The organism is Mesorhizobium sp. P2_C7 (assembly GCF_056404515.1).
Genome location: NZ_JBFUDW010000014.1, coordinates 1 through 57,671 on the forward strand (window position 1 = coordinate 1; position 57,671 = coordinate 57,671).

The following is a 57,671-nucleotide window of genomic DNA, read 5'->3' on the forward strand; positions in this document are numbered from 1 at the left end:
GCGCCGGTCGCACCGGTCGGGCCGCTCGCGCCGGTCGCACCGGTCGGGCCGCTCGCGCCAGTGGCACCGGTCGGGCCGCTCGCGCCAGTCGCACCCGTCGGGCCGCTCGCGCCAGTCGCACCCGTCGGGCCGCTCGCGCCAGTGGCACCGGTCGGGCCGCTCGCGCCGGTCGCACCTGTGGCTCCGGTCACACCTGTGCCGGTAGCACCCGTGGCGCCTGTCGCACCTGTGGCTCCGGTCGCACCCGCGCCGGTCGCTCCCGTAGCGCCGGTCGGACCCGCCGGGCCCGTCGCGCCTTGAACTGTGGTGGCGATGAAAGTAGCGGTATCAAATAAATTGCCATTATCGCCATTATTAGCGGCTACAGGAGTAAAACTATAACCTCCCGCTACAGGGGAAAGAGTGCCGTATAACTTAAAAGTGCTGTCGTAAACGAAATAAATATCAGTAGTGTTTGGAATTGTTATAACTGCAGAAAAGTCAGTAATTAAACCATTTTGGTTTGCAGACGGAAGCTGAAAGCTACCAACCACTGTATCATCTGCCGTATTAAGCGCCGGGTTAGTCGGCGGAGCCACGTGCGTATCCACTATATAGTACGTGTTAACAGCCGAAGAGTTGCCGCCGGCATTTATGTCCCCGGTGAGTGTGAGATCGGCCGCTCCAAGCACCCCGGTGTAACTTGCCACCCCATCCGGGGTCAGTGGCGGCAGGGGCGTGGACGCGCTCACGCGTAGGGACAGTTCCCAGGAGCCGCCCAGGGCGGCTGCGCCAACCAGCGATCTCGATGCGCGGACGTCCGCGCCGATTGCCTCTTCCAGCGCCGCTACGAAGGTCTCGCCCGCATCCCCCGACGCTGTCTCGCAGCTCCACAGCCGCAGCTCGCCGTCCGCGGCAAGCGCCCTGCCGATCGCGGCAAAATCGTCAGCCGCGTCCTTCAACGTGCCGGTCGACCACTCTCCTGAGGTGAAGCCAACCCGGCCAGGCGCGCCATGTGCCATGATATGGATCGCATCGAGGCTTTCGTGCCCTGCGAGCGCGGCAGCGATCTGCTGCGCGGCCGGTCGGCACCCATCGAGCACGACAGCCTGGACTTGCGGTCGCATGTTGCCGAGAACCGTCTCGAGGTCGGAGATTGAAGGATCCAGAAAGAGAATTTCAGAGGCACGGGCCATGACTGGCTCCTGTTGGCTTCGAATTCGATTCAAGGGGAAACCGCCCACCGGCTTGGCCGGCGAGCGGTCGTAGGGGGAAGGAGCTTGGGCGCGGTCATCTTCCGGACGGGCCGACGGCGCCGTCGGGACGTTCAACAGAGGGGCTCTCTACGCGGAGGAAGCTGCAGGCCTGGAAATTCCCGCCATCTTCAAACGTGCCAATCGCAAATGAGCCGGCTGCGGCCGGAACCTTGACAGTGAGAGCGACGGCGAGGCTTCGCTTGACGGCTTTGGGAAGAACGACCTGACCGACGATGGCGTTCTTGGCCGTATCCAGAATAAAATAAGGCACATTTTCGGTCGCGTCGCCGATAGGCAAGACACCTCTAATGGCGACTTCCATGACCGCAAACCCTGCTATGTAGCTCATCATTGTTCTCCTCGGTCGGCGGCGGCTGGGCCACCTGCTTCTCTTGTTCGTACCCTTAGGTTCAATCGCTGGTTTCAATCGCCGCCCAGCGCACGCGCTCGCCGAAGCCGTTCGCCGCTGCTATCGGCCCCGTGCGCATCCGCGTATGACGGGCAGCGGGTCTACGAGGCGGGCGGGCAAGGCTTGACTGCCTCTTCGTCACGCTCGATCGAACGGCGCGCCACTTGTCTTCGCTGAGGTGATTGAGGAGCCCGCCGGCACCTGGGCGTTCCCTGCCGGCGACCAGCTGCGGATGATTGAGGGGGTGATCGAAGCGGGCGCCCGCGTCGCGGCCGCATCGTTTCATACGCGGTATCACACCTACCACAGCCAACTCCCGTTACGCGTGTCTCGATTTCTCGACGACGACTTGCGAGGGAACGGACTGCTAGCGAGGGAACATCGGGTTGGGAAAACGCTGGCCTTGAGTTCAAGGCATCACGACGTCTTCACTTGCACGCCACCGCACACTCTGTGCGCCCTCACGCACGAAGTGACTTGCTCCAGACACTCTCCAGGCTGACAGACTGCGCAGACCGACAGGCCTCCTGCCCGGTCCACGGCTACCCTCCCATGCACAAGACATTAGTAAAATCTAAAATTAGCAAGTTGTAAATAACCCAGTTAACAATTTGTTAATTGTTGATCACAAGTAACTACTTTTCGATCGACATCGAGATGGCGCGCATGGGCCAAACGCGTCGAAAAATCCGAGGCTTAAGGGTGGTGCCCCCCTGGTTCGCGTCGTGCCCTCGATATCACGGTGGGGTTGGCGCGAGCAATCGAGCCGAAGGGAGCGGTGGTTCGCCGAAGGCTGGTTCAGCGGGACGGCGAGACCCTTGCAGCGGCGGACAGCGCTAGCTAACAATGGATAGCGTGGGGGTCGCGTTTGCAAAGGAAGGGACGAGCTATCCTTTGCACACGGGTCATGCGAATGGCCGAGGCAGGGGGGTATTGCACATGGGGCATGAAGGTCGGACAAATCCGCATCGGAGCGGATCGCTGCCCCAGACGGCACGACGGCATAAAAGTGACCGCCTCGGCCCGCAATTATCCGGGGAGCAGACAGTCAGCATATGACAAGCGGCAAGCGCCTCTGTCTCAACATGATCGTCAAGAACGAGATGGCAAACCTCGAGCGCTGTCTCGGTGCAGTTGCCAGCCACATCGACTGCTGGGTCATCGGCGATACCGGCTCGACCGACGGGACACAGGATTTCGTCAAATCGTTCTTCGCCGCCCGCAACCTGCCGGGCGAGCTGCACGAATTTCCATTCCACAATTTCGAGCAGGCGCGCAATGCCGCGCTCGATCACGCCTATGCCTCGCCGCTCGCTTATGACTATCTGCTGTTCGACGACGCCGACATGGAACTGATGGTCGAGGATACGGGCTTCCGCGAGGGGCTCGACGGTCCAGGCTACCGGCTGCTGCAACGCTCGGATTCCGGCCTCGCCTATTGGAACACGCGCATTGTCAGGCGCGATGCCGGCGCACGCTACCGTGGTGTAACCCACGAATACCTCGACGTGCCCGGCGGCGTGCAGGAACTACGCAGCGCCTGGTACAAGGACCACGCCAGCGGCTCGAACCGGGTGGACAAATTCGAGCGCGATGCCAGGCTTTTGCTGGAGGCGCTTGAGAAGGATCCGGATAATCAGCGCTACTGGTTCTACCTGGCGCAATCCTACCGCGACGCCGGGCGGACGGCGGAGGCCGCGGTGGCATACGCCAAGCGCGCCGCGATGGGCGGCTGGGACGAGGAGGCGTGGAACGCCCGGCTGCAAGAGGCGCGCTGTCTGCGCACGCTCGGCGACGAGGCTGGCTTCATCGGCCAGGCGCTTGCCGCCTTCAATCAGCGACCGCAACGTGCCGAGCCGCTCTATGACCTGGCGCGGTTCTACCGCGAGAAGGGGATGAATGACGCCAGCGTGCTGTTTTCGGAAGCCGGGCTGGCGGTCAAGCGACCCGACCAGGACATCCTGTTTATCGAGGACTACGCCTACACGACAGGCCTGCTGGAGGAGTACGCGATCGCGGCAAACTACGCGCGCGATCCCGTGCGCAAGGACCGCGGCTTCGCGGCGTGCAACTGGCTGGCGCTGAACCGGACCATCGCCGATGGCCCCAGGGAACTGGCGTGGTCGAACCTGTTCTTCTATGTGCAGCCCGCCAAGACGGTGATGCCGTCCTTCAGCGCGCGTCCGGTCGGATTCACGGCGCCCGACGGCTATCGGCCGTCAAACCCGTCGGTGACCCTGTGGGGCGGCCAGATCGTGCTGTTGCAGCGGACGGTGAATTTCACCCGGACCGAAGACAACCTTCGATACGACACGCCGGACGGAGTGCCGGTTCACACGCGCAATTTCCTGCTCCGATTGAGCGATGAACTCGCCATCCAGTCCGCAAACGAGATTTTGCCGCCGGCTGACATGCCGGAACTCGCGCGCGACCGGGTTCTTGAGGATATGCGCCTGTTCGCCTGGCGCGATGCGCTATGGGGCGTCTCGTGCGTGCGCGAACTGATACCGGACGGACAGTGCGAACAGGTCATCGCGCGCATCGACGAGGGTGGCGCCAGCCGGCTGACCGACTGGCGCGTGCTCCATCCGGCAGGACCGCGGGTGCACGAGAAGAACTGGATGCCGCAAGTCAAGCCTGCCGCAGGCGGCGAGAAGCTGCAATTCATCTGTTTCGGTGACTCCGTCAGGATAGTGGACGAGCATGCTGCGACCGTCCTTGAGACGTCTCCCGCGATCGCGACCCATAAGTTCGGGGGAGGAACCCAACTGATCGCTTTCGCCGGCGGTTGGCTGACATTGATTCAAGAAGTGCAATGGAGGTTTGCGGAGAAGCTCCATTGGTGCATGCATCGGTTCGTCTGGTTCGACGAAACAAGCGTTCTGCGAAAAGTGAGCCGTCCGTTCTTCTTCAACAAAAAGGGCCCTGAATTCGCTGCGGGTCTAGCCTGGCATCCGGATGACGCGCGTTTGCTGATTTCTTACGGTGTGGCCGACAGCGAGTCCTGGATCGCGACCGTCGATACGGGTGAGGTCCAGGCCTTGCTGGAGGATGTGGATAGCCTGCCATCGGGTGTGGCTGACACAGCGTCCAGGCTGACGCTGTCGTCGCCGGCCTCGCGGCTCCAGCCAGATTATTCAGCGCATACCGCTCCTCCAACGGCAACGTGGATGAAGCCTGACCGTGCTCGTGATGGCGCGGCGGGGGACAGAAGCAGTGTGCTGGTCGAAGCCATCGCCTCCGGCCGCGTGAAGTCAACGGAGGAGTTCTTCTATGAGCTTGCGCCGTTTCTGCGCGACGTCGATTCTCCGCGGGAGCGACGGGAACGATCGCGCCAGTTCGACGCGCGGATCAATCCCTTCCTTGGCAGCGACGACACCGCACTTCCCCAGATCAACTGCTTCTATCAGGTGATGTCCGACAAGGCCGAGCATCGTACCCTGATTGCCGCCACAGCGTCGATGCGAGCGGCGGGTCATCCGGTGCGGGTGTGGAGCTATGCACCGGAGAAGCTCGAATTCCTCATCCCGCATGGGATCGAAATCCGCAATGCCGACGACGTCATGCCGCGCGCCATGTTCGAGCGGATCGTCGCCGGCTCCGAGATCAGGTATTTCAGCGACGTCTTCCGCTACGCCGTGCTGTACGAGCATGGCGGGCTATGGATGGATTGCGATGTCGTCATGCTGCGGCCCTTCCCCTTCCGCGGCGATCATTTCTTCAATCTGCAATGGCGGGGAGCGCACAAGGGCCACTTCATCTGCGGCAACGTCATGTATGCCCAGCCCTACAGCCGCCACCTGAGGGCGCTCTACGAGATTTCGATCGAACGTTTCCACCATGCCGACGGCAAGGAGTTTGGAGATATCGGCCCCAAGCTGCTGTCTGACTATATTGCCTCCGATAGGGGATCCGAACTGCAAGAATGGGTGTTCAGCCCGATGTTCTTCAACACGATCGATTGGACTGAGATCGACCGGTTCGAGAAGCCGATAGCGGAACTGGCTGACTATCTGAACGATGATCGCGTAGTCGGCCTCCATCTTTGGACGGCGCGAAACGACGCTCAGCCGGGCGGCGAAGGGGCGCCGCTGATCTCTCAGCTGATCAGCCCGCTCGACAGTTTCCCCACGTTCACAAGTCTCGCCGACCGCTTCAACACCGACAAGAACCGGCACACAGGCAACCGCCATTGCTACGCAAGGATCTACGATCGCCTGCTGTCGGCCCGACGGCTGTCCATGCGGCGGCTGATGGAAATCGGCCTATACAATGTTTTCAGGGAAGGCAGCCAGACCGAGATGCCTTCAGTAAGCCTGTGGCAGAGCTATTTTCCGTTCTGTCAGGTGATCGGCGTCGACCTGACGGATTATTCGCGGCTCAACGACGAAAGATTCAAATCGTTCGTCTGCAACCAGTCCAAGCTGGACGATCTGCGCGGCGTCGCTGCGAAGCTCAAACCGGGATCGCTCGACGTGATCATCGACGATGGCAGTCACGCCTCGTTCGACGAGCAGTTGACGCTCCGCGAGTTCTTCCCGCTGCTCGCCGAGGGTGGCTGGTACTTCATCGAGGACCTCGATTGGCAGCCGCCGGGCGAGGACGCCGGCAAGATCACGCTTACCAAGAACCTGCTGCGGGAGATCCAGCAGCATGGCAGCGCGCGCTCGGTCGATCCGCTGGGTGTGAGCGCGCTTGCCGATCAGTTCGCCGAGATCCTGTTCTTCGACAGTCACTACGAGCTGAATCGGGCAAGGCTGCTCGGTGGCCTGGTGGCTATCCGCAAGGGCGCGTCGGCCATGTCCACCAGGCGAGGTGTATCATCGCACGTTGAGTGAAGGGGCTTGATTTGAAAGTTGCGGTCTACACCATCGCCTTGAACGAAGCCGCAAACGCGGAGCGCTGGGCCAATTCGGCCGTCGACGCCGACTATCGCATTGTGGTCGACACCGGCAGCACGGACGGCACAGTGGAGCGACTAACCGAGGCGGGGGTGACAGTATACAGGATAGCAGTCCGCCCGTGGCGCTTCGACGACGCCCGCAACGCCGCCATGGCCCTGATCCCGCCTGACGTTGATGTATGCTGTACGATGGACATGGACCGGTTTCTTGCGCCTGGCTGGCGGGCGAAACTTGAGGCTGCCTGGACCCCCGAGACCACAGCCCTTTACTGTCAGACGATCTATAGATCGAGTGTCGAGGACCCGACACCGCTGCGAAGCTGGCCGGCGAAGAACTTTCACCATCGCTGGGGATATCGCTTCAAGCGGCCCGTCCACGAGGCTCTGGTCTTCACCGGAGACAGGGAAGTCACCACGAACAGCAGTGACATCGTCATGTTCGAGGTGCAGGACCTCGCCAAGCCAACAAGGAGCAACTACCTGCCGCTGATGGAAGTGGCACACAAGGAAGACCCCGGCGACGCTCAAATATGCTTCTGGCTCGGACGGGACTTGATGTGGGCCAACCAGCCAGAGCGGGCCGTCCAACTGCTTGAGCACTACCTTGCATTGCCGACAAGCACATGGGGCGAAGAACGCTCCGAGGCAATGCGCTACATCGCGCGCATGCAACCGGAGCAGAAATTGTCCTGGCTGGACAAGGCACGGATGGAGGCCCCCCATCGGCGCGAAATCTGGCTGGACATGGCCGAAGAGTTCCACGGCAAGGCCGACTGGCTGAACCTGCTCTGGGCCTGCAGCAATGGGATCGAGAAGACGCGCCGCACCGGCAGTTATCTGGACGACGCGCGTTGCTGGGGGGCTCGGCTGTACGAGCTTGGCGCCACGGCAGCATGGAAACTCAATTCTATGGATCAAGCTGTGGAATGGGGGCAAAAGGCGGTCGAACTCGATGCAGGCAATCAGCGGCTCAAGAACAATGTTGATTTTTTCATCAAACACCGACTGCGGCTTGCTCGCGGCCACACGAGCGGTCCGTCTTTCAAACCCGCGCGGCTGTTCACAGCGTTCGGCACTGTGCTGTATGTCGACCAACCTACAGGCGAGCTGCGACACGGCCCCGTCGAAAGCGTCCCGGCAAACGTTTTCTTTGAACCGGAGATGAGTTTGGCAGGCGCATACCGGCAGGGTCGGTTGCTCAATGCCGGCATCGGCTTGCCCGAACCGGTCCTTTGCTTTCATGACGCCTGTTTGACCGCCTCACAGGCGAAACGGCAGAATCGGCCAGCAGATGCGGATGCGCTCGAATTGATCCCCCTCGAACGTGGCTTGCTGGCGCTGAGATCCGGTGGCGTGTTTCTGTCGGCCATACCTAATGGCCACGTGGAACTCAGGGCTCCTGTTTGCAGCACTTGGGAATTGTTCATCGCTTCGGAAAACTGGTGCACGGAAAGCAGCCGGGAGACCATCCGATGGCGAACCGACCACGCCGATTTCGACAAGAGCCGGATTCAAAGCCACTTCGTCCATCCCACCATTCGAGCTGCCGCAGACACGCTGTCCCACGCTCCCCGCAAGGCCGTCATCTGCGACATCGGCTGGCTATCGTCCTATCTTGCAGACGAGCACTTCTATTTGGTTCGGCTGTTGAATGAAGACTATGACTTCGACATCATAGATTGCAGATCGACGGACTTTACCGCCGAAAGCACAATAGAGCGCCTGAACTCATATTCGGCTCTCTTGATAGCCTACCAGGGTGGCATATCCATACCTCTCGATGCTTTTTCAGCACTTAAGTTTTTGAAAATAGACGACCTTGTAAGTTACAATCCAAGCTATGACACTTTGCTGCGCTCCCTTGTCGCTTCATCCGATGTCGTCATAAGCCCATATGCGTACGAGTTTCAGAACCACTTCACCCATCGTGCAGTGAACTGGGTTCCATATTCGTCGGCGATGGAAGGTTGCAAAGGCTTCGAGCGTATCGTGTTCAATGAAACCCCGATTTCCAAGGTGCTCGTGTCGGGGAGCATCGCGGCGGATCGACCTCTGAGGAAATATGCGGCCGGTCTCGACTCCAGCAAGGTGGCCGTATTGGATCATCCTGGCTACGCGGGAAAATACAACGACGACAGCCCCGCCATTGTCAGAGTACGATACTACGAGGAACTCTCAAAATACCTTTGCTGCTTTTGCGATGGCCATTCTTATCGCTACATTCATCTCAAGAATTTTGAAATCGCTTCGGCAGGTTCATTGCTTTTGACCGATCGCTTGATCGAAAAGGAAATGAACGAACTCGGTTTCGTAGATCACGAAACATGCATTTTTGCTGCGAGAGAGGATTTTCTGGAAAAGGTGGATTGGATCCTGGACGACCGCAACCGGCCTGCTGTGGACGAGATCCGATCTGCCGGAATGCGCCTTGTTAAAGCAAGGCATATGACGCGGCACCGCGCGCTTCAGATCGACAATTTGGTCAATTATTATCTGCTTGGTGCCGGACATGTTGATCATTCAAGATAATCTATGCGAAATTTTCCCTATTTTTTACTGAAATGGAGAAGAGAAACTACTAATTTCGCAGAAAGTGTAACGCAATGAGTCAGGCGCCGCCAGAACACTACTTCGCGCGTAGGCGTGTCATCGCCTTAAGGCATCGAGGCAATGTAGCGAACAAGATGATTCAGTATATTGGCGCTTTGGCGATGTCCAAGCGCATTGAACAATGCAGCGTTGTTGGCGTTTCGATCCCGGAATGGGGCATTGAAATTCCAGACGATACGCAAAGTCAAATTTTTCTTGACAACATAGATTTGTGGACTTGGGATGCCTTTCGGCCTCACGTTGGTGAGATTTGCCGTCTTGCGAACAGAAGCGAGTCGGTACGAATAATGATGGCTGACCATCTGCAAAGGATGGAGTTCCTTGACCCACCTCAAGCTTATCAACCACTTTTCCCATACAGTTCTCCAGAACGGAAAATTGGCGAGGGTGATCTACTAATCAATATTCGAACTGCCGAAATCCTACAAGGCATAGCTCACTATCCGCTTCTTCCGATAGACTTCTATGAGGATGTGGTCGCTTCGACGGGACTGAATCCGGTGTTTGTCGGACAGCTCGGTGATTCAGAGTATGTACGACAACTTAGATCCCGCTTCCCAAAAGCTGTCTTCTACGACAGCCAAGGAGCCAGGGCCGACTTTGATTTGATTCGTTCAGCAAAGAACATTGTCGTCGCGGTCAGCACGTTCTCTTGGTTAGCGGCATGGCTTTCCCAGGCGCAGACGATCTTCCTTCCGCTCAGTGGTTTCTACAACCCGGCGCATCATCGCGAGGTCGATCTGCTGCCGATCGATGATCCTCGTTATAGATACTTTCTATTTCCGTTGAACTATGGAATTCCGGAGGAACAGAGCCTGGAATACCATCGCCGGATATCAGGTAGATGGAAAGAGATATCGCGCAATCAGGTTGCGCTGCTGAAGACTTCCGCTCCATTCCTTCGTGTGCCGAGAGAGAATTACGACAGCGGCTTGCCGTCGAGAACCGCGCAGGGGTCTGCCATCACCTTCGATTCCATCTGGTACGCACATCGATACATCGACGCTGCAATGGAGATAAGCGAAGGGTGGTTCGAGGATCCACTGCACCACTATCTCGAAGTTGGTAGGCTGCGGGGCTATCAGCCGGTTCGCCAATTCGATGGACATCCTCCCATAGATCTTTCGATGCCCAACCTCGCGCTCAGGAAGCGAGCGACACAAAGTTCGTTGAGCCAGTGGTCCGTTGGATCGACCTTGGAAGAAGACGCGGGGAATGCAGTAAATGGAAATCCAGCAAAAGCGCTTGGATTTCATACTGAAAATATCGAAACCCCGTGGTGGATGGTAGACCTTGAAGAACCCTCTCAAGTGTTCGCCATTCGGATATTCAACCGAGACCGTATTCCGGAATGGATGCAGCGCCGAACGTCGCCCATTGTAGTCGAAGGCTCGAATGACGGCGCGCTCTGGAAGCTGATATTCAGCACTGAGCCCGGTCAAATCTTCGGCGGATATAGCGCTGGAATGCCACTGGTGTGGTCCTCTGACTTACCTGTGGAAGCACGCTACGTTCGGATTTCGATCCCTCGCAAAGAGTATCTCCATCTTTCCGAGGTGGAGATTTACGGTCGCCAACAGCGCACAATCCACGGGACAGGTGGATGATACGCGGGTTCCGCGCCCGGCAGATCAGTCGGCGGTCTGAAGTGGAACAGAAAATGCAATTCGGGCGGCGGTCGTTGCCATGCGACTCCAGCAGTCAAGTCCGTTCCTTGGGCACCAAGAAGTAGTTGTCATCCATAGGTAGGGATTCCTGGATCATATAGTGAAAAGCGCTGCACCAGGCCTCGAGTTCCTTGCGAGCCTGAGGCCAAACCTCGACCAGCAGATTTGGCCGCCGGAGCTCGATTGTATTCTTCAATCCCTTGAGCACTTCAAATTCAGCACCTTCGACGTCAATTTTAATGAATCCAATCGGCTTCTGATACAGAAGATCGTCGCCGGGAATGCATTTCACGTCCCCAAGGTCGTCTGACAACATTTGAGCGCCACCAATATTTCCGATTGATGGATAATGTACGCGCATTGTCCCAGATTTTGACGACAGCGCCAAACCAAGATGGTCCAAATTGACTTTCGAACATCCGTTGAGTGACATATTTATCCTAAGTATGGCTATCGCAGCTGGATTGGGCTCGAACGCGATCACCTCGGATGGATTACAAAATTTTGAGAGGAAAATGCAGTGATTGCCAATATTGGCACCTATGTCGACGAATGTTTTTTCCGGTAGACATTGACGCCTGATGAGGTTGAGCGCCTCACGATCATAAAAATCTCCACGTAGCAGCAACGATTGAATGTAATCGGCTCGGTTCGATATAAAGAAATTCACTATCTGACCGTCAATCCGATGCCTAACTATCGATCCGCTTACCTCGGAAGCATCATGCCGAAAATGGAACAGCTCCCAGCTTTTGCACTCTGTTCTCGAGAGCGAAACGCGGCCATCCGGTTCCGCGCTGAGGAACAATCCGCTTTTCTTCAGCCCGAATTCCTTCTTGTTAAAATTTACGAGGGAAAATGAGTTGATACTATCGTCATAGTTACTTCCATCATTCTTTTTGAAGGAAAACCCATTTGAGTATGAAGAAAGTCTAACTATATCTTGATTGAAGTATGCGTCGGAGAGTTTGGGATCTGATTCTCCGCCCTCTGGCATCAATACAGTATTGAAAGGAGTGGCCTCAAAAGGCCCATGTCGGAGTTCGTTTGAGCTCGGATCGACGAACAACGTCGTACCATGTGAGGTGAAAAGGCGGCTGGCCGAGCCGATACGATCAGGATCCGTATTCATGACGATGATAGCCTCTCTTGGTTCCATCGCAAGGTAAGCGACTTTCCGAATTTTGCCAAAGACGAGCGTCATGCTGAAAGGCGATATCAGAAGGACTTGGAGGGCAGATCGAATATGAAACGGCGTGATTTCATCCTTGGCGCAGGAAGCGCACCAATGCTATTTGCTCAGCCCAAGTTGACCTGCTGGGGCGTTACTCCTGCAATGGCCGCTCCCTCCACCCTCCTCACCGCACCCATCGAGCTTGCCGGCGACTGGGGCCGCATGCTGGAGGGCGCGGCAGATCAGGTCGTCGAGCGCATGCGACATGCATGCCTTGACGGCGTCCGGCTGCTCTCCGACCGCCAGCCGACGCGGCTGCGTGTCGACGAGCACACTTCCGGCACGCCGGCGATCTGGCTGCATCCGGACGGCAGCAGCATGGCCTGGATCATCGTCGATATCGGCGAGCGTGACTGGTCGAAGCTCGCCTACCAGTTCGGCCACGAGCTCGGCCATGTACTCTGCAACAGCTGGCAGGCGGACGCCAAGCCGGCGGCGCCCTGCCAGTGGCTCGAGGAAGCAATGGTGGAGGCCCACTCGCTGCGCGGGCTCGGGCGTCTGGCGAAAAGCTGGAAGGAGGCCCCGCCCTTCGCCGGCGACAACGCCTTCGGCGATGCCATTGCCAAGTATCGCGAAAACATCATCCGAAGCTATACCGCGCTTGCCGACAGCCAGGGGCTCACCAGCGACGCCGCGGCGTGGTTCGCCGACCATCGCAGCGAGATCGAAATACCCGGCCTCAATCTATTCGCCCAGGCGATGTCCGTGACCATCCTCACCGAATACGACCGCGCGCCGGACTGCGTCGAGGCACTGGGTGCACTCAACCGCTGGCCCGGCCGCACCGGTCTACCGATCGCGGAATACCTCGGGCGATGGGAGGCCAGCTGTGCCGAATTGCGCGCTTCGCCCGGATTGCCAATCCGCCTGCGTGAGCTGCTGCACGTTCCGCAATGGACCAAGTGAATAGCATCTCGATGTCTTGTCTCGCTGACTAGCGAGCTTCGACCAGCGCCAGACATGCAGGCCAAGGATGGTCCGGCATGAATCATCGGCATTCCATCCCGATCCAGATTGCCAAATTTTGGTAGAGTGATTATACCAGTTGATAACATGACGATTGGTTGGTCGATCGTTGGACATCGGGAGTAGTGATACATGACGACGATTGCACTGTTCGGTGCCGGCGGGAAAATGGGTTACCGCCTGTCGACCAATTTTCGCGGCTCGCCTTACACGATACGCCATGTCGAGGTCAGCGAGGCCGGCCGCGAGCGACTGAAGTCGGGGCTGGGTTTCGATGCCGTCAGTGCCGATGACGCGCTCAAAGGCGCCGATGTGGTGATCCTGGCCGTTCCGGATACACATATCGGCAAGGTCGCGGCGAGCATCGAGAGCAAACTCGTGCCAGGTACGATGGTGGTGGTGCTCGACGCCGCGGCACCTTTCGCCGGCCATCTGCCCAAGCGGCCGGACCTGACCTATTTCGTCACCCATCCCTGTCATCCGCCGATCTTCAACGACGAAACCGACATGGCGGCCAAGAAGGACTATTTCGGCGGCGTCAAAGCCAAGCAGCACATGGTTAGTGCGCTGATGCAGGGCCCGGAAGAGGACTATGCCAAGGGTGAGGCGATCGCCAAGATCATCTGGGCGCCGGTGATGCGCTCGCACCGCGTCACTGTCGATCAGATGGCGCTGCTCGAGCCGGGTCTTTCGGAGACCGTCTGCGCCTCGCTGCTCGTCGTCATGAAAGAAGCCGTCGATGAAGTCGTTGCGCGCGGCGTCGACAAACAGGCGGCTCTCGATTTCCTGCTCGGCCATATGAACGTGCTTGGCGCTGTCATCTTCGGCGAAACCAAGGGCGTCTTTTCCGACGCCTGCAACAAGGCGATTGAATTCGGTAAGCCGGTGCTGATGCGCGACGACTGGAAGCGGGTCTTCGAGCCGGAAGAGATTGCCGCCAGCATTCAGCGCATCACCTGAAGCGAGGTTCAGGCGGAACGGCCGGAAGGGTCGAGACCTTGGATAAAAACCGCGCTTGCGAGAGTTTGGGCAGTCGACGCCCTCGTGAAAACGCGCTCATCAGGTACATATCATCTGAATTTGTGATTGACTCATTATACCAGTTGGCTTAGCTATTTCTTAAGCTCAGGCCAAGGCTTCGCAGGGAATTCGTGGCCTGGACGAGCGGAGGACTGCCGGGGGCACGACGGCCCGGGTGATGCCGGCAAACAAACGGTTTTTGAAACTGAGACGATCCGCGGTCTGAAATGCCGACAGCGGCCTGAATTGTTTTTTCAAACGGGAGGACTTCATGAAACTGACACGCAGAATGACACTGGCGGCTTTTGCCGGCATGCTGGCGCTTGGCACGGCCGCCCCCGCCTATGCGGCCGATCTCATTGCCATCATCACGCCCTCGCACGACAACCCGTTCTTCAAGGCGGAAGCTGTCGGCGCGGAGGCCAAGGCCAAGGAACTCGGCTATGAGGCGCTGGTGCTCGTCCATGATGACGACGCCAACAAGCAGTCCGAGCTGATCGACACGGCGATCGGCCGCGGTGCCAAGGCGATCATCCTCGACAATGCCGGTGCCGACGCCACCGTTGCCGCCGTGCAGAAGGCCAAGGACGCGGGCGTGCCTTCGTTCCTGATAGATCGCGAGATCAATGCCACCGGCGTTGCCGTCGCGCAGATCGTTTCCAACAATTACCAGGGCGCCCAGCTCGGCGCGCAGGAATTCGTCAAGCTGATGGGAGAGAAGGGCAATTTCGTCGAACTCGTCGGCAAGGAATCCGACACCAATGCCGGCATTCGCTCCAAGGGTTATCACGACGTCATCGACGACTATCCAGATCTGAAGATGGTTGCCCAGCAGTCGGCCAACTGGAGCCAGACCGAAGCCTACGCCAAGATGGAATCGATCCTGCAGGCCAATCCGGACATCAAGGGCGTCATCTCCGGCAACGACACGATGGCGATGGGCGCCTATGCCGCGCTGGTCGCGGCAAACCGCAAGGACGTCATTGTCGTCGGCTTCGACGGGTCGAACGACGTGCGCGATTCGATCACCGCGGGCGGCATCAAGGCGACAGTCCTGCAGCCGGCCTTTGCGCAGGCGCAGATGGCGGTCGAGCAGGCCAACGACTTCATCAAGAACAAGAAGTCGCCGGCCAAGGAAAAGCAGCTGATGGACTGCCTCCTGGTCAATGGCGACAACGCCCCCAAGCTGGAAACCTTCGCGCTGACCAACTGAGCCGGCGTGACATGAATAGCGAGGGGCGAATCTCGGTTCGTCCCTCGCCGCCATTTTCTGCGGATGCCGACCATCATGCCGAGGCCGCCATGCTGAACAAACCGACCTGGCCGATCCTTGCCGTGACACTCGGCATCAGCCTTGCCGCCTGCAAGATTCTGCCGACCCCCTCGGGTGATAGCGGCGGCGCTGCCGCCTTCAATCCCGACAAGATGGTCGAGGCGTTGTGGGCGGCGAAGGTGGTGCCCTATCTCAGGCAGAAAGCCGGACCGTTTCCCGAGGTTCATGCCCTGGCGAAAACCGATCCGGCGGCTGCCGGCGCCAAATACGGCAATCCGAACAAGCAGGCGAATTCGCCGTGGACCTTCGCGGTTCGTGTTGACGGCAAGATCGTTGCCGCAAACACGGGCTCGCGCGCGGCGACGATGGATATCGATGTCGACGGCGACGGCAAGGCGGATGCACGCGTGCAGATCGGACCAGCCATGCGCGGTACGGCGCTGCGCGACAGCCTCGACTTCGTCCAGTTCAACGACTTCACCAACCAGATCGACTTCGCCCAGTTCGGCAAGGCGTTCAACGCGTATGCCGACAAGACCGAGCTTTCGAAGCTGCCGCGTGAAGCGCTGGAAGGCCGCACCGCCAAGGTTCTCGGCGCCTATACGCTCGAAGGCAGCCAAGACCTGCCGCTGGTGACGCCGGCGGAGGCAGAAATCGGGCCGCGGCCATGAGCGATCACGATGTCATTCTGAAGCTGGAAGACGTCTCCAAGGTCTATTCCGGCACGGTTGCGGTCAAGCGCGCGAATTTCGAGGTGCGCAAAGGCGCGGTCAATGTGCTGGTCGGCGAAAACGGCGCAGGCAAATCGACGCTGATGAAGATCATCGCCGGTGTAGAACGACCTACTGCCGGTCGGATCCTCCTGGAAGGGGAAGAAGTTTCCTTCTCGTCGTCCGCCGACGCGGTGAACCGCGGCATCGGCATGGTGTTCCAGGAGTTGAACCTGTTCGGCAATTTGACCGTCGCCGAAAACATTTTCGCCACCCGCGAGATCACCAACCGGTTCCGCAAGATCGACCGCAAGCAACAGGAGCGCCGCGCCGCGCAATTTCTCGAACGCCTGCAGGCCGGGATCCGGCCCGACATGCTGGTCGAGGACCTGCGCATCGGCCAGCAGCAGCTGGTCGAGATCGCCAAGGCGGTTTCGCTCGATGCGCGCATCCTGATCATGGACGAACCGACTTCCGCACTGAGTTCCGCGGAAGTCGAGATCCTGTTCAAGGTGATTGCCGACCTCAAAGCGCGCGGTGTGGCCATCGTCTACATCTCGCACCGGCTCGAGGAGCTGATCCGCATCGGCGACTACATCACCGTGCTGCGCGACGGGCACATCACCGGCCAGGAGGAGATGAGAAACGTCGACACCCGGTGGATCGTACGGCAGATGATTGGGTCCGACGCCAAGGATTTCGCCAAGGCCGATGGCCATGTTCCAGGCGAAGAAATATTCCGCACCCATGACATCTGCCTGCCGCGTGCGACCGGCGGTCTTGCGGTCGACCACGTCTCGCTGTCGCTGCGCGCCGGCGAGATCCTCGGCATCTACGGCCTGATGGGCGCGGGACGCAGCGAGCTGTTCGACTGCATCATGGGCCGCCATGGCCAGGCCACAGGAACGATCTTCATTTCCGGCAAACAGGTCAAGGAGCGCGACACGACGCGGCGCATCCGGCGCGGGCTGGCGCTGATCCCCGAAGACCGCCAGCGCGAAGGGCTGGTGTCGATCCTCTCCGTTGCCAGCAATCTGACGCTGGCCAGCCTGTCGCGGTTTGTCCGCCTGTTTCATATCCGCGGCGGCCCCGAAAGGCAGGCGGTGGTGCAGATGGTGCGGGAACTGGCGATCAAGGTTGCCGATCCGGCACAGGAGGTCTCATCGCTGTCCGGCGGCAACCAGCAAAAGGTGGTGATCGGCAAGGCACTGCTCACCGGCCCGAAGGTGCTGCTGATGGACGAGCCCAGCCGCGGCATCGATGTCGGCGCCAAGGCCGACGTCTTCCGCACCATGCGCAAACTGTCACGCGACGGATTGGGCATCCTGTTCGCCACCTCGGACCTCGACGAGGTGATGGCGCTGTCCGACCGGATCGCGGTGATGAGCAATGGAAAACTGACCGGCATGTTCGATCGCGCCGAGGCGACGGAGGCCGCCCTTGTCGCCGCCTCGGCGCTTGGCCACGGCCCGGTCCCGCACACGGAGTACACCGCCCATGACTGACATCCCGGCCAAGGCGGCTATTCCCTCCGCATCGAGCGGCTCGCTGCTGCTGACGCTGATGAAGGCGAGGACCTTCATCGCGCTGATCGCCGTGCTGGTCTTCTTCTCGATCGCGGCACCGAATTTCCTGTCGACCGCCAACCTGATCCTGATGTCGAAGCACGTGGCGCTGAATGCGTTCCTGGCCATGGGCATGACCTTCGTGATCATCACCGGCGGCATCGACCTGTCGGTCGGCTCGATCGTCGGCCTGTGCGGCATGGTGGCCGGCTATCTCGTGCTCAACGGCATCGACCTGCAGATCGGCTACACCATCTATTTCAACGTCGTCGAGATCGCGCTGATCACGCTGGCGGTCGGCATCCTGATCGGCGCCGTCAACGGATTGCTGATCACCAGGCTGAACGTCGCGCCGTTCATCGCCACGCTCGGCGTGCTCTATGTCGCGCGCGGCCTGGCGCTGCTGTCGTCGGACGGCCGCACCTTCCCCAACCTTGTCGGCAAGCCGGAACTGGGCACCACCGGGTTCGGCTTCCTCGGCGCTGGCCGGCTGCTCGGCCTGCCGGTGGCGATCTGGATCCTGATCGTCGTTGCGCTGRCGGCCGCCTATCTGGCCAAATACACGCCGCTTGGCCGCCATATCTTCGCGGTTGGCGGCAACGAACGGGCGTCGCGAATTTCGGGCGTCCGTGTCAACACGGTGAAGATGTTCGTCTATATGTTCTCCGGTTTCTGCGCGGCAATCGTCGGCCTGATCATCTCGTCCGAGTTGATGGCCTCGCATCCGGCGACGGGCGAAAGTTTCGAGCTCAATGCCATCGCGGCGGCGGTGCTCGGCGGCACCTCGATGTCGGGCGGTCGCGGCACGATTGGCGGCACCATAGTCGGTGCCTTCGTCATCGGCATTCTTTCGGACGGGTTGGTGATGATGGGGGTGAGTTCTTTCTGGCAAATGGTGATCAAGGGCCTGGTCATCATCGTCGCCGTCGTCGTCGACCAGGCGCAGCGCCGGCTGCAGAGTCGCGTGACATTGATGCAGATGGCAAAGGCAGGCTGAGCATGGTGGAATTGCGCGGAGCGCTGATCGGCTGCGGTTTCTTCGCCGTCAATCAGATGCATGCCTGGCGCGACATCGCTGGCGCCACGATCGTCGCCATTTGCGACCGCGATCCCGACCGGCTGCGGATCGTCGGCGACCAGTTCGGCATTACCAGGCGCTACACCGACGCGATGGCCCTGTTTGATGGCGAGAACCTGGATTTCGTCGATATCGCCACCACGGCGCCCAGCCATCGTGCGCTGGTCGAGATGGCGGCGCAACACCGCGTGCCGACGATCTGTCAAAAACCGTTCGCGCCAACGCTTGCCGATGCCAAGGCGATGGTGAAGGCATGCACCGATGCCGGCCTGCCGCTGATGGTGCATGAGAATTTTCGCTGGCAGTCGCCAATCCAGGCGGTGCGCGCCGTACTCGACAGCAACGAGATCGGCACGCCGTTCTTCGGCCGCATCTCGTTCCGCTCCGCCTATGACGTGTTTTCCGGCCAGCCCTATCTGGCAACGGGAAAGCGCTTCATTATCGAGGATCTCGGCATCCACATCCTCGACATAGCCCGCTTCCTGCTGGGCGACGTCTCGACGATCACGACGCGAACGGCGCGCATCAACCCTGCTATCGCAGGCGAGGACGTGGCGACCATGCTGATGGACCATGCCAGTGGCGCAACCTCGGTGGTCGACTGCAGCTACGCCACGACGCTTGCCGTCGAACCGTTTCCCGAAACGCTGATCGAGATCGACGGAAGCGACGGCACGATCCGACTGGCGCAGGGATACCAGCTCACCGTCACCGGCAAAAGCGGCACGGCGGTCAGCGACGTCTCGCCGCCGCTGCTGCCCTGGGCATCGCGACCCTGGCACAACATCCAGGAAAGCGTCGTTGCCATCCAGCAGCACTGGGTCGACTGCCTGGCGAAGGGAACGGAGCCCGCCACCTCGGGCGCCGACAACCTCAAGACCTTCGCACTGGTCGAGGCCGCCTACGCCGGTGCTGCAAGCCGCGAGCCGGTGCAGCTCGACACTTTGCTCAGATGACCGCCGACACCTTTCACCTCTACGGCACGGATGCGACCGAGGTCGAGCCGGTCAGGCTGAGCGCCGGTGCGCTCAGCGCCGACTTCGTCAACGGCAATCTGCGCACCGTCCGCCATGGCGGTACCGAAGTGCTGCGGGCCATCGCCTACATCGTCAGGGATCGCGACTGGGGCACTTACGAGCCCGAACTGACCGACCTTGCCATTGACCAGGGCGATGACACTTTCTCGATCCGCTATTCGGCAAGCTGCACCGGGCCGGACGCAAGCCGGCTCGGCTTCCGCGCCACCATCAAGGGCTCCTCCGATGGCCAACTGGTCTTCGACGTGAGCGCCCTTCCCGAAAGCGATTTCGAAACCAATCGCTGCGGCTTCTGCGTCCTGCATCCGATCGCCGGCCTCGCCGGCAGCCCGGTGGCGGTCGAGCACACCGACGGCACCACGGTCGCGACCAAGCTTCCGCTGCTGATCGACCCGTGGCAGCCCTTCAGGGATTTGCGTGCGATCACGCATGAGGTGCGGCCAGGCGTCAGTGCCGAATGCCGGATGGAAGGCGACGTGTTCGAAATGGAGGACCAGCGCAACTGGTCGGATGCCTCTTACAAGACCTATGTGCGGCCGCTCGCTTTGCCGTGGCCCTATGTGCTGCCGGCCGGCCAGCCCCTGCGCCAGACAATCAGCCTGCTGATCACCGGTGAAGGCAAAGCACCGGCTGCCGCCGTGGCCAACGAACCGGTCCGCGTTAAGCTCGGCGAGGCCGGACCGAGGAAGCTGCCCGATGTCGGCATGGTCATCTATCCCGAGGATGTCGAGACGGCACCGGCGACCCTGTTGACGCTGTCGACACTCGGCCCGCAACAGCTGGTCCTCCACTACGATCCAACGCGCGGCCATGGGCTCGACGCCTTGCGATCCTTTGCCCGGCTCGCGGCAGCCTACCCGGCCCGGACGACGCTCGAATGCGTCGTTGCCGGCGTGGGCGATCTCGATGCTGAATTTTCAGCCGTCGCCAGCATGGTGCACCAGGCAGGGCTAGAACTTTCGGCCATCGCCGTCTCGCCTTCGGTCGACCGGCAGTCGACGCCGCCGGGGAGCGCATGGCCGGAGTGCCCGCCGCTGGAAACCGTCTATGCCGCCGCCCGCCGCGCCTTCCCCGACATCCGTCTCGGCGGCGGCATGTTCAGCTATTTCACCGAACTCAATCGCAAACGCGTGCCGGCCGACCTGCTCGACTTCGTCACTCATTGCACCTGCCCGCTCGTGCACGCGGCCGACGATCTCAGCGTCATGCAATCGCTGGAGGCGCTGCCCTTCATCACCCAATCGGTACAAGCGATCTTCGGAGAAACACCCTACCGGATCGGCCCGTCGACGATCGCCATGCGCCAGAACCCCTATGGTGGCGCGACCAAGGCCAATCCCGGGGGACAGCGCATTGCCATGGCCGACCGCGATCCGCGCCATGCCGGCCTGTTCGGTGCCGCATGGACGATCGGCTATGCGGCACGCGTCGCACCGGCGGGGCTTGAGATGCTGACGCTCTCCGGCTTGACAGGGCCGTTCGGCGTGCTGGCGGGACCGGGCGAGCCAGCCGCGGAAGGATCACCCCGGCCGATCTTCAGGGCTATCAAGGGGCTTTGCGAACTGGCCGGCCTCGCACATGTTGCGGCAACGACGAGCGATGAGACCAAGGTGCTGGCACTGGCCGGGCGCTCCGCTTCCGGTCAGACCATCGTGTGGCTGGCGAACCTGACAGCGGAGGACGTACCGGTCGACATTTCAGCGCTTGGCAGAGGCCACCTGGTCATGACGCCCTACGCGATCACCCGGTTCGGCTGACACTGCGGATTCACTTTTCGGCGTTCATCACATAGAGCGCACGCGAGCGCTCGAGGTGCTTGATCATCGCCTTCTCGGCGCCGTCGGCATCCTTCTTCTCGATGCGGCCGATGATCTCTTCATGCTCGGTCAGCGTGAACTTTTCCTTGCCGGTCCAGATCAGCATTTCGGTGTGATATTCCTTAAGCCAGCCCAGCATCGCCTCGCTGATGGCGACGTAGATCGGGTTGCCCGAAATCGCCGCGATCTGGGTATGAAACTTCATGTCGGCGGATATGAAGGCTTCGGAATCACCGCGAAAGCTGCGCTGCTCGGCGACGGTTGCGCGCAACCGCTGCACATCCTCGGCGGTGGCTTTTTCGGCTGCTTCCCTGACCATGCCTCGCTCGAAGAAGATGCGGGCGTTCTTGAGGTGCTCTAGCGTGTCTTTCGACGACGACAGGATGATCTTGGCTGCGCCGTCGACCTGCCTGATGATCGACTTGGCGGTAAGCTGCAGCACCTTGGCGCGCTCGCCATGCGAGATCGCCACCAGCCCCATATTGCTCAGCGCCTGCATCGCCTCGCGGATCGCCGGACGGCCGACCTCGAAGCGTTCCATCAGTTCGCGCTCCGAGGGCATGTCATCGCCCGGCATCAGTTCGCCGCTGGTGATCAGGCGCTTCAGCCGCAAGAAGACCTCGTCGGAAAGCTTGCGCCGGACAATCGGTTCGGAACGGTTCATCGTCACGAATCACTCCCTTGATCCGGCCTATCTAACACTGCCGCCACAATTCCCGGAAATTGCGGTCGGGTCGTCCCGACCAAACTTCCGCTCGGATATCTCTTGCAATACTTATGTACTCATTATACCAGATTTCGAGCATCGGTGAACCTTTTTCGAACGCCCGGGCTTGAGACGGCGGACCATGATCACCCTCACCTATCGCATCGAAACATCAGACAGCATCGAGGTGCTGGCGGCAAAGATCGCCAGCGACCAATCGACCGGCACCTTCGTTGCGCTGCCCGGCGAGACCGAGGAGTTGAAGGCCAGGGTGGCTGCGCGCGTCCTGGCGATCCGGCATCTGCCCGACGCCATGCAGCCCTCGATTCCGGAAGCCGGCGATGGACCGTTCAAGCGCGCCGATGTCGACATCGCATTTCCGCTCGACGCGATCGGCACCGACCTTGCGGCGCTGATGACCATCGCCATCGGCGGTACCTATTCGATCAAAGGGCTGTCCGGCATTCGCATCGTCGACATGAAGCTGCCTGAGCAATTCCGCGGCGCGCACCCGGGCCCGCAGTTTGGCGTCGCCGGCAGCCGCCGGTTGACTGGTGTCGAGGAGCGCCCGATCATCGGCACCATCGTCAAGCCGGCGCTGGGGCTGCGGCCGCACGAGACGGCGGCGATGGTGGGCGAGCTGATCGAAGCTGGCGTCGATTTCATCAAGGACGACGAGAAGCTGATGAGCCCGGCCTATTCGCCGCTGGCCGAGCGAGTGAAGGCGATCATGCCGCTGATCCTCGACCACGAGCAGAAGGCCGGCAAGAAGGTGATGTATGCCTTCGGCATTTCGCATGCCGATCCGGACGAGATGATGCGCAACCACGATCTGGTGGCCAGGGCCGGCGGCAATTGCGCGGTGGTCAACATCAATTCGATCGGCTTCGGCGGGATGGCGTTCCTGAGGAAACGCTCCAGCCTGGTGCTGCATGCCCACCGCAATGGCTGGGACATCCTCACCCGCCACCCCGGCCTCGGCATGGACTTCAAAGTCTGGCAGCAGTTCTGGCGGCTGCTCGGCGTCGACCAGTTCCAGATCAACGGCATCGCCTCGAAATACTGGGAGCCGGATGCATCCTTCGTCGAATCCTTCAAGGCGGTGACCACGCCGATCTTCTCGCCCGATGATTGCGCTCTGCCCGTGGCGGGCTCGGGCCAATGGGGTGGGCAGGCGCCGGAGACCTACCAGCGAACCGGCCGCACGGTCGATCTGCTCTATCTCTGCGGTGGCGGCATCGTCAGCCATCCGGACGGGCCGGGCGCCGGCGTCCGCGCAGTGCAGCAAGCCTGGCAAGCGGCGGTAGACGGCATTCCGCTGGCGGACTTCGCCCTGACCCATCCAGAACTGGCACGATCGATCGACAAATTCGGCGATGGCAGGGCGGCCTGACGCCATGCAGAACCTGCTGCTCAGCTACTATGGCGACGATCTCACCGGCTCGACCGACGTCATGGAAGCGCTCGAGCTCGGCGGCGTGCAGACGGTGCTGTTCATGCGCCAGCCCGACAAGGCCCAACTTTCGCGTTTCTCACATTGCCAGGCCATCGGATTGGCCGGCACCAGCCGCAGCGAGACGCCGCACTGGATGGACACGCATCTCAAGGACGCTTTCACCTGGCTGAAGACGCTGAACGCCGCGATCTGTCACTACAAGGTCTGCTCGACCTTCGATTCCAGCCCGACGACCGGCAGCATCGGCCGGGCGATCGAGATCGGCCGCTCGGTGTTCAGTCAGGACAGCGTGCCGCTGCTGGTCGGCGCGCCGCAGCTCAAGCGCTACACCGCCTTTGGACACCTGTTCGCCGCCTATCGAGACCAATATTTCCGCATCGACCGCCATCCGGTGATGAGCCGCCACCCGACGACGCCAATGGATGAATCCGACCTGCTGATCCACCTGTCGCGGCAGACCGGGCTTGCCTCGGGATTGCTTGACCTGGCAACCCTGCAATCTGCGTCACGGTCGCAGGCATTCGATCGCCTCGTGGCGAATGGCGCGGCCATCGTGCTTGTCGACGTCGATAGCCACGGGACCCAGGCACTGGCCGGCAAAGAGATCTGGCGCATCCGCAAGCCAGGTGGCTCCTTTGTCGTTGGCTCGTCCGGCATCGAGTACGCGTTGCTGGCCGAATGGGCTTCGAATGACATCGTCAGCACTGGACCAGGCTTCACGCCGCCGGGTGCTGCCGACCGGATCGCTGTCGTATCGGGCAGTTGCTCGCCGACCACCGAACGACAGATCCGGTATGCCCTGAGCGACGGTTTCGACGGCATCGAGGTCGATCCTGTCGAACTCGTTTCGGAGGCTTCCGAGCAGGTGATCGCGCGTGCGGCGGCAAGCGGCCGCGCCAGCTTGCAAGCCGGGCGCAGCGTCATCCTCTACACCGCGCTTGGCCCCGCCGCCGACAGGGGCGCCGAAATCGACCGGCAGGAAGGCGCCCGCCACAAGCTCGGCCGCGGTCTCGGCGAACTGCTTCGCGCGCTGACGATCGAACAGAAACTGCGGCGCGTGGTCATCGCCGGCGGCGATACCTCGAGCCATGCGCTCGGCCAGATGGGCATCGACGCGCTGACGGTGCGGATGCCGCTGCCTGCCTCGCCAGGGTCCCCGCTATGCCTCGCCCATTCGCGCATTGCGGCGATCGATGGACTGGAGGTTGCGCTGAAGGGCGGACAGGTCGGAACCGACGGCTATTTCAGCGCGATCCGCGACGGCCTCGGTGGTTGACAGAACAGTCCCCGCGCTAACAACACTTCTGTGCGGGTAAGCCTCAGGATCCTGGACTGTTCACGCCCGAAAGCGCGGCAATCACAGCGGCCGTTACTTCGGCGGTGTTGGCTGCGCCACCGAGATCCGGGCTAAGAAATTCTCCTCGACCGGTGACGGTTTCGATCGCAACCATGAGACGTCGCGATGCAGCCTGCTCACCCAGATGGTCCAGCATCAAGCTCGCCGTCCAGAACGATCCAAGCGGATTGGCGACGCCCTTGCCGGTAATGTCGAAGGCCGAACCATGGATGGGTTCGAACATCGACGGACGATTGCGCGACGGATCGATGTTCGATGTCGAGCCGATGCCGAGCGACCCGCCAAGTGCCGCAGCCAGGTCGGAAAGGATGTCCGCGTGGAGGTTGGTCGCCAGAACCGTGTCGATGCTGCCAGGCTTGTTGACCATGCGCTGGGTCATCGCGTCGACCAGCATCCAGTCGACAGTCAGACCAGGGTGGTCGCGCACCACTTCGCGCACGACTTCGTCCCAGAGCACCATGCCATGGCGCTGTGCATTCGATTTTGTCACCACGGTCAGCAGCTTGCGGGGGCGCGACATGGCAAGGTCACAGGCAAAGCGGGCGATCCGTTCAATGCCGGTGCGGGTGAAGACGGCGACATCCATGCCGACCTCGATCGGCAGGCCGCGATGGGCGCGACCGCCGACGCCGGCATATTCGCCCTCGCTGTTCTCGCGGACGATCACCCAGTCTATCTGCTTACCGAGCTCTGGCCGCAGCGGACCGGTCAGTCCGGGCAGCAGACGCGTCGGCCGCACATTGGCGTATTGGTCGAACCCCTGGCAGATGGCCAGACGCAGACCCCAGAGCGTGATGTCGTCGGGAAGGTTCGGATCACCGACCGAACCGAAATAGATGGCATCGAAGCCCTCAATCTGAGCCAGACCATCTTGCGGCATCATGCGACCGTTGCGGCGATAATAGTCCGAGCCCCAGTCAAAGCGCTTGAAATCGAAGGCAAGGCCTGGCTCGACGTCTGCCAGCGTTTCCAGCACCTTGACGCCGGCCTCAACCACCTCCGGGCCGATACCATCGCCGCCGATGACAGCGATCTTATGCGAGGACATTTTCAGATTCCTTCTCGATGGCAGCGACGATGGCGCTGGTCATTCCTTCGGTGTTGGTGGTTCCGCGTATGTCGCCCGTGCGCGTTTCGGGCCGCGAGAGCGCGGCAATGGTGGCTTGCGCCATGATGGACGCGGCGGCGAGCGCCTCGGCGATGCCGCGGTTGTGGCCGAGCCACTCCAGCAGCATGCGGGTGGATTCGACCATCGCATAGGGATTGACGATGCCCTTTCCGGCAATATCGGGAGCAGACCCGTGCGCCGCCTGCGCCATGGCTATGTTGCCTTCACCGATACACAGGCCTGGCGCCATGCCGAGGCCGCCGACGAGACCTGCTGCCTCGTCGCTCAGTATGTCGCCGAACATGTTGGTGGTGACGACGACATCGAATGTCTGGGGATCGCGAAGCAACCGCATGGCGAAGGTGTCGACGATCACCTCATCGACAGCGACGTCAGGGAACTGCTCTGCGGCCCGGTAGCACTCCTCCACGAACATGCCGCAGCCGAGCTTGAACACGGTGTCCTTGTGAACGATCGTCAGCTTCCTGCGCCGGGTTCTGGCAAGTTCGAGTGCGGCCTTGGCCACGCGATAGCTGCCGGCACGGGTGATGACGCGGACCGAAATGGTCGTATCGTGCGTTGGACGAAATTCTCCCGAACCGGCAACCACATTGCGATCCGGCTGGAAGCCCTCATTGTTTTCCCGAACGATGACGAGATCGACATCGTCGAACAGCGCGCCAAGTCCGGGAAACGAGCGCGTCGGACGGACGTTGGCGAAAAGGCCGAAGTGCTTGCGCAAGATGGGATGCGGGTTGATCGCGCCAATCACCTTTGGATAGGCGCGATGTCCGATCGGACCGAGTATGAAGCCATCGAGTGTCGAAAGCGTCTCGAGCGTGCCGTCGGGCATCGTCGAGCCGTGTGTGTCGAGTGCCGTGCGGCCAATCGGCATCGGTCGCCAGTCGATGTCGAGACCCGTTCGCGCCGCGGCGGCCCGGGCGATGCGCACGGCAGCGGGCACGATTTCGTGTCCGATATCATCGCCATTGAGGATGCCGATCGTGAGATGGGCCATCGAACCAACCTTTCTGAATGCCGGCTGCGGCGCAGCGCCACGAAGACCGTCAGCCGGCCTTGGCGACCAGGGCCATCAAGCGTTCGAGCGAGGGCTGTTCTTCGAGGTCACGCACCAGCGCGACGACCTCGTCGGCTGCCGAACGGGCAAGGCGGGCATGAGCCGCGTTGTCCCGGAACTTGTCGGCGACCTCTTCATAACTCATCGGATTGGCGGGGCTGCCTTTGCCGAAATCGGCTTCGCCATGGATGACGCGGCCATCATTGAGCGTGACGTCGATGATCGTCGTCATCTTGTGATAGCCTGCCTTCTCGGCCTTTTCGTCGATGACGAAATCCACCTTGTCGATCATGGCCTTGACGTCGTCGCGTTGGGTTGCTGCATCCGTAAACTCGCCAAGCCCGGCCTTGCCGTCGAGCAGCAGGATGGCCATGCAGAATTCCATGGAGAACTTGGCCTGCAACTCATCATGCGGATGGTGATGGATCAGGGCGTTCGGCATGTTGGAATTGGTGCCGATGCGAACGTGCTTCACATCCCCGGCCTTGATGTCATTCTCACGGATGAGGCGCGCCATCTCAGTCATGCCGGGATGGGTCAACGACCCCGAGGGATGCGGCTTGATCGAGATGCCTGGGTTGGCGAACGTCCAGGGAGCGCCGAGGCGTCCGCGAATTGCGTTCTCATCGTAACCGCCGCCGGCTGCCTGGAAGAACCCGCGCGGGGCCTCCAGTATCTTGTCGGTGGCAGTCCATCCATGGGCGGCGAACTGTGCGGCGGCGACACCGCTTTCCGATGCGCGCCCGGCATGGAACGGCTTGGTCATCGTGCCGAAATTCTCACGCAAACCAGCCGACTGGCTGCCTGCGATCGAAAGCGCCCGCGCCGTGGTTTTCGCGTCGAAACGCAAAAGCCACGCCGCAGCCGCGGCCGCGGCAAACGTTCCGCAGGTGGCCGTCGCGTGAAATCCCGTCTGATAGTGGCGTGGCGCGATGGCCTCGGCGATCTTGCACTCGACCTCGACGCCGAGATGATACGCCAGCATGACCTGCTTGCCCGAGGCGCCCACCTGTTCGCCAATGGCCAGGGCCGCGGGCAATGCCGGCGCCGTGGGATGGGTCAGCAAGCCGTAGACGCGATCCGTGGCGACGGCCAGCTGGGTGTCGTCATAATCATCGGCATGGATGCCGACACCATTCGCGAATGCCGCAAAGCGCGGTGCAACCTTGCGGCCCGCTCCGATTACGGTCGCGGCGCCCGGCATCAGTCCAAGCTCATCGAGATGGCGGCGGACGAGGTCGCCGCTTTGCGCGACCGAGCCTGAAAGAGCCAGCCCAATGCCGTCCAGTATCGACTTCTTGCCAAGGGCCACGACGTCGTCCGGCAGATCTTCCGGAGTGGCCGACGCGACGAATTCCGCCACATAATTTGTGAGACCTGCAGGTGCGGTGTCGTGCATTGATAGTCCTCTCCATCGAAATTGTAGCGGCCCAACCAGGCATCGAGTTCAAGCTCGACTCCATGTCATGGCCGCCTGATGCAGAAGATTAGGAAGGCAGTTTTGGTAAACTGTCAACAATTTTTTGTTGACAGAGCACGCAAGTTTTCAGTTCGTCGACGGTCGCTACCGTCGGCACGCAAATGCTGTCGCGGTATCTGTCCTCGACCTCGACTACAGGTATGGGGTGGAGAGTCGCCCCTGCGGGGGTCAGTCGGAGCCGTGGCGCAAAGCGACGCTGGCCCTGCGCGTTCGCGAGGTGCCATTGACGATATGCGCCCGCCCGGCCGTGAAAGCCTGTTGCGGATCGCGGGCGGCAACAGCCTCAACTATTGCCCGATGCTCGCGGTTGGATATGTCGAGCACGTCGCCACTCGCCAGGGCTCGATACCGCTGGATATGAAGCTCGCGAGCGAGGCCGAGATAGATCTGGGCCAGGCGTGCGTTGCCACACATCCTGGCCAGTTCGGAATGGAATTCGAGATTGACCGGGTAGTACTGGCTCACCTCACCGGTCTTGGCCAGCGCGTCCATGCGGTCGACGAGCGCGCGCAGCCTGGCGACCTCGGGGTCGGTGATCCTCTCGGCAACGCTCATGGTCATGCAGGCGAAGATGTAGGCACGGGCCTCCGAGACATCACGGGCTTCGTCTTCGCTGAGTTCACGCACGAAAAACCCGCGATTGGGAATCACCTGGATCAGCCCAAGAGCGGCCAGCGCGCTGCACGCTTCGCGGATCGGTCCCCGGCTGACCTTGAGTTGCTGGGCCAGGGCGTTTTCGTTGATCCTCTCGTTGGGTGTGAATTCCCCCTCGACAATCATTCGCTCTATTTCGTGCTGCACGACATTGGCAAGCGAGCGCGTGCGCAAAAAGTCGATCGGCGAAAATCCCTGCATGTTCTCGGTTTCGTTAGCCATGGGCCTGAATTCCATTCAATGCGCCACGGAAGATACCGCCTGCCGGCCCCGATGGCCGCCAACGCGTTGCCTGCGCATCATCCATGGTTTGGTCTCCCTCATCGAATTGATGCCGACGCGTCCGATCGAACCCATGACTGAGACGATACTTCCTCTTGTCAAGCGAAACGCCGATAATTGCTGTGGAACCAGGCTGTATCCTATCAACTGCCACTCCTCGGAGCCGCGCCGCCGAGAACCGGAACCTTGTTGGCTATGAAGACGACCGTGAACGAAACCACCAGCAGCAGAATACCAAGCACCGAAATCGCGCCGTAGTCGCCGCTTTCGTTGAGGTCGTAGATGATGACCGAGACCAGTTTGGTCTGTGCCGTCGTCAGCAGGACCGTCGCCGACAATTCCCGGATGGTGCCGATGAAGACGAAACACCAGGCCGCGATCAGGCTGGTGCGCAACAATGGCGCGGTGATCTGCCAAAGGGTCTTCAGCCGGGTGGCGCCGAGAATCCGGCTGGCTTCCTCCAGTTCCGGATGCACGCCATGGAAGGCCGATGACAGTTGCTGGTAACCAGCCGGAAGCTCAATCGTCAGGAATGCAATCAGCAGGATCCACAGCGTGCCGTAGAGGCCGAAAGTCGGATTGGCGTAGGCCAGGAAAAGACCAACGCCCAGCACAATGCCCGGAATCGCAATCGGCGCGGTCGCCAGCATTTCGAGCAGCGAGGCGCCCGGCACCGCGCGGCGCGCAACCAGATAGGACACGACAAGGGCTATGCCCGTCGCGATCGTTGCCGTAGCCAGACCGAGGATCAGGGTGTTCCAGATGGCGAGCCGCGTGCTGGAGAATTCGAACAGCACGAAATTGAAGTTATGGAGCGTCAAGGAACTCCAGCTGAGCGGTTCGGAAATGTTGTGGGTCAGCGCCACCTTGAGCAAGGCCAGGTAGGGGAACAGGATCGTCACGCACAGGATGAAAAGGACGTATGCGCCCGCCAGCCATTTCCAGTTGCCCAGCTTTACACGCCGGGGGGTGCCGCTCTTGCCGCCGAGCACGGTATAGCCACGGCGCCCAAGCAGCCATCTCTGCCCCCACAGCAAGAGCATTGTGACCACAAGCAAAGGCACCGCGCTTGCTGCCGCGAGATCAAGCCGTGGAGGAAACTGGAAGAAGCTCCAGATCTTTGTGGTGAGAACGTGGAACCCGGCAGGCAGCGCCAGGATCGCCGGCGAACCGAACATGGTGAAGGCCTGGACGATGGCGACCAGAGACCCGGCGAGCATCGCCGGCAGCACCATCGGCAGGGTCACCCGCCGCAATGTGGTGCCTGGTTTGCCGCCGAGGATCGCTGACGCTTCCTCGAGATCGGATGGCACCTTGTCGAAGGCGTTGGCAACGAGCGTGAAGACGAAGGGGAACGAGTAGCAGGTGACCGCGAACACCAGTCCGGTGAAGGTGTAGATGTTGAACAACGCCTGTGATTGATCGAGGCCAAATGCCCAGCGGTAGATGTTGTTGAGGATGCCGCTGTTGGGCGCGGCCAGCATCGCCCAGGCAATGGCACCCAGGAATGGCGGTGTCACGAAGGATGCAGTCACTAGGCTGCGGACCAGGCGCTGCCCCGGCATGTCGGTGCGCGCGACGAGCCAGGCGAGTGGTGTGGCCACCAGGCAAGAGAACACGCCGACGCAACCAGCCATGCCCAGCGATATGAGGAAGGCCCGGCGAATTGTGGCATCGGTAAAGAGACGGGCCAGGTTCGCCAGGGTCGGTGAACCGGCCTTGTTGGTGAGGGCGTAGTATCCCAGCCAGAACAAAGGCAGCAGGACCAGCACACACAGAACCACTGCGAGCAGCAAGAAGAGCGGCGTCGACAAATCGAACCTGCCGAGGTGTCGCCTGTTGGCGGTATCGGGGGACAATGCAGCGATGGTCACCTGGTCACCTCTGAGTTTTGATCCGACGTCGGCGAGTCAACCGCCGATCTGCCCAGGGATGTGGCGATGTCGCCGGTGACGACATCGCAAGATCCTCATTCTGGCACCGATCAATGGTCGGTGCCGAGCCTTTGCTTACGTGCCGAAATACTCTTCGTACTTCTGCTTGATCTCTTCGACGGCATCCCGAACGTTCGACGGATCGGAGTCGAGAAGCTTGATCTGGGAGAGCGGCGTGCGGTTGGATTTCTCCTTCACGTCCGGGCGAACCGAGCGCAAACCGCCGAAATCGTCGTTCAACTGCTGCGCTTCCTGCGAAAACATGAAGGAATAGAACAGCTTGGCTGCGTTCGGATGGGGAGCATAAGCCAGGATCGCGGCGTTGCCGTAAGCGATCGAGGTTCCCTCCGCCGGATAGACCGCCTTGATCGGCACGCCTTTGTCCTGGAGGATGAAGACGTTGTATTCGTTGCCGTCCGCCTGGATCGGGCGTTCGCCCTGGGCGAGAACCTTCGGTGGCTCCGTCGAGGACTGAACCTGCATCACACCCTGCTTGCCCAATTTCTCGAAATAGTCCCATCCGAGAAGCTGGCTGAGTGCGTAGGTGGCGGTCATCACGTTGCCGCTGTAGCCGGGGTGCGACTTGACCAGCTTGCCTTTGTATTTGGGATCGAGCAGGTCAGTCCAGGTCTTCGGCGCGTCTCCTTCCTTGACCAGATCGGTCCTGTAGGCAATCACCGTCAGCGTGGCGCGGAAAGCCGCATAGAAGCCATCTGGATCACGATCCTTTTCCGGCCACATCTTGGCGACATCCTCCGGAACGGCCGGCGTCAGCCAGTTCTGCTCCTTGAACGTCAGGAAATGCGATGCGTCGGAGGTTTCGATGATGTCGGCGTTGTGGATGCCGCTCGAATATTCCTGACCTATGCGCTGAAAGACGCGCTCCGAACCGGCCCTTTCCACCTGGACCTTGATGCCTGGATAGTGCGCCTCGAATGCGGCGCCCAGTTTCTCGGCGACCTGGACATCGGTGGAGGTGTAGTAGACCACCGACGCTTCCTTGGTTGCCGCGGCAACCAGGTCGTCCGTAACTTTGTAGGGTTCGGGCGGACCGGCCCAGGCCAATTGACCCCATGCCAAGGCTGCTAAAAACGCGCCTGCTGCGACTTTCTTATTGGACATTCTCTCTCTCCCTAGTGTGCGAGCGCCCGGCAACGATCAGGTGGGCAATGAAGCCAAATTTGCTGGTTTTCCGGGACCGCGACATCGACAGGCGCGATCGCCCGCACGGTTTCGCCACCTGATAGATTGACAAGATAATCGCGATGCGACCCGAGATAGACTTGGCGCACGACCTTTCCGGTGGCCCAGTTGCTCGGATCGCCCTTCGGTTTCTCGTTGGTGAGATGCAGATCGTGATGCCGCACGGATACGGCGGTCTGGCCGTTGGCGGCATAGTCGCCGCTGCCACAGCGCAGCAGTAGACCGTTGCCGCATTCGACGGTGTCCGTTCCGACCCGCTTGCCCTTGAAGATGTTGGTGCCGCCGATGAACTGTGCAACGAACTCCGAACGCGGCCGCTCGTAAATGTCTTCGGGCGAGCCGGCCTGCTCGACATTGCCCTGGTTCATCACCACGATGACATCGGCAGCGGTCATGGCCTCCGTCTGATCGTGCGTGACATAGACGGTCGTGTAGCGGAACTCGTCGTGGAGGCGGCGGATCTCAAACCGCATCTCCTCGCGAAGATTGGCATCGAGATTGGAAAGCGGCTCGTCGAGCAGCAGCGTCTCCGGCTCGATGACAAGGGCCCTCGCCAGGGAAACACGCTGCTGCTGACCGCCCGACAACTCGCCCGGATAGCGCTCGGCCAGACTTTCGAGCTTGGTCGCCTGGAGGATGCGGCCTGTCTTTGCCTGAATATCGGCCTTGCCCATGCGACGAAGCCGCAAGCCGTAGGCGATGTTCTCGAACACCGTCATATGCGGCCAGAGCGCATAACTCTGGAAGATCATCGACATGTTGCGCGCTTCCGGCGGCTCGCTGGCGTGGGGCGACGACACAACACGGCCGCCGACGCGGATCTGACCGTCCGACGGTTGAACGAAGCCGGCAACCAGGCGCAGGGTCGTGGTCTTGCCGCAGCCCGAAGGTCCGAGCAGGCACACCAGTTTTCCCTTCTCGATAGCGAGATCGACCGCGTTGACCACCGTCAGCTTGCCGTAGCGCTTGGTCAGCTTATCGAGTTCCACAAAGGCCATCGGTCCTCCCGAAACATTTCCTCACAAACGCGATGCGCTTGTGCCTCCCACTAAAGGTCGGTCTAATTTTGTCAATTGTCAACAATTAACTGACGACTATCTGCACGAATTGCAAAGCGCTGCCATCTGCGTTGTATCGAAATGGCTTTGCGGCGCGCTATCCGGCGGCCCACAACAGCCCGCAAAAGACCAACGATCCTGCGGCCATCAGCGTCAGTGGACCCAAACGAATTGTTCGCGCGGCAACGGCGACCACGATTGCCACGCACCAGGCAATCCATCCCCCTTTCGCGTTGCTCAAGAGAGTGAACACGCTTGACAGCACCAGCCCGGCGGCGAGCGGGGCCAGGCCATAAATCAAAGCCCCTTGCCATGCCGCATTGGGGCGGCTGTGCCAGAAATGCGCGATCACGATCACCAGCAGCGACGACGGCGCAAAAATCGCAATCGTCGCAACGATCGCGCCCGCCCATCCGGCAAGATGCCAACCCATCAGCGTGACGATCAGGGTTCCCGGTCCGGGCGCAACGCGGGAGATGGCAAACATGTCGAGGAAGGTCTTGTTGGTCAACCAATGCTGGTTGTCGACAACGCTGTGCTGCAGTTCGCCCAGAATGGAGGCTCCCCCGCCGATGGCCATCAAGGACAGAGGCGCGAACACCAGAAACAGGCTGACAAGCAGATTATCGTCTTTCATGGCGGCTTCTTGCAAAGCCGACGCCGATGCCGATGGGTGCAAGCACCGCCACAACGACGAGAGCCGAGAAATGAAAGACCGTCGCGCCGATCAGCGTGCACGTGAAGAGGGCAATTGAAACCGCGTCGACACAGGCATAGCGCATGGCAAGGTAGCCGACTGACAGTGACAAGCCGGCTGCCGCAACCGCCAGGCCCACGAGCATAGCGCCGATCGCGGGATCGGCGCTCAGCCTCAGCACGATATTTCCTATCAGAACTATTGCGACCGCGGGAGGCAACACCACCGCCGCCAGCGCCACCACGGCGCCGACGACACCGCGACATTGAAACCCGAGCCAGAGCGCCAGGTTTGCAACATTGACACCAGGAAGGGACTGGCTGAGCGCCAGCCCTGAAAGAAACTGTTTGTCGCTGAACCAGCGCCGATTCACCACGAATTCCGTGTGCATCATGCCGTTCACACCACCACCAATGCTGGTAATGCCGAGCTTGGTGAACGCCAGGAAGAGCTCAAGGAGGCTTGGTGGGGGCGACGTGTCAGGCGCCAGCGGGACATCCATTTGATCCATGAAACCTCCGATTTTTCCTGCTTTCAAACAAGGGATGTGCCCGATCGCTGCGTCGGCTACACTGTATTCTGTTGACAGTTTGCAGTAAATAGTCGATCACTACCCTATGAGGGCCGAGCTTGAATTTCTCCAGAACCACTCCCTGACGAGCGTCCTTCGACGTGAGTTGGAGACCCTCATCCTGTCGGGAGAATTTGCCCCTGGTGAGCGATTGAACGAGAATTCGCTGGCAATCCGCTTCTCGGTGAGCCGCGGCCCGATCCGCGAAGTCTGCCGCGCGCTCGCCGAAAAAGGCTTGCTCGAACTCGTGCCCAATCGAGGCGTGTTCATGCGCCGGATTGGCGAGGAACAGGCCGCCGAACTCTACGACGTGCGAGCAGGCCTGTTTGCATCGGCGGCGCGGTTGCTGGCGACCAAGGTGACGCCGGAGCAGATTTCGGAACTCCAGAGTTTACTTGATCGCATGGAAGAAGCGGTTCTCGCGAATTCGCTCGACAACTACTATCCGCTCAATCTGGAATTCCACGATTCCATCCTGCGCTTTGCCGGGAACAGCCGGCTGCACAAGGCCTATTCCGAGCTCGTCAAGGAACTGCACCTGTTTCGGGAGCGTGCGCTGCTGCAAGGCGGCGGCCTGACCGTATCCAATATCGAGCATCGCCGCATCGTGGCAGCGTTGGGAGCGGGCGACGCCACGGCAGCCATGGATGCAGCGTTTGCGCATGTGCTGAGCGGCAAGAGCCGCATGACCCTGCCGGCGGCAGCCGACACGGAGCATTCGACCGGCGGTGCCGCCAAAACCACGGACATCGCATGAACGGCGCGCGGGAACTTGAGGGGCGCGTCGCCATCGTGACCGGTGCAGGACGCAACATCGGGCGCGTGATGGCGCTGGAACTGGCTCGAGCCGGGGCCGCGGTGGTCGTGAACGCACGCACATCTCGTGCCGAAGCCGAAGCTGTCGTCAACGAGATCACCGCCGCCGGCGGCAGGGCTACGGCCGTCCTGGCCGACGTCGTCGATCCGAATGCCGTCGACGAGCTGGTCGGCGCGGCTGTCCGGCAGTTCGGCGGCATAGACATTCTCGTCAACAGCGCCGCCGTGCGACGCGAAACCGCGTTCGGGGATCTGAGTTTCACCGAATGGCGCGAAGTGCTTTCGATCATCCTCGATGGTGCATTCCTCACCGCCCATGCAGCGCTCCCGCATCTCAAGAAATCGGGACAGGCAGCGGTGATCAACATCGGCGGTCTGTCGGCTCATACCGGCGCCAGCGGTCGCGCCCATGTCATCGCGGCCAAGGCGGGCCTGGCCGGATTCACCCGGGCGCTCGCCCATGACCTTGCCGGTGAAGGCATCACGGTCAATTGCGTTTCACCCGGCATGATCGACACTCAACGTGCCGGCGGAGAACCCTCTCATCATGCCGGGAAACTGCCGCCTGTCGGGCGGCGTGGAACACCCGAGGAAGTTGCACTGCTCGTGCGCTATCTCTGCGGACCGGCGGCTCGCTACATCACCGGCCAGACCGTCCACGTCAATGGCGGTGCCTTCATGGCGTGATGCACGCCAATCAGCAAGCACGCCGATGCACCGGGCGGGTGCCCGACGGCGATCCAGGGAGATCAAATGATGGACGTTACAGCCATTCTGGCGCGCTATGTCGTGTCGGCATCCGCGGACAGCGTCCCGGCAAACGTCCGGCGCGAAGCGGTGCGCTCCTTCCTCAACTGGACCGGCTGCGCGGTGGGCGGCTCGCAACATCCGAGCGTCGACATTGCCTTGTCGGCGGTGTCACCGTTTGCCGGCAAGGATCAGGCTGCGATCCTCGGCCGCAGCGAACGGCTGGACGCCCTGAACGCCGCGCTCATCAACGGCATCGCCAGCCATGTCTTCGATTTCGACGACACACATCTGAGGACCATAATCCATCCGGCCGGACCGGTCGCCTCCGCGATCCTCAGCCTGGCTCAGATGCAGACGGTGAGCGGGCGTGATCTCCTGCACGCCTTCATCCTCGGCGTCGAGGTCGAATGCCGCATCGGCAACGCCGTCTATCCCGCGCACTACGACATCGGCTGGCACATCACCGGAACCGCCGGCGTTTTCGGCGCCGCCGCCGCGGCAGGCCGCCTGCTCGGTCTCAACGAACAGCAGATGATCTGGGCGCTCGGCATCGCCGGCACACAGTCTTCGGGTTTTCGTGAGATGTTCGGAACCATGTGCAAAAGCTTCCATCCCGGCCGCGCCGCGCAAAATGGACTGCTCTCCGCCGTGCTGGCGCAACGCGACTTCACCTCGTCAAACCGCGTGCTCGAGGCACCGCGCGGTTTTGCCCATGTCATGTCCACCGAGCGGAATTTCGATGAGATCACCAAAGGCCTGGGCGAGAGTTTCGAGATCGCTCTCAACACCTACAAGCCGTTCGCTTGCGGCATCGTCATCCACCCGATCATCGACGGCTGTGTGCAATTGCGCAATGAATTCGGCCTGAAGGCCGATGAGATCGAAAGCATTGCGCTGGAAGTCGACCCGTTGGTGTTGGAATTGACCGGCAAGAAGACCCCGCAGGTTGGCCTCGAAGGCAAATTCAGTGTCTACCATTCGGCGGCGGTCGCCATCATCGAAGGCCGCGCCGGCGAGGCAGAATACAGCGATGCAAACGTGCGCGATAAGCAGGTCATTGCGCTGCGCGATCGCGTCAGCGCGGTGGCGTCGCAAAGCGTCGCTGAAGACGAATGTCACGTCACGATCAAGCTCAGGGATGGTCGCGTGCTCAAGAGGCATGTCGAGCATGCGATCGGCAGCCTGGCGCGGCCGATGACCGACGACGACCTCAACGCAAAGTTCGGCGGACTGGCCGAACCGGTTCTGGGTGCGAAGGCAACGGCGCGTCTGCGCGGCCTGTGCTGGGATATCGAGAGCCTCGAAGACACCGCTGCGATCGCCCAGGCCGCAACCCCGCCTACCTAACAGGTGGGTTTCGCCGACGTCGGCGGCCAGCCTGGCCAATGCAGGCGACCTGTCGTCCCGGGCTTTGAGAAAATTGATCTGGAAGTCAGAGCGCGGCGACGATCGCCTTGCCGCACTCGACGGTGTTTGCAGCGCCGCCGAGATCGCGCGTGCGCAGCGAAGGCTCGGCCAAAACGGTCTCGATGGCCGATACAATCCCGGCAGCCGCTTCAGCATGTCCGAGGTGGTCAAGCATCATCGCCGCCGACCAGATCTGCCCCACCGGATTTGCGATCCCCTGCCCGGCAATATCCGGTGCCGAGCCATGGACCGGTTCGAACAGAGATGGAAAATTGCGGTCCGGATTGATGTTGGCGCTCGGCGCGATGCCGATCGTTCCCGTGCAGGCCGGACCGAGATCGGAAAGAATGTCGCCGAAAAGGTTCGATGCGACGACCACATCGAACCAATCGGGGTGAAGCACGAACTGAGCCGTCAGGATGTCGATGTGATATTTGTCCCAGCGCACGTCGGGGAAGGCCTTCGCCATTTCCTCAACGCGCTCGTCCCAATAGGGCATGCTGATCGAAATGCCGTTCGACTTGGTCGCCGAGGTGAGGTGTTTGCGCTTGCCCTTGGCGGCAAGCTCGAATGCGAATTTCAGCACGCGATCGACACCGATGCGCGTCATGACCGTTTCCTGCACAACCACTTCCCGCTCGGTGCCCGGGAAGATACGGCCACCGATCGATGAATACTCGCCTTCGGTGTTCTCGCGCACAACCCAGAAATCGATATCGCCGGGACCACGGCCGACGAGCGGGCTCGGCACACCAGGCATCAGGCGCACCGGCCGCAGATTGACGTACTGATCGAACTCGCGCCTGAACTGGAGAAGCGACCCCCACAGCGACACGTGATCGGGCACGCCGGCCGGCCAACCGACGGCGCCAAAGAAGATCGCGTCATGCGATCCGATCTTGTCCTTCCAGTCTTCCGGCAGCATCCGGCCGTGACGGGCATAGTAGTCGTAAGAGGCGAAATCGAACCAGTCGAACGACAGCCCGATGCCGAAGCGCGACGCGACTTTTTCCAGAACGCGCACGCCTTCGGGTACGACCTCCTTGCCGATCCCGTCGCCTGGGATGACCGCAATGCGGAAACTGTTGGATTGTGTCATTTTGCTTTCCAGGCTGATCGACGGGATTTGCTCAGGCCGCAGCCTCTTCGCGCTGCGTGTCCTTGTGGCGCGCAAGCTGGGCCGCGAGGCGGACTGCGTTTTCCAGTGCACCTGTCGATGCACTTCCCTTGCCAACGATGTCGAAGGCGGTTCCGTGCGCTGGCGTGGTGAACACGGTCTCCAGGCCCGCCGTGACGGTCACGCCGCGGTTGAAGCCGCGTAGCTTGGTCGCGATCTGCCCCTGGTCGTGGTACATGGCGACGACGCTGTCATACTCGCCCGCGAAGGCCTTGATGTAGATGGTGTCGGCCGGGAAAGGCCCCTTGCAGTCGATGCCGGTTGCAGCGGCGACCTTGACCGCCGGTCCGATCAGGTCGATTTCCTCACGGCCAAACAGCCCGTTCTCCCCGGCATGAGGGTTAAGGGCCGCAACGGCGATGCGCGGTTTGTCCATACCGGCGCGCTGCATGGTGCGGTTGACCAGTTCGATCGCCTCGATGATGCTGTCATGGGTGATCTGATCGAGAGCCGTGCGCAGCGACACATGCGAGGTGACGCGCGACATCCATTGGCCGTCGAGCACGTTCATCTCGGAGAAATAGCCTTTGTGTCCCAACAGATGAGCAAACATCTTGTGCTCGTCGGGAAATTTCCAGCCGCCAGCATGAAGCGCTGCCTTGTTCAGCGGCGCGAAGGTGATGCCATCGACGTCGCCTTTCATCGCCAGCCGCACCGCCTCGGCCAAGGTGTCCCCTGTCAGCTTGCCCGACTCCGGTGAAACCACGCCGCGCGGCAAGGCCGCGGGGTCGATGTTACCAAGGTCGATCACAGGTGTTTCTGATGCATCCCAGTCGATGGATGCAACATCGGGGACGGTCTTAAGCGAAAGCGCTACGCCTGCGTCGCGGGCGCCCATCTCCAGGACACGCCGGTCGCCAAGAACGACAATGCGCGCCACGTCGGAGAGCCTACCGTCCGACAGCACGCGAGCAACGAGCTCAGGGCCGATACCGGTCATATCGCCAAGCAGCAAGGCCAGGCGAGGCAGGGGTGAAGCGGTTTTGCGCGAAGATTTATCTGGATTTTCCATGGACATGCCCCCTTCGGCTCGACGGTGGTGAGGCCACCCGATATCGGCCGCGCAAGGCTGGCTTCGTGACCGCTTTGAAGCCATGTTGCGCCGCATCCAAGAAAAGTCAACTGAAAATTGTTGACAGTATTCAATTTGAAGGCGAGGCTAAGGACGACCTTATCTGGAGAGCACCATGGACAGCCAACACGCCTCGGAAGCCGCCGCCGCATCCTCTATGCCGCCCTTGGAAAGCAAGCATGGAAGCCTGATGGAGGGGTTCTCCTACAGGAGGATCAAGACCAGGGGCGCCGAGATCAATGTCGCCGTCGCGGGATCAGGCCCACCGTTGCTGCTTGTTCACGGCAACCCGTTGACGCATGTCAGCTGGCATCGCATCGCGCCTTCCCTGGCAAAATCCTTCACGGTGGTCGCCATCGACCTGCGCGGCTATGGCGACAGCTCGAAACCCGACGGCGGTGCGGACCATGCCGCCTACAGCTTCCGCGCCATGGGCGAAGACGCCTTTGATGTGATGAGCGCGCTTGGCTTTGAAAAGTTCGCGCTTGCTGGCCATGACCGCGGTGCCCGCGTCGGGTTTCGGATGGTGCTCGATCAGCCCGCCAGGATCACCCGTTTCTGCGCGCTGGATATCATCCCGACCTACCATCTCCTGACCAACGTCACCCTTGGATGGGGGCTGGAGAGCTATCATTGGTTCTTCATGGCGCAGAAGGCGCCCTTCCCCGAGAAGCTGATCTGTGCCGACCTCGACTACTACATCAACTACAAGCTCAACAAGAAAGGCGTGGGCCTGGAGATATTCACGCCGGAAGCCTTCAAGGAATATGCACGCTGCACCACGCCTGAGCAGATCCACGCCGTGTGCGAGGACTACCGCGCGACCGTGACGCTCGACCTCGCCATGGACACAGCCGATTTCGGCAAGAAGACGATCCAGTGCCCGGTCATGGTGATCTGGGGCAGCAACAGCCATGTTGGCCGTCACCTGACGCCGATTGAAGCTTGGACGCCCTGGGCGCCGGACCTCAGGGGCTGGGCCATTCCGACAGGTCACTATCCAGCCGAGCACCGGCCTGATCTGGTCTATGAGAGTTTCTGGACCTTCTTCAACGGCGCTGAGCCGACCCCATATCGCTCCTGATACGGCACCTTGGCCTTCTTGCGTCAGAGCTTCTGCTCTGACGCCCTTCTGAAGGCCGTTTCTCCTCCACGCGGTTCCACGTCCCAATCTTCGCCAGTCCGGCTTGTGATCCGGAGCATCGAGAAAATCCATCCCATGTCGCCAGGCGGCGTGCCGTGTGAGACTTTGCTCTCGATCAATGAATGCCCAATCTGGTTTGAGTACGCTGCCAGGACGTCAATTGAACGGTTCGCTTCAACAAGGTTGTTCGAACGTTCGGGGCGAGAATGACCACCGGTTCGGCCAAGCATGGTGGGGAGTGGTTTGCCCTTCTAGTTCTTCCGACGAATTGACAGTGTGACGATCGAAAGCGGAAAAGCGGACGCAATGACAGCTTAGCCCTGTCTCGCAGTTGACCTGATCCAGGGCCTGAAAGGGAGGTTTGGGAGGATAAGCATGGGCGAGGATCTATCCGGTCATCATGCCGACCGCATTCAGGCCGCGATCGCTTCGGACGCCGCGGCGAAGTCCGCTCTGGTTGCCTCCTGGCGACGGTCTTCCAATTTGCATCGGCTCGATCCGACCGATTGCAGTCCCCCACGCTATCTTACAGAGGCGGAATTCGGAGAGGCCCGGCAACGCAGCGAGCCGCTCATCCGTGCTGCCCAATCGAGTCTGGACCGGCTCTATCTAGCCGTGGGTGGCGTCGGGTGCTGCGTGCTTCTCGCCGATCGTGACGGCGTGCCGGTCGAACGGCGCGGCGCCCCGGTGGATGACGAGACGTTTCATTCCTGGGGCTTGTGGACCGGCTCCGTCTGGAACGAACAGTGCCAGGGCACCAATGGGATCGGCACCTGCCTGGTCGAGCAGCGCGCACTGACAATCCATCGCGACCAGCATTTTCATACGCGCAACACGGGGCTCAGTTGTACCACCGCTCCGATCTACGATCATCAGGGGGATCTTGTGGCTGCGCTTGACGTGTCTTCCTGCCGGGCCGATCTGACCGAAGCCTTCGCCAATCTTATCTCGGTGGCCGTGGTCGACGCGGTGCGTCGGATCGAGGCGGAGAACTTCAGGATGGCATTCCCGAAGGCGCGAATTCTGCTGGCGCCGGTGACCGACAGAGGTTCGGGCGCGCTGATCGCGGTTGATGCGGACGACCTTGTGGTCGGCGCGACCCGATCGGCCCGCCTGGCGCTCGGGATTACGCAACAGTGTCTCGACAGGCCGATGCCCGCCGCAGATCTGCTTGGTTGGGGCGAGAGCGGGCCCGAAGTCCTCGCCGAGGCTGAGCGCGGCGTGCTGCAGCGGGCGCTGGCGCGAGCAGACGGAAATATCACGGCTGCGGCCCAGGCGCTGGGTATCAGCCGGGCGACGCTGCACCGCAAGCTCAACCGCCTGGATGTGCACAGGCCTCACTGACCTTCCGAATCCTCGCATGACTGTCGCAATTCTGCGACACATGCCGCCCGCCCACTGTCCTCGGCACGGTGACAATAGCGGCGGAAATCGCAAGTCTCCCTTCCCAAGCGTCGCATTCCGCGGCGTCATCTCTGGGAGGAAGACACATGAACAAGGTAGAATTCTCACGCTCGGTCAAGGCGCCCTTCGACAAGCGTTACGGCAATTTCATCGGCGGCAAATGGGCCGAGCCGCGCTCCGGCCGCTACTTCGAAAACCACTCGCCGGTGAACGGTCAGCTGCTGTGCGAGGTGGCGCGCTCGGATGCGCAGGACATCGAGGCAGCGCTGGACGCCGCGCACGCCGCCAAGGACGCCTGGGGGCGCACCAGCGTCGCCGAGCGCTCGCTTATCCTCAACCGCATCGCCGATCGCATGGAGGAAAACCTCGATCTCCTCGCATGCGCCGAAACCTGGGACAACGGCAAGCCGATCCGTGAAACGACCGCCGCCGACCTGCCGCTCGCCATCGACCATTTCCGCTATTTCGCCGGCGCCGTGCGCGGCCAGGAAGGCAGCCTTTCCCAGATCGACGACGACACAGTCGCCTATCATTTCCACGAGCCGCTCGGCGTGGTCGGCCAGATCATCCCGTGGAACTTCCCGCTGCTGATGGCCTGCTGGAAACTTGCTCCCGCGCTTGCAGCCGGAAACTGCGTCGTGCTGAAGCCTGCCGAGCAGACACCGGCGGCCATCCTACTCTGGGCCGATCTTGTCGGCGATCTGCTGCCGCCAGGCGTGCTCAACATCGTCAACGGTTTCGGCCTCGAGGCTGGCAAGCCGCTCGCGTCCTCGCCGCGCATTGCCAAGATAGCCTTCACCGGCGAGACCACGACGGGCCGGCTGATCATGCAATATGCCAGCCAGAACCTGATCCCCGTCACGCTGGAACTGGGCGGCAAGTCGCCCAACATCTTCTTCAAGGATGTTGTCGCCGAGGACGATGACTTCTTCGACAAGGCGATCGAAGGCTTCGTCATGTTCGCGCTGAACCAGGGCGAGGTCTGCACCTGCCCAAGCCGTGCGCTCATCCATGAATCGATCTACGACACCTTCATGGAACGCGCCCTCAAGCGCGTCGAGGCGATCGTGCAGGGCGACCCACTTGACCCGGCGACGATGATCGGTGCCCAAGCCTCGTCCGAGCAGCTGGAAAAGATCCTGTCCTATATCGACATAGGCCGCCAGGAAGGCGCCGAGGTGCTGACCGGCGGGTCGCGCAACGTCCTGCCCGGCGATCTGGCGGGTGGCTATTACGTCAAACCGACGGTGTTCAAGGGCCACAACAAGATGCGCATCTTCCAGGAAGAGATTTTCGGACCGGTGGTTTCGGTAACGACCTTCAAGGACGACGACGAAGCGCTGGCTATAGCCAACGATACGCTCTATGGCCTCGGCGCCGGCGTCTGGACGCGTGACGGCAACCGCGCCTATCGCTTCGGCCGCGCGATCCAGGCCGGCCGCGTCTGGACCAACTGCTACCACGCCTATCCCGCGCACGCAGCCTTCGGCGGCTACAAGCAGTCCGGCATCGGCCGCGAGACCCATAAGATGATGCTCGACCACTACCAGCAGACCAAGAACATGCTGGTCAGCTATAGCCCGAAGAAGCTCGGCTTCTTCTGATCCCCTGTTTGGCTCACAGCGCGGCTCCGCGAGGGGCCGCGCCCCCCCTGAATCCGGAAAAGACCATGCATGCGAAGGTCACGGCGACGCCGGCAGCCCTTGAACTGATCGCGGAGATCGTTGCCGAGCATGGACCGGTGCTGTTCCACCAATCCGGCGGCTGCTGCGACGGTTCTTCGCCTATGTGTTATCCGCGTGCCGGTTTCATCGTCGGCGACCGTGATGTGCTGCTCGGCCACATCGAAGACGCGCCCTTCTACATCGGGGCTTCGCAATTCGAGGCCTGGAAGCATACCGATCTCCTTATCGACGTAGTGCCTGGTCGCGGCGGCATGTTCTCGCTGGACAACGGACGGGAGAAGCGGTTCCTGACGCGGTCGACGATCTGCGCCGTTCATAGGTGATGAGGGTGCATCCGGCTGCTCCCTCTTTGTCCCAGCGCAACGAGCATCCCGGAAATCAGATGCAGCATGTCCGCTTCCAAGCGTGGGCAAGCGGCATGAAACACAAATTCAGCGACGATGCGACGATGGACGAAATCATGCACCGGTCGCCGGCGGCCATCCGGGTGGTGCTCCAGCACGGCATGCTTTGCGTCGGCTGCCCGATTGCGTCGTTCCATACCGTTTCCGACGCGGCACGCGAGCACGATCTGAACGAGGAACAACTCGGCTCCGATTTGCGGGCCGCGATTCGAAAGCACCAACCCTGACTAACTTTTCTCGGCGCGGCCTTCCGCGATCAGAAGGAGCCGGTGAGGTTCGACCACGGTCACCCTCTGGCGTCCACTTTTGACCAATCCCTGGTCCTCCCAGGCCGAGAGCAACCGGCTCACCGTATGGAGCGTTGTTCCTGTCATCTCGGCAATGTCCTGTCGAGAGATCGGGAAGTCGATCAGGATTCCTTCCTCTGTCTTCCTGCCAGCCTGCTTGACCAGCTTGAGCATCGCATGGGCGACGCGCTGTTCCACCTGTTCTGTGGCCATCTCGATGACGCGCGTATGAGCGTCCTGCAGCCTGGTGCCCACGGCCTTGTAGGTGTTGGCACTGAAGCTCGGGAAATTTGCTGCGAAGGTCGGCCATAGATGGCTTGCCCAGGCAAGAACCACGCAATCGACGGCAGCGATCGCATTTGCCGGATAGGTGGTGCGGCCAAGCGCGTGGGCGATGCCCATCAACTCGCCTGGACTTATGTACCGCACAGTCACCTCGTGACCGTCCGGGGTTGATTTCACGACGCGCACATGTCCGTCCAGCAGCAGGAAAAAGGAATGTGCTTCCTGCTCCTGCTCGAACACCGGCTGGTCCTTGGCGATCCGGAGCGACCTGGCCTGGCCGACGATGCGATCGAGATCCGTGGCGGCGACGCCCTCAAAGACAGAAAGCCCTGCAATCAGCGAGCGATCGAGGCTAGCCAACTCTGTCCCTCCCAAATTCGACCGCGGCCAATGCATCCAAGCCGGTCTGCCAAAGAGTGTTCTCACGGCGACTGATGCGGGGCAAGGGGCGCATGCTTTGGCTCTCGTCCATGCGCCACGCCACACGAGAAGCTCCAAAGATGTTTTTGCTCATGAGTTTGCGCCAGCGCAAATCGCCAAACCGCCTGATGGCCTAGAAGAAGGCAACGGTTGAAGCCGTGACGAACTCGAGAAAAGGATTTCCAAATGAAACTGCCACTGATCGCCGCGGCCATCGCCCTGCTCTCCATCGCCGGTGCCGCGAATGCCGAAGAACACGTCGTGCAGATGCTGAACAAGGGCGAGAAAGGTTCGATGGTCTTCCAGCCCGCCTTTGTCCGGGCAGTGCCCGGAGATACGATCAAATTTGTGCCGACCGACAAATCCCACAATGCCGAGAGCATCAAAGGAATGATCCCGGACGGGGCTGAAGCTTTCAAAGGGAAGCCCAGCGAAGAAGTAATCGTGAGCCTCACCAAGGAGGGCGTCTATGGCGTCAAGTGCGCTCCACATTACGGCATGGGCATGGTTGCGCTGATCGTGGTCGGCAAGCCCGCCAACCTGGAAGCGGCGCAGTCCGTCAAGCAGGTCGGCAAAGCCAAAACCGTATTTGCCGAACTGTTTGCCGAGGCGACCAAGACTGCCTCCAACTGAGTTTTTTTCAGGATGCCCTCCGGTTGGCGATCTCCCGGAGGCAGAGGCCGGACAGACCGAGGGGAGCGGTCTGGTCCGGCCTATTTCATATGGGTCTCGATTGGCAGTCCGCGACACGATCTTCCCGTCCCCAGCGGTTGCCTTATCCAAGGTTGCTGATCTGGAGCTGGCAGTCAGTGAACCTCGGCCGGCCGGGCTCGGCTGCTCGCCCCGTCAATCGAGCAACGCAACAAATGAAATCGGATTTGCGCCAGCGCAAAGACGTTGCCCGCGAGCAGACTATTCTTAGCGCATCAGATCGGTGAACAAAGGAGATGGAAATGCTTACGAGACGAGAAGCTTTGTTAGGTTCTGTCCTTACCGCGGCCGCAGCCGCGGCCGTTGTTGCAATGCCGGCTGTGGCAAGTGCAGCCGAAGTTGCAAGTCTACCGCGCGAAAAGGTCACCCTCGTCGCGCCGCCGTTCGTCCACGCCCATGACCAAGTGGCCAAGGGTGGTCCAAAGGTCGTCGAATTCACCATGACGATCGAGGAGAAGCCGATGATCATCGATGCCGACGGCACGCAGCTCAATGCGATGACCTACAACGGCTCGATTCCGGGCCCTCTGATGGTCGTGCATCAAGACGACTATATCGAACTGACGCTGATCAATCCCGAGACCAATACGCTTGCCCACAATATCGATTTCCACGCCGCCACCGGCGCGCTTGGCGGCGGCGGCCTGACCCTGGTCAATCCTGGCGAACAGGTCACGCTGCGCTTCAAGGCGACGCGCACGGGGACCTTCGTCTACCACTGTGCGCCTGGCGGCGCGATGATCCCGTGGCATGTCGTGTCGGGGATGAGCGGAGCAGTGATGATCCTGCCGCGCGACGGCCTCAAGGACGACAAGGGCAAGCCCGTTCGCTATGACCGCATCTTCTACATCGGCGAGAACGATTTCTACGTCCCCCGCGACGAGCAGGGGAAATTCAAGAAATACGAAACCGCCGGCGACAATTACGATGATACGGTCAAGGTCATGCGCGGGTTGATCCCCACCCATGTCGTGTTCAACGGCAAGGCGGGATCGCTGACTGGCGACAACGCGATGAAGGCGAAGATCGGCGAAACGATACTGATCGTTCATTCGCAGGCCAATCGTGACACACGCCCGCACCTGATCGGCGGCCATGGCGACTTTGTCTGGGAACAGGGCAAGTTCGCCAACCCTCCGGCCAAGGACCTGGAAACCTGGTTCATCCGCGGCGGGTCGGCTGGGTCGGCGCTCTACACGTTCCGGCAGCCAGGCATCTACGCGTATGTGAACCACAATTTGATCGAGGCGGTGGAACTTGGTGCAACCGCGCACTTTGTCGTCGACGGAACCTGGGACGACGATCTGATGATGCAGGTCGAAGCACCCAAGCCGATCGCCTCGTAAACGGGAGATCCGATCTTCAGTGCAACCTTGCGGCGGAGCCAAAAGGTTGCACGTGCGGCCGGACTTGGTGCCATGCCCTTCGATCCTGTCTTCGCATTCGGAACAACTGCGGCAGCCGCACTGATCGGCTTGGGCATAAACCATGCGCTCGACAGGGCTTCATTGGAATTCCCGCCACCGGTCGCCGTGAGCGAACTTGTGGTCCTGGGACCCGGCTCGTTCGATCACCCACAGCCCGGGGAATTCCTCAAGCAGAACCATTCCGTCGCAGCGCCTGTGGTGCAGGAAACCATCGATGCGCCATTGGCAATCATGAAATACCAGGTAAGCGTGTCGGACTATGGACTTTGCGTGGCGGAAGGTGCCTGCAAGCCCGCCGACTCGCGCAAGATCGGCAACGTGCCGGTCACCGGCGTCAGCCACATCGATGCCGAAGCCTATGCGACCTGGCTGTCAGCCCGCACGGGTGAGGCATGGCGCTTGCCCACGGATGTGGAGTGGGCTTACGCCGCCGGCGAGCGATTCAAAGGTGACATCGAGGGTGGGGAAAGCGACCCGAACAACCCGGCGCGACGGTGGCTGGCACAGTATCGCCAGGAGGCTGCGCTCGGACGCAAACCTGATCCCGAGCCGAGAGCTCAAGGCGCCTTCGGCACCAATTCAAAGGGCCTGTCGGACATTGCAGGCAATGTCTGGGAATGGACCTCGACATGTTATTCGCACGCCACGATAGGCAGCGATGGAAAGCGCACCGCGAGCTCGATCGACAACTGTGGAGTACACGCTGTGGAGGGCTTCCACCGCACCTATATGTCGAACTTCATTCGGGACGGTAAGAGCGGCGGCTGCGCCGTAGGAACGCCGCCCGACAATCTGGGTTTCCGGCTTGTCCGCGACCGGACAGGTTTCTTTCAAACCACCATTCGCAGCTTGGGATTGACCTGACTGCAGCAGAAACAAGAGAGCACGAATGACTTCAAAATCCGCTCCGGTTGACCGGGCACGTCCTGTCGCGGAACAGGCTCTGAACCATAGCGGCGTTGATCGAACTTCGATCGGAAAACTGGTCCGCGAATTCTATGCAAAGGTCAGACAGAACGAGCGTCTCGGTCCGATTTTCGCGCGCGAAATCACCGGGGATTGGGAGCCTCATCTCGAGAAAATGACGGACTTCTGGTGTTCTGTCGTCCTCAAGAGCGGCGACTATCACGGACGCCCGGTGCCGGCGCACCTCAAGCTCAAGGATGTCACCGAGGCCGATTTCGAGATCTGGCAGGCCCTCTTCGGCCAGACGGCGGCCGAACTCTTCGCCCCGGAAACGGCGGCGGTGTTTGTCGACAGAGCCGAGCGGATCGCGGCAAGCCTGAAGCTGGCGATGTTCTTTCGCCTTGGTCCCGCCGCGCCAGGCGCACGCCAATAGGCGAACTTGGCGAAACCCGACCGATTGCTTCAAGGCTCGAAAGGCCAGCGCCAGGTTTGATTTTACGCAAGGAAAGCGTCCCTCGCGGCTCCTAGTTTCCTCGCATGGGTCTCAACCTCTTCGTCGGCACGATCGTCATAAGCCTGACGGTCGTCATTCACACCTTCGGCCTCATTGCCGTCACCCGTGCGATGGGACATCTGGTGGCGCGATTTCGCATGCATGGTCGGCGAAGCCGGGTCGTTGCAATGATCAGCGTTGTGATGGGCCTTTTTGCCGTCATGACGGCCGAGGTCTGGTTGTGGGCAGGCGTGTACCGCCTGCTCGGCGTTCTGCCCGACTTCGAGACCGCGCTCTACTTTTCCACCATCACCTTTTCGACCGTTGGCTATGGCGACGTGGTGCCGGCCCATGACTGGCGGGTGCTGGCGGCGCTGGAAGGCGTGAATGGCTTTCTTCTGCTCGGCTGGTCGACCGCCTATCTGATCGCGGCAGGAACTCGTATCGGCCCGTTCAGGGCTGGCGAGCACTTTTGACCGGGACGGACGTTCAGACCGCTACCGAATGCCTGGCCTTGCCGGCTTCAAGATATTTGTCGAACTTCGCCGCAATGCTTCTGACAAAGGGGCGACTTTCCGCCGGCACGACGAAGCTGTCGCCATCGAGTTCAAGGAACCGCGCAGGACCATCAAGAGCAGTGGAACTTGCCTTGAGCAGAAGCCTTTGGCCGGCTTGGCCAAAGCGCTCCACCAGCTCGATCGCCGAGAAGGCGAAATCGCACATCAGCCTCTCGATGATCCAGCCGCGAACGCGGTCGTCGTCGGAAAGTGCGATACCACGGACAGCCGCCAGCCCACCGTCTGAGACCATGCGCCCATACTCCGCGGTCGACGGCATGTTCTGCGCATAGCCTTGGCGAAATTGACTGATGGATGATGGGCCGAGGCCGATCAGCGTTTCGCAGCGATCCTCCGTGTAGCCTTGGAAATTGCGGCGCAAGCAGCCGGTTCTGGCCGCTACGGCCAACGCATCGTTGGGCTTGGCGAAATGGTCGAAGCCGACGGCTTCATATCCCGCGTTCAGCATAAGACAAGCGGCCAGTTGTGATTGAGCAAACCGCTCCGCCGGACCCGGCAACCATGCCTCGTCGATCATCGTCTGATGCTTCTTGAACCAGGGCACATGCGCGTAGCCGAACAATGCCATCCGGTCCGGTTCCAGGGTCAACGCCTGCGCGACGGTGGAGGACACGCTCTCCCTGGTCTGGTGCGGCAGGCCGTAGAGCAGGTCCAGATTGACTGATTCGACACCGCGCGTGCGAACGCCGTCGACGACCGCTTTGGTCTGCAAAAAGCTCTGCTCGCGGTTAATTGCCTTTTGCACCTTCGGGTCGAAATCCTGGACGCCGAGGCTTGCCCGGGTCATGCCGATCTCGGCAAGCGCATCGAGGCGGGCGTCATCCATATCATTGGGATCGATTTCGACGCTGATCTTGGCGTCCGGAAGAAAATCGAAGCTGGCCCGCAATGCTTTCCCCAGCTCCACCATGTCCTCGGGCTTCAGCATCGTCGGAGAGCCGCCACCGAAGTGGACGGCGCGCACGCCGGCCTTGCCACCGACAATGCGGGCGATAGTGGCGATCTCGGCATGCAAAGAGCGGAGATAGGCGGTTACCGGGTCATAGTGACGGGTCTGCTTGGTGTGGCAGGCGCAGAACCAGCAGAGCCTGTCGCAGTAGGGAATATGCAGATAGAGCGAAATCTCGTCGCCTTTCCCGAGCGCCTCCAGCCAGCCTCGACAGACAGTGGCATCGACCCCCGGATGGAAATGCGGCGCGGTCGGATAGCTCGTGTAGCGCGGCACGTTCTCGCCAAGCCTGGCAGCTAGTTCCGGTCGCATGTCGCCATCCCTTGTGTTTGCATGGCCAGGAAAATGGCCGCGACGGGACGCAAATGCCTTGATTTCGGTCAAAGCCCTTGCACCGGACAAACTGCCACAAGGCGTTTTCAATGGGCCGATGCTATTTTGCCGATACCCTGGATCCTCGGACGATCGTGATGACAGTGCGTGAGGATATTCATAGCGTCGGCATTCCTGTGCTTTGCCAATCATGCGAGGCAAGGCATCGCGGCGTTTGCGGTGCCCTCGACCCCGACCAATTGGTTGGGCTCGCCAAGACCTCGTCAAGGCACAGTGTCGAGCCGGGCAGCGAATTGACCGGCGACGCCGAAACCGTCGACAGCTACTCGAACGTGCTTTCCGGCGTGGTGAAGCTGACGAAGAGCCTTTCGGACGGACGCCAGCAGATCGTCGGCCTCCAGTTCGCGCCGGACTTTCTGGGACGACCTTTCAAGGTGGAAAGCGAGATCAACGCGGAAGCGGCGACCGCTGTCTCCCTTTGCTCGTTTCCGAAGACGGCGATCGAACGGATGATGAAGCAATCGCCGGAGCTCGAGCATCGCCTGCTCAAGCAAACGCTGAACGAACTCGACGAGGCGCGCGACTGGATGGTGACGCTGGGACGCAAGACCGCCGCCGAAAAAGTGGCGAGCTTTCTGCTGATGATTGCCAGAAATATCGATCCCACGCTCGATCCAGCCACCAACGCGACAAGCTTCGACCTGCCGCTCACGCGCGCCGACATCGCCGATTTCCTCGGCCTGACGATCGAAACGGTGAGCCGCCAATTGACCCGGCTGCGGACAGACGGCGTGATCCGGATCGACAACAACCGCCATGTGACGGTGGACAGCCTCACCCGGTTGGAGAGCCGCTCTGGCGCCTAGAGCCGGATGATTTCAGGTTGAATCGACCTGAAAGCTGAATCCGCCTCTAAATCAAAGCGATAGAGCATGATGTCGGCCGAAAACCGCCTCACACTTTTCGGCATCATGCTCTAGTCCCGGTCGACGATCCCGATCATCGGCAGGACGTGCTCGCGTTCAAACGCGATGTGCCGGCGCAAGTTCTCGAACAGGCCGCGCAACATGAAGCCGATGGTTTCGGGATTCTCGACTGTCTCACCATGACCGATGGCCAATAATATTTCGGTCACCTCACTGGCAAAGCATTCGTCTTCCACATGTTCGGCCCGCAATCGCCGGGTTGAGGTAAGGTTCGCACCGCTGCCGGTCAAAGCGGCATCGTAGGCGGGAAAGATGACCGTCTCTTCGTATTGATGAATGTTGCGCAGCAACGGAACGATCGCGTTGGCCGTGCCGAGACATTTCAGACGATCGACGCTGGGCAAGGCGTCTGCAATTCTCTCCAGGGCATCGCAGAGCTGCAGCTTTTCCCTGTGCGCGCGCTTCATCACCGCGGCCGGGACCGCTTCTCTGCAGGATCGATCGGCTGGTGCGGGATTTTCATCGCCTGCTCCGAACAGCGACGTTCCCGGTCCTTTCGTCTGGCTCAACGGCGGCCCCCGGTTGGTTTGCAAGACCACGCTGCCCAATCCGAAAGCGCTGAGCTTTGACATGGATCAAGGCGGTGACACTACGGCTGAGGAATTGGTGTCCAGGCGGATTGGCGTCCGCGCATCGGAATCCGAGGTCGGGGACATGTCATGAAATTCGGCACACAAATCTTCGCTTTGGCCCTTTTTACATTTGCGGCTCTGGTGGCCGCTGGCTTCGGTGTGGACGAGCCCTTCCGGCAGCACATGTGGGTGCTGTTTTTCGTGCTGCTCGGTTTTGTCGCCGTCCTTATCCGCAACACGAGCTTTGAAGCTGCCGCTCCCATCGATGCATCCGCTTACATGGATGGGCCGGTCCGTTACGGCGCCGTCGCCACCATGTTCTGGGGCGTCGTCGGCATGCTGGTCGGCGTGGTCATCGCGCTGCAGCTCGCCTACCCCGATCTCAACATCCAGCCCTGGTTCAATTTCGGTCGTTTGCGGCCGCTGCATACGTCGGGCGTGGTCTTCGCTTTCGGCGGCAACGCGCTGCTTTGCACGTCTCTGTATGTCGTGCAGCGCACCTGCCGCGCGCGGCTGTTCGGCGGCGATCTCGCCTGGTTCGTGTTCTGGGGTTACCAGCTCTTCATCGTCATGGCGGCGACCGGCTATCTGCTCGGCATCACCGAGAGCCGCGAATACGCCGAACCCGAATGGTATGTGGACATCTGGCTGACCATCGTCTGGGTCGCCTATCTCGTCCTGTTCCTCGGCACGATCCTGAAGCGCAAAGAACCGCATATCTACGTCGCCAACTGGTTTTACCTGTCCTTCATCGTGACCATCGCGATGCTGCATGTGGTCAACAACCTGTCGATGCCGGCCTCCTTCCTGGGCTCCAAGAGCTATTCCGCCTTTTCCGGGGTGCAGGACGCGCTGACGCAGTGGTGGTACGGCCACAACGCCGTCGGCTTCTTCCTCACCGCCGGGTTCCTCGGCATGATGTATTACTTCGTGCCCAAGCAGGCGAACCGGCCGGTCTACTCCTACCGGCTGTCGATCATCCATTTCTGGGCGATCATCTTCCTCTACATCTGGGCCGGTCCGCATCATCTGCACTACACCGCCCTGCCCGACTGGGCGCAGACGCTCGGCATGGTGTTCTCGATCATGCTGTGGATGCCGTCATGGGGCGGCATGATCAACGGCCTGATGACGCTGTCGGGCGCCTGGGACAAGCTCCGTACCGATCCGATCATTCGCATGATGGTGATGGCCATCGCCTTCTACGGCATGTCGACCTTCGAGGGGCCGATGATGTCGATCAAGACGGTCAACTCGCTGTCGCACTATACCGACTGGACCATCGGCCACGTCCATTCCGGTGCGCTCGGCTGGGTCGGCATGATCTCGTTCGGCGCGATCTACTACATGGTGCCGAAGCTCTGGAACCGAGAACGCCTCTACTCGCTGCGGCTGGTCACCTGGCACTTCTGGCTGGCGACGCTCGGCATCGTCGTCTACGCGGCGGTGATGTGGGTGTCCGGCATCATGCAGGGCCTGATGTGGCGCGAATACGACGAGCAGGGCTTCCTGGTCTACTCCTTCGCCGAAACCGTCGCCGCCATGCACCCCTATTATGTCATGCGCGCCATCGGCGGGGCCATGTACCTCTCCGGTGCCCTGATCATGGCCTGGAACATCACCATGACCATCCTCGGATACCAGCGCGCGGAAGAGCCGATGCCGGGCTCCGCACCCTCCCTGCAGCCTGCCGAATAAGGAGCCAGAGAATGAGCCTGATGGACAGACATGCACTCATCGAGAAGAACGCCACGCTTCTTCTCGTTGGCTCTCTTCTTGTGGTGACCGTAGGCGGCATCGTCGAGATCGCGCCGCTCTTCTATCTCGACAACACGATCGAGAAGGTCGAGGGCATGCGGCCTTACTCGCCGCTCGAACTTGCGGGACGCAACATCTATGTGCGCGAGGGCTGCTACCTCTGCCATAGCCAGATGATCAGGCCGTTCCGTGACGAGGTCGAGCGCTACGGCCATTACAGCCTGGCGGCAGAGTCGATGTACGATCATCCTTTCCAATGGGGATCGAAGCGCACCGGACCGGACCTCGCCCGGGTTGGCGACCGTTACTCGAATTTATGGCACGTCGAGCACCTTGCCGATCCACGTTCGGTCGTCCCGGAATCGATCATGCCGAGCTACGCGTTCCTCAAAGACGCGCCGATCGACGTGAAAGACTTCTCGACGCATCTGGTCGCTAACAGGCAGGTCGGCGTCCCCTACAGCGATGACATGATCGCCCACGCCAATGCCGATCTGATGGCGCAGGCCGATCCCAACGCCGACACATCCGGCCTCGAAGCCCGCTATCCCAAAGCCAAGATCGGCGACTTCGACGGCAACCCGCAACAGGTGACCGAAATGGATGCTCTCGTTGCCTATCTGCAGATGCTCGGCACGCTGGTCGATTTCAAGAACTACGACGAAGCCGCCGGCTACCGCTGAGGAGTCTTATCCATGGATTACAATTTGATGCGAGAGTTTGCCGACAGCTGGGGTCTGGTCGCCATGGCGCTGTTCTTTGTCGGCGCAATCGCCTTCGCGCTCCGCCCCGGCAGCCGCAAGCTGGCCGACGAAGCCGCCCGGATTCCCCTTGAGGACGAGTGATCATGAGCGACGAGCACATCGACGAAATCTCTGGCGTCTCGACCACCGGCCACGAATGGGATGGCATCCGGGAGCTGAACAACCCGCTTCCGCGCTGGTGGGTCGTCACCTTTTACGTCACCATCGTCTGGGCGATCGGCTACACCATCGCCTATCCGGCATGGCCTCTGCTGCACTCGGCAACCAAGGGCGTGCTTGGCTATTCCAGCCGCAATGAGGTCAAGAACGAACTGACCGCTGCTGAAGCCGCCAAGGGCAAGTATGTCGCGGCGGTGGAGTCCAAGAGCGTTTCTGAGATTGCCGCGGACGACACCTTGCGCGAGTTCGCGGTTGCTGCCGGTGGCGCCGCTTTCAAGGTCAATTGCGTGCAGTGTCATGGCTCCGGCGCCCAGGGCTCCAGAGGCTTTCCCAATCTCAACGACGACGATTGGCTCTGGGGCGGCAAGGCCGAGCAGATCCAGCAGACGATCACGCACGGCATCCGCTTCGCGTCCGATCCGGACACGCGCCTGTCGGAAATGCCTGCCTTTGGCGATATCATAACCGCTGACCAGATCGCACAGGTGAGCGCCTACGTGGCCGGCCTTTCCGGCAAGGTCCAGGACGCAAGCCTGATCGCGCCCGGCGCCAAGGTCTTTGCCGAAAATTGCGTCTCCTGTCACGGCGACAACGCAAAAGGCAACAAGGAACTCGGGGCTCCAGATCTGACCGACGCGATATGGCTCTATGGCTCCGGCGAAACAGCCATCGCCGCTCAGGTTCGCACGCCGAAGCAGGGGGTAATGCCAGCCTGGGGCGCACGCCTGGGCGAAACCAAGGTCAAGGAACTGGCGGTCTACGTTCATTCGCTTGGCGGCGGAGAATAGGAAGCGGGGGCCTATTCTCATCCCTTCACCGCCCGAGCGACGAGGCCCGGCATGTCCGGGCCTCGGTTTGTTTCGGCAACCCGATTTGACTTGCATCAACGCGCGTGGCGCTGCCCTGCGGCAAGACTTCCCCACGCTGGCGGCCCAGGCATGGGCAGATTGCCGCCCGCGCGAGTGGAGGTGCATGTGCTGGACAATACGCAGGTAGAACGGCTCGAAGCCGAGGCGGTCAACTCCGCCAAAGTGCGCCAGCCGATGTATGCCGCGCGCAAGAAGATCTTCCCCAAGCGGGCCTCGGGCAGCTTTCGCCAGTTCAAATGGCTGGTGATGGCGATCACGCTCGGGATCTACTATTTGACACCGTGGTTGCGATGGGATCGTGGTCCGTTTGCTCCGGACCAGGCCGTGCTGCTCGATCTCGCCAACCGCCGCTTCTACTTCTTCTTCATCGAGATCTGGCCGCAGGAATTCTACTATGTGGCCGGCCTGCTGGTCATGGCCGGCGTCGGTCTTTTCCTGGTCACATCCACGGTTGGCCGTGCCTGGTGCGGATATACATGCCCGCAGACCGTATGGGTCGATCTGTTTCTGGTCGTCGAGCGGGCCATCGAGGGCGACCGCAACGCGCGCATGAAGCTCGATGCCGGGCCGTGGACCGCTCGCAAGCTCGTGCTGCGGATATCGAAGCACGCCATCTGGCTGGTCATCGGTGCGGCGACCGGCGGCGCATGGATCTTCTATTTCGCCGATGCGCCGACGCTGGTCGGCGAGCTCTTCACCGGCACTGCGGCACCCGTCGCCTACATCACCGTCGCCGTGCTGACGGCGACGACCTATACGTTCGGCGGGCTGATGCGCGAGCAGGTCTGCACCTATATGTGCCCATGGCCGCGCATCCAGGCAGCCATGCTGGACGAAAGTTCGCTCACCGTCACCTACAATGACTGGCGCGGCGAACCGCGCTCGCGCCACGCCAAGAAGGTGCAAGCAGCAGGGCAGCCCGTAGGCGACTGCGTCGACTGCAATGCCTGCGTCGCGGTCTGCCCGATGGGGATCGACATTCGCGACGGCCAGCAACTCGAATGCATTACCTGCGCGCTTTGCATCGACGCCTGCGACGGCGTCATGGACAAGCTCGGCAAGGAGCGCGGGCTGATCTCTTACGCAACGCTCTCCGACTACAACGCCAACATGATGCTGGCGACCGCGAGCGGCTCCGGTTCAGTCAATCCGTCGCTGGTCAGGACCGCTGAGGGTCTGTTCTCCGACAAGGTGGCCCATTTCCATA

50 protein-coding genes (1 of these 50 running past the window's edge) are annotated in these 57,671 nt (G+C 61.0%); 32 read left to right on the forward strand and 18 right to left on the reverse strand.

Going from position 1 to position 57,671, the window contains the following annotated elements; genetic code table 11:
* Positions 1-1,175 (reverse strand): DUF4347 domain-containing protein (locus AC1D2G_RS25465; RefSeq protein ID WP_477417432.1); only part of this gene is annotated, 1,175 nt, incomplete at its 3' end.
* 94 nt (positions 1,176-1,269) lie between these two features.
* A complete protein-coding gene (locus tag AC1D2G_RS25470) occupies positions 1,270-1,584 on the reverse strand; it encodes a hypothetical protein (RefSeq protein WP_477417434.1) in 315 nt (104 codons plus the stop codon).
* Between the two features lie 1,115 nt (positions 1,585-2,699).
* On the opposite strand from AC1D2G_RS25470, the gene AC1D2G_RS25475 reads away from it, so the two are divergent.
* The 3 genes from AC1D2G_RS25475 to AC1D2G_RS25485 all read left to right on the forward strand — a co-directional run bounded on the left by AC1D2G_RS25475 (position 2,700) and on the right by AC1D2G_RS25485 (position 10,764).
* Positions 2,700-6,482 carry a glycosyltransferase gene (locus AC1D2G_RS25475; protein ID WP_477417436.1) on the forward strand — a complete coding sequence of 1,261 codons (3,783 nt, stop codon included), beginning with the start codon at positions 2,700-2,702 and terminating at the stop codon, positions 6,480-6,482.
* Between the two features lie 11 nt (positions 6,483-6,493).
* Complete coding sequence (locus AC1D2G_RS25480; RefSeq protein WP_477417438.1) at positions 6,494-9,076, forward strand: tetratricopeptide repeat-containing glycosyltransferase; 2,583 nt, start codon at positions 6,494-6,496, stop codon at positions 9,074-9,076.
* 155 nt (positions 9,077-9,231) lie between these two features.
* The gene (locus tag AC1D2G_RS25485) at positions 9,232-10,764 is read left to right on the forward strand and encodes a discoidin domain-containing protein (protein ID WP_477417440.1); all 1,533 of its coding nucleotides are present in this window, start codon (positions 9,232-9,234) and stop codon (positions 10,762-10,764) included.
* Positions 10,765-10,858: 94 nt separating this feature from the next.
* On the opposite strand, the gene AC1D2G_RS25490 is transcribed toward AC1D2G_RS25485, so the two are convergent.
* On the reverse strand, positions 10,859-12,028 hold the full coding sequence (locus AC1D2G_RS25490) for an FkbM family methyltransferase (RefSeq protein ID WP_477417442.1): 1,170 nt from the start codon (positions 12,026-12,028) through the stop codon (positions 10,859-10,861).
* 84 nt (positions 12,029-12,112) lie between these two features.
* Between AC1D2G_RS25490 and AC1D2G_RS25495 the strand changes: the two genes are divergently transcribed.
* The 8 genes from AC1D2G_RS25495 to apnL all read left to right on the forward strand — a co-directional run bounded on the left by AC1D2G_RS25495 (position 12,113) and on the right by apnL (position 21,464).
* The gene (locus tag AC1D2G_RS25495) at positions 12,113-12,964 is read left to right on the forward strand and encodes a hypothetical protein (protein ID WP_477417444.1); all 852 of its coding nucleotides are present in this window, start codon (positions 12,113-12,115) and stop codon (positions 12,962-12,964) included.
* 192 nt (positions 12,965-13,156) lie between these two features.
* Positions 13,157-13,984: a phosphogluconate dehydrogenase C-terminal domain-containing protein gene (locus AC1D2G_RS25500; protein ID WP_477225736.1), complete on the forward strand. Its 828-nt coding sequence runs from the start codon at positions 13,157-13,159 to the stop codon at positions 13,982-13,984.
* 331 nt (positions 13,985-14,315) lie between these two features.
* On the forward strand, positions 14,316-15,257 hold the full coding sequence (locus AC1D2G_RS25505) for a D-ribose ABC transporter substrate-binding protein (RefSeq protein ID WP_095080533.1): 942 nt from the start codon (positions 14,316-14,318) through the stop codon (positions 15,255-15,257).
* Between the two features lie 89 nt (positions 15,258-15,346).
* Complete coding sequence (locus AC1D2G_RS25510) at positions 15,347-15,988, forward strand: DUF2291 family protein (protein WP_477417445.1); 642 nt, start codon at positions 15,347-15,349, stop codon at positions 15,986-15,988.
* The gene (locus tag AC1D2G_RS25515; RefSeq protein ID WP_477417447.1) at positions 15,985-17,532 is read left to right on the forward strand and encodes a sugar ABC transporter ATP-binding protein; all 1,548 of its coding nucleotides are present in this window, start codon (positions 15,985-15,987) and stop codon (positions 17,530-17,532) included. The genes AC1D2G_RS25510 and AC1D2G_RS25515 overlap by 4 nt, the downstream gene beginning before the upstream one ends.
* Positions 17,525-18,589, forward strand: a complete 1,065-nt coding sequence (locus AC1D2G_RS25520; RefSeq protein WP_477417449.1) for an ABC transporter permease — start codon at positions 17,525-17,527, stop codon at positions 18,587-18,589. Before AC1D2G_RS25515 ends, AC1D2G_RS25520 begins: the two co-directional genes overlap by 8 nt.
* Before the next feature lie 2 nt (positions 18,590-18,591).
* The gene (locus AC1D2G_RS25525) at positions 18,592-19,626 is read left to right on the forward strand and encodes a Gfo/Idh/MocA family protein (protein ID WP_477417451.1); all 1,035 of its coding nucleotides are present in this window, start codon (positions 18,592-18,594) and stop codon (positions 19,624-19,626) included.
* Positions 19,623-21,464 carry a D-apionate lactonase gene (gene apnL / locus AC1D2G_RS25530; protein ID WP_477417453.1) on the forward strand — a complete coding sequence of 614 codons (1,842 nt, stop codon included), beginning with the start codon at positions 19,623-19,625 and terminating at the stop codon, positions 21,462-21,464. Before AC1D2G_RS25525 ends, apnL begins: the two co-directional genes overlap by 4 nt.
* 10 nt (positions 21,465-21,474) lie before the next feature.
* Here apnL and AC1D2G_RS25535 read toward each other — a convergent pair whose 3' ends face one another.
* Positions 21,475-22,188, reverse strand: coding sequence for a transcriptional regulator NanR (locus AC1D2G_RS25535; protein WP_477417454.1), 714 nt, complete (start codon positions 22,186-22,188; stop codon positions 21,475-21,477).
* Positions 22,189-22,372: 184 nt separating this feature from the next.
* On the opposite strand from AC1D2G_RS25535, the gene oiaX reads away from it, so the two are divergent.
* Both oiaX and AC1D2G_RS25545 read left to right on the forward strand, forming a co-directional pair.
* A complete protein-coding gene (oiaX, locus tag AC1D2G_RS25540; RefSeq protein WP_477417456.1) occupies positions 22,373-23,623 on the forward strand; it encodes a 3-oxo-isoapionate-4-phosphate decarboxylase OiaX in 1,251 nt (416 codons plus the stop codon).
* A gap of 4 nt (positions 23,624-23,627) precedes the next feature.
* On the forward strand, positions 23,628-24,962 hold the full coding sequence (locus tag AC1D2G_RS25545) for a four-carbon acid sugar kinase family protein (protein WP_477417660.1): 1,335 nt from the start codon (positions 23,628-23,630) through the stop codon (positions 24,960-24,962).
* A gap of 43 nt (positions 24,963-25,005) precedes the next feature.
* Here the strand turns inward: AC1D2G_RS25545 and AC1D2G_RS25550 are convergent, their stop codons facing one another.
* From AC1D2G_RS25550 to AC1D2G_RS25590, 9 genes are all read right to left on the reverse strand, one after another.
* Complete coding sequence (locus tag AC1D2G_RS25550; RefSeq protein WP_477417458.1) at positions 25,006-26,091, reverse strand: tartrate dehydrogenase; 1,086 nt, start codon at positions 26,089-26,091, stop codon at positions 25,006-25,008.
* On the reverse strand, positions 26,078-27,169 hold the full coding sequence (locus tag AC1D2G_RS25555) for an isocitrate/isopropylmalate dehydrogenase family protein (protein WP_477417460.1): 1,092 nt from the start codon (positions 27,167-27,169) through the stop codon (positions 26,078-26,080). The genes AC1D2G_RS25550 and AC1D2G_RS25555 overlap by 14 nt, the downstream gene beginning before the upstream one ends.
* A 49-nt stretch (positions 27,170-27,218) precedes the next feature.
* Complete coding sequence (locus AC1D2G_RS25560) at positions 27,219-28,628, reverse strand: MmgE/PrpD family protein (protein WP_477225727.1); 1,410 nt, start codon at positions 28,626-28,628, stop codon at positions 27,219-27,221.
* A 249-nt stretch (positions 28,629-28,877) separates the two neighbouring features.
* Positions 28,878-29,585 carry an FCD domain-containing protein gene (locus tag AC1D2G_RS25565; RefSeq protein WP_477417462.1) on the reverse strand — a complete coding sequence of 236 codons (708 nt, stop codon included), beginning with the start codon at positions 29,583-29,585 and terminating at the stop codon, positions 28,878-28,880.
* 203 nt (positions 29,586-29,788) lie between these two features.
* A complete protein-coding gene (locus AC1D2G_RS25570) occupies positions 29,789-31,519 on the reverse strand; it encodes an ABC transporter permease (protein WP_477417464.1) in 1,731 nt (576 codons plus the stop codon).
* A gap of 135 nt (positions 31,520-31,654) precedes the next feature.
* A complete protein-coding gene (locus tag AC1D2G_RS25575) occupies positions 31,655-32,701 on the reverse strand; it encodes an ABC transporter substrate-binding protein (protein ID WP_095080506.1) in 1,047 nt (348 codons plus the stop codon).
* Positions 32,702-32,712: 11 nt separating this feature from the next.
* Positions 32,713-33,780 (reverse strand): ABC transporter ATP-binding protein, encoded by a 1,068-nt coding sequence (locus AC1D2G_RS25580; protein ID WP_477417466.1) that lies wholly within the window; start codon positions 33,778-33,780, stop codon positions 32,713-32,715.
* 157 nt (positions 33,781-33,937) lie between these two features.
* On the reverse strand, positions 33,938-34,477 hold the full coding sequence (locus AC1D2G_RS25585; protein ID WP_095080502.1) for a chromate transporter: 540 nt from the start codon (positions 34,475-34,477) through the stop codon (positions 33,938-33,940).
* Entirely contained in the window at positions 34,464-35,048 is a 585-nt protein-coding gene (locus AC1D2G_RS25590) for a chromate transporter (RefSeq protein WP_477288426.1), read from the reverse strand. The genes AC1D2G_RS25585 and AC1D2G_RS25590 overlap by 14 nt, the downstream gene beginning before the upstream one ends.
* Positions 35,049-35,154: 106 nt before the next feature.
* On the opposite strand from AC1D2G_RS25590, the gene AC1D2G_RS25595 reads away from it, so the two are divergent.
* The 3 genes from AC1D2G_RS25595 to AC1D2G_RS25605 all read left to right on the forward strand — a co-directional run bounded on the left by AC1D2G_RS25595 (position 35,155) and on the right by AC1D2G_RS25605 (position 38,021).
* Positions 35,155-35,865, forward strand: coding sequence for an FCD domain-containing protein (locus AC1D2G_RS25595; protein WP_477225721.1), 711 nt, complete (start codon positions 35,155-35,157; stop codon positions 35,863-35,865).
* Positions 35,862-36,611, forward strand: a complete 750-nt coding sequence (locus AC1D2G_RS25600) for an SDR family oxidoreductase (RefSeq protein ID WP_095080497.1) — start codon at positions 35,862-35,864, stop codon at positions 36,609-36,611. The genes AC1D2G_RS25595 and AC1D2G_RS25600 overlap by 4 nt, the downstream gene beginning before the upstream one ends.
* 66 nt (positions 36,612-36,677) lie before the next feature.
* On the forward strand, positions 36,678-38,021 hold the full coding sequence (locus AC1D2G_RS25605) for an MmgE/PrpD family protein (protein WP_477417468.1): 1,344 nt from the start codon (positions 36,678-36,680) through the stop codon (positions 38,019-38,021).
* A gap of 85 nt (positions 38,022-38,106) precedes the next feature.
* On the opposite strand, the gene AC1D2G_RS25610 is transcribed toward AC1D2G_RS25605, so the two are convergent.
* Both AC1D2G_RS25610 and AC1D2G_RS25615 read right to left on the reverse strand, forming a co-directional pair.
* Positions 38,107-39,180 (reverse strand): tartrate dehydrogenase, encoded by a 1,074-nt coding sequence (locus tag AC1D2G_RS25610; protein ID WP_477225718.1) that lies wholly within the window; start codon positions 39,178-39,180, stop codon positions 38,107-38,109.
* Between the two features lie 31 nt (positions 39,181-39,211).
* Complete coding sequence (locus AC1D2G_RS25615) at positions 39,212-40,270, reverse strand: PdxA family dehydrogenase (protein ID WP_457153481.1); 1,059 nt, start codon at positions 40,268-40,270, stop codon at positions 39,212-39,214.
* 175 nt (positions 40,271-40,445) lie between these two features.
* Between AC1D2G_RS25615 and AC1D2G_RS25620 the strand changes: the two genes are divergently transcribed.
* From AC1D2G_RS25620 to AC1D2G_RS25640, 5 genes are all read left to right on the forward strand, one after another.
* A complete protein-coding gene (locus AC1D2G_RS25620) occupies positions 40,446-41,414 on the forward strand; it encodes an alpha/beta fold hydrolase (RefSeq protein ID WP_477417470.1) in 969 nt (322 codons plus the stop codon).
* Positions 41,415-41,849: 435 nt separating this feature from the next.
* Positions 41,850-42,818 carry a helix-turn-helix domain-containing protein gene (locus tag AC1D2G_RS25625; RefSeq protein ID WP_477417472.1) on the forward strand — a complete coding sequence of 323 codons (969 nt, stop codon included), beginning with the start codon at positions 41,850-41,852 and terminating at the stop codon, positions 42,816-42,818.
* Between the two features lie 146 nt (positions 42,819-42,964).
* Positions 42,965-44,482: an aldehyde dehydrogenase gene (adh, locus tag AC1D2G_RS25630; RefSeq protein ID WP_477303483.1), complete on the forward strand. Its 1,518-nt coding sequence runs from the start codon at positions 42,965-42,967 to the stop codon at positions 44,480-44,482.
* A 65-nt stretch (positions 44,483-44,547) separates the two neighbouring features.
* A complete protein-coding gene (locus AC1D2G_RS25635; RefSeq protein WP_477417474.1) occupies positions 44,548-44,886 on the forward strand; it encodes a DUF779 domain-containing protein in 339 nt (112 codons plus the stop codon).
* A gap of 95 nt (positions 44,887-44,981) precedes the next feature.
* Positions 44,982-45,194, forward strand: coding sequence for a DUF1858 domain-containing protein (locus tag AC1D2G_RS25640; RefSeq protein WP_477417476.1), 213 nt, complete (start codon positions 44,982-44,984; stop codon positions 45,192-45,194).
* Here the strand turns inward: AC1D2G_RS25640 and AC1D2G_RS25645 are convergent, their stop codons facing one another.
* Positions 45,195-45,899 (reverse strand): Crp/Fnr family transcriptional regulator, encoded by a 705-nt coding sequence (locus AC1D2G_RS25645; protein ID WP_477303477.1) that lies wholly within the window; start codon positions 45,897-45,899, stop codon positions 45,195-45,197. It abuts the gene before it with no gap.
* Positions 45,900-46,145: 246 nt separating this feature from the next.
* On the opposite strand from AC1D2G_RS25645, the gene AC1D2G_RS25650 reads away from it, so the two are divergent.
* The 5 genes from AC1D2G_RS25650 (at position 46,146) to AC1D2G_RS25670 (ending at position 49,972) form a co-directional block, all read left to right on the forward strand.
* The gene (locus AC1D2G_RS25650; protein WP_477417478.1) at positions 46,146-46,592 is read left to right on the forward strand and encodes a pseudoazurin; all 447 of its coding nucleotides are present in this window, start codon (positions 46,146-46,148) and stop codon (positions 46,590-46,592) included.
* Between the two features lie 320 nt (positions 46,593-46,912).
* The gene (nirK, locus tag AC1D2G_RS25655; protein ID WP_477417480.1) at positions 46,913-48,016 is read left to right on the forward strand and encodes a copper-containing nitrite reductase; all 1,104 of its coding nucleotides are present in this window, start codon (positions 46,913-46,915) and stop codon (positions 48,014-48,016) included.
* Between the two features lie 72 nt (positions 48,017-48,088).
* Complete coding sequence (locus AC1D2G_RS25660) at positions 48,089-48,961, forward strand: SUMF1/EgtB/PvdO family nonheme iron enzyme (protein WP_477417482.1); 873 nt, start codon at positions 48,089-48,091, stop codon at positions 48,959-48,961.
* A 25-nt stretch (positions 48,962-48,986) separates the two neighbouring features.
* Complete coding sequence (locus tag AC1D2G_RS25665; protein ID WP_477417484.1) at positions 48,987-49,436, forward strand: group III truncated hemoglobin; 450 nt, start codon at positions 48,987-48,989, stop codon at positions 49,434-49,436.
* A 104-nt stretch (positions 49,437-49,540) separates the two neighbouring features.
* Entirely contained in the window at positions 49,541-49,972 is a 432-nt protein-coding gene (locus tag AC1D2G_RS25670) for a potassium channel family protein (RefSeq protein WP_477417486.1), read from the forward strand.
* A gap of 13 nt (positions 49,973-49,985) precedes the next feature.
* Here the strand turns inward: AC1D2G_RS25670 and hemN are convergent, their stop codons facing one another.
* Entirely contained in the window at positions 49,986-51,335 is a 1,350-nt protein-coding gene (hemN, locus tag AC1D2G_RS25675; RefSeq protein ID WP_477417488.1) for an oxygen-independent coproporphyrinogen III oxidase, read from the reverse strand.
* A gap of 158 nt (positions 51,336-51,493) precedes the next feature.
* Between hemN and AC1D2G_RS25680 the strand changes: the two genes are divergently transcribed.
* Positions 51,494-52,222: a Crp/Fnr family transcriptional regulator gene (locus AC1D2G_RS25680; RefSeq protein ID WP_477417490.1), complete on the forward strand. Its 729-nt coding sequence runs from the start codon at positions 51,494-51,496 to the stop codon at positions 52,220-52,222.
* 110 nt (positions 52,223-52,332) lie between these two features.
* Here AC1D2G_RS25680 and AC1D2G_RS25685 read toward each other — a convergent pair whose 3' ends face one another.
* The gene (locus AC1D2G_RS25685) at positions 52,333-52,749 is read right to left on the reverse strand and encodes a hemerythrin domain-containing protein (RefSeq protein WP_477417662.1); all 417 of its coding nucleotides are present in this window, start codon (positions 52,747-52,749) and stop codon (positions 52,333-52,335) included.
* Between the two features lie 252 nt (positions 52,750-53,001).
* Here AC1D2G_RS25685 and ccoN point away from each other — a divergent pair, with 252 nt between their 5' ends.
* The 5 genes from ccoN to ccoG form a co-directional block, all read left to right on the forward strand.
* Complete coding sequence (ccoN, locus tag AC1D2G_RS25690; RefSeq protein ID WP_477417492.1) at positions 53,002-54,612, forward strand: cytochrome-c oxidase, cbb3-type subunit I; 1,611 nt, start codon at positions 53,002-53,004, stop codon at positions 54,610-54,612.
* An 11-nt stretch (positions 54,613-54,623) separates the two neighbouring features.
* The gene (ccoO, locus tag AC1D2G_RS25695; protein ID WP_477303467.1) at positions 54,624-55,355 is read left to right on the forward strand and encodes a cytochrome-c oxidase, cbb3-type subunit II; all 732 of its coding nucleotides are present in this window, start codon (positions 54,624-54,626) and stop codon (positions 55,353-55,355) included.
* A gap of 12 nt (positions 55,356-55,367) precedes the next feature.
* On the forward strand, positions 55,368-55,517 hold the full coding sequence (locus AC1D2G_RS25700; RefSeq protein WP_023759205.1) for a CcoQ/FixQ family Cbb3-type cytochrome c oxidase assembly chaperone: 150 nt from the start codon (positions 55,368-55,370) through the stop codon (positions 55,515-55,517).
* A gap of 2 nt (positions 55,518-55,519) precedes the next feature.
* Entirely contained in the window at positions 55,520-56,383 is an 864-nt protein-coding gene (gene ccoP / locus AC1D2G_RS25705; protein ID WP_477417494.1) for a cytochrome-c oxidase, cbb3-type subunit III, read from the forward strand.
* A gap of 186 nt (positions 56,384-56,569) precedes the next feature.
* Positions 56,570-57,671, forward strand: the 5' portion of a protein-coding gene (ccoG, locus tag AC1D2G_RS25710) for a cytochrome c oxidase accessory protein CcoG (protein ID WP_477417496.1). 458 nt of this gene lie beyond the right edge of the window; 1,102 of the gene's 1,560 nt are visible here — the first part of the coding sequence; its start codon is at positions 56,570-56,572; its stop codon lies off the right edge, out of view.

What these genes read in the sequence shown, in the direction of transcription:
- ccoN (WP_477417492.1), top strand. Translation starts at nt 53,002, where the DNA reads ATGAAATTCGGCACACAAATCTTCGCTTTGGCCCTTTTTACATTTGCG.
- AC1D2G_RS25700 (WP_023759205.1), top strand. Translation starts at nt 55,368, where the DNA reads ATGGATTACAATTTGATGCGAGAGTTTGCCGACAGCTGGGGTCTGGTC.
- AC1D2G_RS25625 (WP_477417472.1), top strand. Translation starts at nt 41,850, where the DNA reads ATGGGCGAGGATCTATCCGGTCATCATGCCGACCGCATTCAGGCCGCG.
- AC1D2G_RS25555 (WP_477417460.1), bottom strand. Translation starts at nt 27,169, where the DNA reads ATGGCCCATCTCACGATCGGCATCCTCAATGGCGATGATATCGGACAC.
- AC1D2G_RS25660 (WP_477417482.1), top strand. Translation starts at nt 48,089, where the DNA reads ATGCCCTTCGATCCTGTCTTCGCATTCGGAACAACTGCGGCAGCCGCA.
- AC1D2G_RS25580 (WP_477417466.1), bottom strand. Translation starts at nt 33,780, where the DNA reads ATGGCCTTTGTGGAACTCGATAAGCTGACCAAGCGCTACGGCAAGCTG.
- oiaX (WP_477417456.1), top strand. Translation starts at nt 22,373, where the DNA reads ATGATCACCCTCACCTATCGCATCGAAACATCAGACAGCATCGAGGTG.
- AC1D2G_RS25485 (WP_477417440.1), top strand. Translation starts at nt 9,232, where the DNA reads ATGATTCAGTATATTGGCGCTTTGGCGATGTCCAAGCGCATTGAACAA.
- AC1D2G_RS25600 (WP_095080497.1), top strand. Translation starts at nt 35,862, where the DNA reads ATGAACGGCGCGCGGGAACTTGAGGGGCGCGTCGCCATCGTGACCGGT.
- AC1D2G_RS25615 (WP_457153481.1), bottom strand. Translation starts at nt 40,270, where the DNA reads ATGGAAAATCCAGATAAATCTTCGCGCAAAACCGCTTCACCCCTGCCT.
- AC1D2G_RS25565 (WP_477417462.1), bottom strand. Translation starts at nt 29,585, where the DNA reads ATGGCTAACGAAACCGAGAACATGCAGGGATTTTCGCCGATCGACTTT.
- AC1D2G_RS25490 (WP_477417442.1), bottom strand. Translation starts at nt 12,028, where the DNA reads ATGACGCTCGTCTTTGGCAAAATTCGGAAAGTCGCTTACCTTGCGATG.
- AC1D2G_RS25650 (WP_477417478.1), top strand. Translation starts at nt 46,146, where the DNA reads ATGAAACTGCCACTGATCGCCGCGGCCATCGCCCTGCTCTCCATCGCC.
- nirK (WP_477417480.1), top strand. Translation starts at nt 46,913, where the DNA reads ATGCTTACGAGACGAGAAGCTTTGTTAGGTTCTGTCCTTACCGCGGCC.
- AC1D2G_RS25665 (WP_477417484.1), top strand. Translation starts at nt 48,987, where the DNA reads ATGACTTCAAAATCCGCTCCGGTTGACCGGGCACGTCCTGTCGCGGAA.
- AC1D2G_RS25550 (WP_477417458.1), bottom strand. Translation starts at nt 26,091, where the DNA reads ATGTCCTCGCATAAGATCGCTGTCATCGGCGGCGATGGTATCGGCCCG.
- adh (WP_477303483.1), top strand. Translation starts at nt 42,965, where the DNA reads ATGAACAAGGTAGAATTCTCACGCTCGGTCAAGGCGCCCTTCGACAAG.
- AC1D2G_RS25545 (WP_477417660.1), top strand. Translation starts at nt 23,628, where the DNA reads ATGCAGAACCTGCTGCTCAGCTACTATGGCGACGATCTCACCGGCTCG.
- AC1D2G_RS25500 (WP_477225736.1), top strand. Translation starts at nt 13,157, where the DNA reads ATGACGACGATTGCACTGTTCGGTGCCGGCGGGAAAATGGGTTACCGC.
- AC1D2G_RS25470 (WP_477417434.1), bottom strand. Translation starts at nt 1,584, where the DNA reads ATGAGCTACATAGCAGGGTTTGCGGTCATGGAAGTCGCCATTAGAGGT.
- AC1D2G_RS25635 (WP_477417474.1), top strand. Translation starts at nt 44,548, where the DNA reads ATGCATGCGAAGGTCACGGCGACGCCGGCAGCCCTTGAACTGATCGCG.
- AC1D2G_RS25610 (WP_477225718.1), bottom strand. Translation starts at nt 39,180, where the DNA reads ATGACACAATCCAACAGTTTCCGCATTGCGGTCATCCCAGGCGACGGG.
- AC1D2G_RS25595 (WP_477225721.1), top strand. Translation starts at nt 35,155, where the DNA reads ATGAGGGCCGAGCTTGAATTTCTCCAGAACCACTCCCTGACGAGCGTC.
- AC1D2G_RS25575 (WP_095080506.1), bottom strand. Translation starts at nt 32,701, where the DNA reads ATGTCCAATAAGAAAGTCGCAGCAGGCGCGTTTTTAGCAGCCTTGGCA.
- AC1D2G_RS25605 (WP_477417468.1), top strand. Translation starts at nt 36,678, where the DNA reads ATGATGGACGTTACAGCCATTCTGGCGCGCTATGTCGTGTCGGCATCC.
- hemN (WP_477417488.1), bottom strand. Translation starts at nt 51,335, where the DNA reads ATGCGACCGGAACTAGCTGCCAGGCTTGGCGAGAACGTGCCGCGCTAC.
- AC1D2G_RS25680 (WP_477417490.1), top strand. Translation starts at nt 51,494, where the DNA reads ATGACAGTGCGTGAGGATATTCATAGCGTCGGCATTCCTGTGCTTTGC.
- AC1D2G_RS25585 (WP_095080502.1), bottom strand. Translation starts at nt 34,477, where the DNA reads ATGAAAGACGATAATCTGCTTGTCAGCCTGTTTCTGGTGTTCGCGCCT.
- AC1D2G_RS25590 (WP_477288426.1), bottom strand. Translation starts at nt 35,048, where the DNA reads ATGGATCAAATGGATGTCCCGCTGGCGCCTGACACGTCGCCCCCACCA.
- AC1D2G_RS25505 (WP_095080533.1), top strand. Translation starts at nt 14,316, where the DNA reads ATGAAACTGACACGCAGAATGACACTGGCGGCTTTTGCCGGCATGCTG.
- AC1D2G_RS25535 (WP_477417454.1), bottom strand. Translation starts at nt 22,188, where the DNA reads ATGAACCGTTCCGAACCGATTGTCCGGCGCAAGCTTTCCGACGAGGTC.
- AC1D2G_RS25620 (WP_477417470.1), top strand. Translation starts at nt 40,446, where the DNA reads ATGGACAGCCAACACGCCTCGGAAGCCGCCGCCGCATCCTCTATGCCG.
- AC1D2G_RS25560 (WP_477225727.1), bottom strand. Translation starts at nt 28,628, where the DNA reads ATGCACGACACCGCACCTGCAGGTCTCACAAATTATGTGGCGGAATTC.
- AC1D2G_RS25510 (WP_477417445.1), top strand. Translation starts at nt 15,347, where the DNA reads ATGCTGAACAAACCGACCTGGCCGATCCTTGCCGTGACACTCGGCATC.
- ccoP (WP_477417494.1), top strand. Translation starts at nt 55,520, where the DNA reads ATGAGCGACGAGCACATCGACGAAATCTCTGGCGTCTCGACCACCGGC.
- AC1D2G_RS25670 (WP_477417486.1), top strand. Translation starts at nt 49,541, where the DNA reads ATGGGTCTCAACCTCTTCGTCGGCACGATCGTCATAAGCCTGACGGTC.
- AC1D2G_RS25685 (WP_477417662.1), bottom strand. Translation starts at nt 52,749, where the DNA reads ATGAAGCGCGCGCACAGGGAAAAGCTGCAGCTCTGCGATGCCCTGGAG.
- AC1D2G_RS25515 (WP_477417447.1), top strand. Translation starts at nt 15,985, where the DNA reads ATGAGCGATCACGATGTCATTCTGAAGCTGGAAGACGTCTCCAAGGTC.
- AC1D2G_RS25640 (WP_477417476.1), top strand. Translation starts at nt 44,982, where the DNA reads ATGAAACACAAATTCAGCGACGATGCGACGATGGACGAAATCATGCAC.
- AC1D2G_RS25475 (WP_477417436.1), top strand. Translation starts at nt 2,700, where the DNA reads ATGACAAGCGGCAAGCGCCTCTGTCTCAACATGATCGTCAAGAACGAG.
- AC1D2G_RS25525 (WP_477417451.1), top strand. Translation starts at nt 18,592, where the DNA reads ATGGTGGAATTGCGCGGAGCGCTGATCGGCTGCGGTTTCTTCGCCGTC.
- AC1D2G_RS25495 (WP_477417444.1), top strand. Translation starts at nt 12,113, where the DNA reads ATGCTATTTGCTCAGCCCAAGTTGACCTGCTGGGGCGTTACTCCTGCA.
- ccoO (WP_477303467.1), top strand. Translation starts at nt 54,624, where the DNA reads ATGAGCCTGATGGACAGACATGCACTCATCGAGAAGAACGCCACGCTT.
- apnL (WP_477417453.1), top strand. Translation starts at nt 19,623, where the DNA reads ATGACCGCCGACACCTTTCACCTCTACGGCACGGATGCGACCGAGGTC.